Source organism: Segatella asaccharophila (assembly GCF_054687055.1).
This window is the reverse complement of sequence record NZ_BAACAN010000025.1, coordinates 1-41,101: the sequence shown is the minus strand read 5'-3', so window position 1 is coordinate 41,101 and position 41,101 is coordinate 1. Positions and strand designations below refer to the sequence as shown.

The following is a 41,101-nucleotide window of genomic DNA, read 5'->3' as shown; positions in this document are numbered from 1 at the left end:
CACTTGGGGAACTATTCTCCGCAGAAAGGGATGGACTGATGGCGCTGACGCTATGGAAGAGGATACTGGCCTGCCTTGAAAGATTTCTTCAGGCTCTGGCCGATGTCATGGGACTTGATGCCGACAGGCTTATCGAAGGCATGATGGAGGATAAAGAGATGGCACAAGAGTATAAAGTCATGGCGGATGCTATCGAAAAGTACCGAATGCAGAAAGCGGCTTAGGCATTAAATCCTTTTAAGTAAGTGTTTAATGTTCTTATATATAGGAAGTTTCCGGATGAGTCATTCTTGTGATAGTCCCTTAACTGAGGACTTCTATAAAAATGGGAAACTTCAGTTATAACTTTACGGCTGGCTGGCAGCGCCCGTGGAAGCATCGTGATGTCCTTAATGCAACGGAATATGCCGTGATGATGAATGAAGGGCTGGTCAACGCGGGACAGGCTCCCATTTATGCGGATCCTTACTCATACGGTAAGGGAACGGACTGGCAGGATGAGGTGTTTGACAATAATGCACCCGTAGTCAATCATGAAGTGAATGTCAGTGGTGCGTCAGATAAGGTCAATTATTATCTCTCCATGGGCTATTACCATCAGGATGGTATCGTGGGTGGTAATTTTGATCGGAGTAATTATCGCCGGCTTACGCTCCGGAGCAATACCAGGTATAATGTGTTTGATGACGTCAAGGATCGTGACTGGTTGAACAAGTTGGATATTACGGTCAACTTGTCATACGCACGGGTGAACAGTAAGGATATTGATGCGAACTCTCAATATGGGAGTGTTCTGGGGAGTGCCCTTTACCTCTCTCCTCTTCTCACGCCGACAGTCAGTGGCTCAGCAGCTGAAGCCCAACTGGCTCAATATGGGGGACAGGAATATGGCATCTATGACAAACATGGAAATTTATATACGGTGCCGGGTGGATCATACAATGAGATGAACAATCCTCTGGCCATGCTCTCCCTTCCTGGTGATAATAACTGGAGTCATAAATTTGTGACTGATTTCTCTGCTAATCTGAACCTCGGCTATGGATTCTCTTATCGTGTTTCTTATGGCGCAGACCTCTCTTTCTGGGGCGCTGACGGCTATACCCCTAAGTATTATCTTTCCAGTAATAATAAGGAGAGCATCACCGATGCGCATTCATATAGTGACCGTGGTACCGTCTGGCAGATAGAGAATGTCCTGACGTGGAACAAGAAATATGGATTGCACAGCATCAATGCGGTCATCGGCCAGAGTGCTTTCAAGAATAGTGGGTATAACCTTTGGGGATCATTGCAGGACTTGAAGGATCTGAATAAACCTTATATGAATAATACCAGTGCTTTGCGGAGTGAGGGACAGATGGCCGCCAGTGGGGGCCCGGCGTATGAGCATAAATTGTCTTCCTGCTTCTTCCGTGCCAGTTATAACTATGGTGAACGCTATATGGCACAGTTTACTGTTCGCAGGGATGGCAGCTCCAGATTCGGCGCCAATAACCGTTATGCAACTTTCCCCTCTTTCTCACTGGGTTGGAATGTCATCAATGAACCTTATCTGAAGATACCGCAATGGCTGACCAACTTGAAACTGCGTTTTTCCTGGGGGAAGAATGGTAATGATAATATCGGCGATTTTACATACGCTGCCTGGACTTCTGCCGGGTATAATGGTGTCTTCGGCCGTAGTGAGACCGAAACGAACGGGGTACAGGCTGGTTCTCTGCCTAACCCCAATCTGAAATGGGAGGAGAGCAGGCAGACGGATATTGGACTTGATATGGGATTTTTCAGCAATGCGCTGACTTTCACGGTTGACTGGTATGACAAGAAGACCAGTGGTATGATTATCTCTATGCCGATACCTTCTTATATAGGAGCTGATCCTCCGTTGGGGAATGTCGGTGATATGGACAATTCCGGTGTGGAATTTGAAATGGGCTATAAGTTCCGTGCATCTGATTTCAATTTCCGGATGAAAGGGAATGCCAGTTATCTGCATAACAAACTGGTTAATCTTGGTAATTCTGCAGGATTTCTGGAACTTGATGCCATGCAGAATACCGGTACGATTACCCGTGCCCAGAATGGCTTGCCTTTCCCATATTTTTATGGGTACAAGACGGCTGGTATCTTCCAGAACATGGATGAAGTGAGAGATTACAAGAATACGAAGGGTGAAATGATTCAGCCGAATGCCGTTCCTGGTGATGTGCGTTTTGTGGATGTAAGTGGCGATGGCGCTATCACGGCTGCTGACCGCACAAAAATTGGAAAAGGAATGCCGGACTGGACCTATGGAGTCACTTTCAATGCCTCCTGGCATGACTTCGATTTTATGATGATGTGGCAGGGAACGATAGGGAATGATATCTATGACGCGACAAGACGTACGGATATTCGTCCGGCTAACTTGCCCTCCTATATGTTAAAGCGCTGGACAGGTGAAGGGACCAGTAACAAATATCCTCGTTTCATGATTGGGGATGGTACCAACTGGCAGAGCTCGGATCTTTATATCACGGATGGTTCCTATTTGAGACTGAAGAATATCGAACTGGGATATACTCTCCCACGGAGTCTTACGAATAAGTTGATGTGTGACCGTCTGCGCATTTTTGTATCTGCGGAGAATCTGCTGACCTTTACTAAATATGCGGGTTATGACCCTGAAATATCATCAGGGGGTATTTCTCTTGGCGTAGACTATGGCGTCTATCCACAAAGTCGTACATTCTCAATTGGTTTTAATATTGGCTTTTAATCATACATCCTAAATTAGTACTATTATGAAACGAAATAAAATGATGATAATGGGTCTGCTGTCTGTTTCCCTTCTGGGACTGACAGGATGCTCGGATAGTTTTCTGGATGTGACTCCACCGGATAAAGCTACACTTCAGGAATATTATAATACTTATGACCATTTGACGGAAGCTTTGGTCGCTACCTATAATCCTATGCGTGAATACGACTGGAATGGCAAGCAGTATGCGCCACTCAACCTTTGCAGTGACGTGATGGGTGATGATATGTGGGTTGGCGGTGCTGGTATCTCTGATAACCAATATCTCCACAAGATGGCCAATTATGCCTCTACGGCTAATTCCAGTGATGCTCTGACCGGGATATGGGACCAGAGTTATAAGGGGGTTCGTAATGCCAATGACTTGCTGACTTATATCAGTTGGAATCAGTCTGTGTTGTCTGCGGATTCACTGGCTGAATATGCAGCTGAGGCTCGTGTGCTGAGGGCTTTCTACTATTGTCAGTTGTGGAAGTTTTACGGGAATATTCCTTTCTATATGGTTAATCCAGGCACTCCTTACCTGGTAGCCCAGAAGTCTGCTGACGAGGTCTATGATGCAGTCATCAAAGACCTGGAAGATGCTATAGATTCTAAAAAACTCCCTATGAGATGGGATGATGCTGATCTCGGACGGGTCTCTCAGGCAACGGCTTATATGCTTTATGCAGAGATGGTCATGTATCAGAATGACCAGAGCCGTTATACTAAGGCTCTTGGTTATCTACAGGAGATCATCAACAGTGGATTGTATGCCTTGAATCCGAGTTATGCGAATATCTTTGAAGAGAGTGGCGAATGGTCTTCGGAGAGTATCTTTGAGATTAACTATAAAGATGATAAGGCTGTACGGGCCTGGTCTAATGTAGATGCTGCCGGAGGAACCGTCCTTCCGCGTCTGATCAGCCCGTCTGACTGGAAGACGGGATCAGAAGGGGTTGAGAACGGATGGGGATTCGGACCTGTGCGTACGGAGACTTATAATATGTTTGCTACTGGGGATACTCGCCGGGATGTGACTTGCTTTGATGCCCGTCAGGGTTCCTATACCAAGCGTTATCAGGATACGGGATTCTTCCTTGGTAAATATATCGCGAAAACGGCTAATAATGCAAAGCAGATTGCTGACGCAGACTTAAACTTCAACAATAACCTGCGTATCTATCGTTATGCAGAGACCTTGCTTGATGCGGCTGAGCTCCTGCTTCGCACGAATGGCTCTACGGCACAGGCTCAGGAATACTTGAATCTGGTACATCACCGGGCCGGCCTGACCGATAATAAGGCTGCCACGATTGATAATATTATAGAGGAGCGTCACCTTGAGTTTGTTGGTGAAGGTAAACGTTACTGGGACCTGATCCGTACGGGTAAGGCTGCTACAATACTGGTTCCGGATGCATACGGCTATCGTACCAACTCCTGGAGTGAAAGCAAGAAGTATCTGCCTATACCGCAGAGTGAAATTGATGCGGCTCAGAACACGTTAACTCAGAATAAATATTAAAAGATATATTCTTATGAAGAAATTCAGTTTATATATTGTTGGAGCGTTACTGTCTATCATGGCGTTGGTATCCTGTTCGCCGGAATCGTATGAAGGTCTGGATGAAAATGGACTGCCTCTGGCAGAGAATGCTCAGGTTAAGGTCAGTGTGGCAGATTCGACAAACAACGTAACCTTCCAGATGGCCGGGGAGGGTGTTTATCCGATATGGTATATTCCTGTTGATGGTAAGGAGGTCACGAAGAATCCGATTTATTCCACACTTAACCCGTTGAATAAGATATGGTCAAATGCCGGTGACTATGCGGTTTATTACCGGGTAGGGAATCATAATGGCATGTCTCAGGGAATGGGTAAGGCAACGTTTCATATCCAAAATTCCCTGACGAATTATGATAACATTATTGCCATGCTCTCAGCGGGCACCTGGAGAATCGCGTCTACTGAAACAGGGCATCTTGCCTGTGGTCCTTCTGGTACGGATGGTACTTCCTGGTATCAGGCTGCCCCTGGAGAGAAAGCGGATAAAGGGGTGTATGACGACCGTCTTACTTTTTCCAAGGATGGGTCTTATTCTTATGATCCTGGAGTGGGTGGAACGGTATATGTCAATAAGGGATGTTCTCTGTTTCCTGAATACCATCAGGATGAAGATTATATGGTTCCGGTTAAGAACCAAAAGACTACTTATACTCTGAGTACAGAGGGGGATAATGTTTATATGACGATGCCGGCAGGTACACTCTTCCCTTATATCCCCGCAGATGATGCTTATAAGAGTGAACTTAAACTCCGTATCGAGAGTTTGTTGGGAACTTCTATGGTATTGGTATGGGATGATGGGACGATTGCCTGGCATTATATCCTGACTTGTGCGGATGAGGGATTCCAGGGATATAATGCTTCAAGTGACTGTAATCTCTTTAAGAGTTGTAAGTTTACAAATACGTATTATTATGCTCCTGGATGGGCGCAGATTCCGGATCCGGTCATGACCTCCAACGGAAATTCATATACAGTCACACTGCCTGAGGCAACGACAAGCCAATGGCAGGCGCAGGTGTTCTTCCATACGGATATGAACACCAATGCTGCTAACCATTATGACTTTTCTGCAAAATTACTGTCGACGAAAGATCATGATAATGTGACGGTTAAACTCTCTAAGGATGGTGATGATGGAACGTATTACTTCGTAGAAAACATCAAACTCAAGGCCTTTGAACCTTATATCTTCTATAAGAGTGATCTGCCTGGACTGGATATGGATAAAGTCAACCTGGTGCTGGACTTTGGAGGTAACCAGGCAGGTACTCAGGTGACGGTCTCAGATATTGACCTTCAAGAGCATGCCTGCGATGGAATCGAGGCTCCGGGCGGAGATCAGGACAAGACGGTATATATATATGATTCGCCGATGAACCTCTGGAAATCAAACGTAGATGACAAAGGTACTTCCGGATTTACTCCTTTCTTCTATTATGCACCGGGATGGGCTCAGATCGCTAATCCTGACCTCAGCGTGGATAAGGGAACGTATACCATCAGCCTGCCGACGGCTACTACTGATCAGTGGCAGGCTCAGGTACATCTGATCACAACACTTCTAGGGGAGGCTGATACGAAGTATGATTTCTGTTGTAAATTGCTTCCGACAAAAGATATTAAGGGCGTAACCGTAAAATTGACGGATACGGCCAGTGATGACAACTACTATTTCTTGAAGCGGGTAGATCTGGCCGCTGGTCAGGAATACACGCTGAAGGTTCCTGCCGTCGTTCTGCCCAAGGGAGCAGCCAAAGCATTGAAACTGGTACTTGACTTTGGGGGCAACCCGGCTGATGAACAGGTTAAAGTTTACAATATTGTCTTTCAGAAGACTGCACAATGACGGTGCCTTCAATGTGGGGGAAGGGCATTTCTTGGTCTGCCCCCCCCTTGTACATTGAAACATGGTCAGATCAAATCCAATTTTATCGGAAATAATAATGAAAAAGATAATGATTTTAAGTACACTCTTTATCATTGCACTCGGAGTCATGAGTTGTAGTGATAGTAATGAGGACACAAAGTATGCACCTGCTACTGAAACAGTTACGCTGTCGTCATCCTCTTTTGCCGTGGATACGGCTGCTCAGGTCGTCAAAGTGGGGATTCAGACAAACCATGATTTCGTGGCTTACTCTAATGATTCCTGGTTGTCGGTGTCTCCGGCCAATAGTATATCACGGGATACCTTCCTCGCCATCCAGGTGGCAGTCAATAAGACTCCTCTTGAACGTAAAGGCGCAGTGGTTGTCTGGTGTGGAGGTATGCGTGACAGTATCAAGATTACTCAGAAGGCTGCCAGTATGCTGAACATTCAGGCACCTCTTCCGGGATATACTCTTGTTTGGGATGATGAGTTTGAGGGCTCGAAAGTTGGCAGTGACTGGACGTATGAAGTCCAGGGACCTGGCTGGATGAATAATGAACTGCAGAGCTATGTGAAGGATGACCAGGTAGCGCAAGTCTCTGATGGAACGCTGAAAATTAATCTGGTGAATGATAACGGTACGATAAAAAGTGCCCGCCTTTATGCCTGTAAGACTACGGGGTGGCAGTATGGCTATGTTGAGGCTCGGATAAAACTCCCCAAAGGTAAGGGCACATGGCCTGCATTCTGGATGATGCCGGTCAATAATAAGACATGGCCTGATGACGGGGAGATTGATGTGATGGAGGAAGTCGGGTATGATCCGAATGTGGTCGTTTCGACGATCCATTGCAAGAAGTACAACAACGGTGGAACAACTGTTGAGAGCGCCCGACAGACGGTTCCGACGGCACAGAGCGATTTTCATACCTATGGTCTTGAATGGACAGCAGACAAACTGACTTTCTATGTTGATAATAAAGAACTGCTGACTTATAAGAATGATGGGAGCGGAAGGGATGCGTGGCCTTTTGATAATCCTTTTTATGTGATCTTGAATCTTGCTTGGGGTGGCGATTGGGGTGGACAGCAGGGGGTTGACCCGAGTTGTCTGCCTGCTACTATGGAGGTGGATTATGTCCGGGTTTTCCAGAAGAAATAGCGGGCTGTAAAATGCTGGCATAGAATGCTGGTAGAGTCTGTTCTTGAAATTAAGAGGACAAAATTTTCTCAAAGAAGATTTTGTCCTCTTGCGTTTTTGTTGTATTTTTGCAATAAAATAATACCATTGATAAGTGAGTCCGAGTTGGCTTGTTTGATCTCCGGAGTGTAAATGGCTTCAAAACAGACTCAGATATGAAGCGACTTTGTTTTAAAATACTGCTATTTCAGATTCTTTTGTCTTGCCCATTAACGGGACTTGCCGAAAGAAGTGATCTGACTCCTATGTACAAGAGCCTTGATCATGCTATTACTCAGATGGACAGGTATGTTCGTATCAGACAAAATCGTATCCTCAGACTTCAGAACCGGTTGAAGATGCCGATGACTCCATCTGCCCGTTTTTATCTTCATAGTCAGTTGGCTGATGAGTATATTCCCTTTGTTAATGATTCGGCAATCAGCCAACTTAATCAGTGTGTGAGGCTGGCTTTGTGTATGGGACGAAAGGACCTGGCGGGGGAATACCGGTGTCTTATCTCTTTGCAATGTTCGAAAACGGGAATGTACCAGGAAGCGTTTAATGTCCTGGATAGCGTGCGTATGGAAGATTTGACCCGGAAAGGACGCTGTACTTATTATTGGGCATTATATAATGTGTATAATGAACTGAGCTATTATGCACAGTTGGCTGCTTTTCGTAAGTCGTATGCCGGAAAAGCTCAATATTATCAGAACCTGATGTTCCGTAATATTTCACCGGAAGGGGATCCTTATTATCAAATAAGGGAATTGGATTTGATGAATGCCCACCGTTGGCAGCAGTCCATGGCGTTGAATACGGTCTGGCTGAAACGGGTGCGGAGGGGCTCTCATCGCTATGCCCTGGTAGCACTTTACCGCTACCTGGAATACAAGGCTCGGAGGGATACGACGAAGATGATGTACTGGTTGACACAGTCTGCATTGTCGGATGTTCGTAACGGGGTCATGGACCAGGGATCCATGTGGGAGATTGCTAATCAGATGATGGTCCAGGGTGAAGTGGACCGCTCTTACCGGTATATTAGTTTTGCAAGCAGTTGTGCTGCCCGCTTTGGATCCCGCCAGCGTAATTGGCAGATAGCCCCATTACTTTCTTCAGTCGCTAATAACTATAAGATGTTGACGGAACGCAGGACGCAACAGTTGTTCTGGTTACTGGCAATTATCAGTGTACTGGCTTTCCTTTTGTTGTCTTCTCTTCTCTTCGTCAATCGTCAACGTAAAAAACTCGCTGACGCACAAAAGAACTTGCGGGATATTAACGGACAGTTGTCTGGCCTTAATCTGCGATTGACGGAAACAAATTCTCAGTTGTCTTTGCTCAACCAGAAATTGACCGACAGCAGTAAGGTGAAAGAGGAATATATTGGCCGCTTTCAGAGTATGTGCTCTGAATATATCGAAAAGATGGATAAGTTCAGGAAACACGTAAATCGTGGGCTCCGGAACCGTCGGATAGCTGAATTGCTGGAAGAGACTCGTTCTGGTGAATGGAAAGAGGAGGAATTGAAAGAACTGTATGTGAATTTTGATCATTCTTTCCTGCGCCTGTTTCCCAACTTTGTTTCTGAATTTAATGCGCTGCTCCGTCCGGAAAGCCGGATTATTTTAACGGATTCCTCACGCTTGAATACTCCCTTGCGGATTTTCGCCCTTATTCGTCTGGGGATAGAGGACAGCAGTAAGATCGCGGAATTCCTGAATTATTCGGTTAATACTATTTATAATTATCGTGCCCGTGTGAAGAACGGAGCTGCTGATGATCGGGAGGACTTTGAGCGGCATGTCAAGGAAATCGGACTTCAGAAATAGGGCCTGGGACTTCTGTCTTTCTCCGACATTATCTTGCGTTACATTAAGATAACGAATACTGACCTTTTCTCCTATCTTCTATCTTCATAGAGATAAATGAAGAAGTCAGCTTAACTCCATGAAGGCCTTTGGAAGGTATTTGATCAGGTCGCTGGCAATCAGACTCTCCTTTCCTAACTCCTGGGCCGCGAGATCCCCTGCATATCCGTGGAGGTACATTCCTACCCTGCAGGCATCTGCTTGATGATAGCCTCGTGCCAGCAGTCCGGTGATGATTCCGGTGAGCACATCTCCGCTGCCTGCTGTAGCCATGCCGCTATTCCCTGTAGGGTTGAATTCTACATGCCCATTCGGCAGGCAGAGGGCGGAGTAGTGACCTTTCAGGATGATATATGCCTGCAGGACACGGGAGAGTTTGCGGGCCTTTTCCAGACGCTCGTAGCATCCGTTGCTCATGGATCCATATAGCCGGTCAAACTCTCTGGGATGCGGGGTCAGGATAATGTCTGTGGGGAGCTGCTGCAGCCATGCCCTGTGATTGGCCAGGATATTGATGGCATCAGCATCGATGATGACCGGACAGGTAGACCTCCTGATTTGGGCGATGACGGCAATAGCCGTATCTTCTTCTTGCCCTAACCCCGGCCCGATGCCTAAGGCGTCAATATCGTGGGTGTCTACGGCTTCAGAGAAATAGTTCTCTTCACGGTCCATCTGCATGACCGCTTCGGGGACTGAGATCTGCATGATGTTGTAATTGCGCCTTGGGGTATGTATATATACCTTTCCTGCACCTGACCTGAGACAGGCTTTCGCAGACAGGACGGCGGCACCTGCCATCCCGTAACTCCCTGCAACCAGAAGTGCACTTCCCATCGTCCCCTTGTGAGCAAAGTCTCTTCGTGGCAGTATACGGGACTTGACGTCTTCTTCTTCCAGTATTTTATACTCACAATCCTTTTGATGGATATATTCCGGAGAGAGATGGATGTCAAGTACTTTAAGTTTTCCGATATAGACCTGGTTGTCGGCCATCAGCATGGAGAGTTTCTTCTGCTGGAGGGTGAGCGTCAGGTCTGCTTTGATGATATTCTGACGGATATTGTAGGTGTTGTCTTCGCACATCAGGCCGGAGGGAATATCCAGGCTGACAACTCGGGCAGGGGACTGGTTGATGTATTTCACCAGGGTGGAAAAGCCTCCTGACAGGGGCTTGTTGAGGCCACTGCCGAAAAGTCCGTCTACCACGAGGTCTCCTTCGTTCAATTCGGGCGGATCAAAGTTCATGGTGATCTCCGTAAAAGTCTCTGTCTTGTTTTCCTCGATCAGACGTTGCTTGTTGGTGGCACATTCTTCTGAAAGATGATTATGGATGTTAAACAGGTACACGGAAACCCGATACCCGTCGGCGGACAGCATCCTGCTTACCGCAAGAGCGTCACCGCCGTTGTTTCCCGGACCGGCAAAAGCTACTATGGGAGTATCTGCCGGCCATACGGACTCTATTCCTCTGGTTAATGCCTTTGCCGCTCTTTCCATCAGGTCGATGGAACGGATAGGCTCATGGTCTATCGTATATTGGTCCAGCTCGTGAATTTGAGCACTTGTAAAAATCTTCATCTGTTGCAAAAATACGAAATTAATACGTAATGTTTGCCATATTTTTCGTAATTTTGTGCCAAAAATTAGTTTTCGAGTAATGAGTGTAGTAAAAATCAAGGATAAAACCTTTAAGACATCTATTCCAGAAGCTGAAATCCGGAAACGTATACAGGTCGTGGCTGACCGCCTTAATAAGGATATGGCTGACAAAAACCCGATCTTCCTGGCCGTACTCAATGGCTCTTATATCTTTGCGGCTGACCTGACGAGAATGCTGACGATCCCTTTTGAAATTTCCTTCGTAAAACTCTCTTCTTATGAGGGGACCTCGACTACAGGAAAGGTGAAGGAACTGGTGGGTATCAATCAGGATTTAAAGGGACGTACGGTGATTATCCTGGAAGATATTGTGGAGACAGGGCTTACTATGCAGCACATGATTGAAACGCTTCAGGCTCACGGTCCTGAATCTATCCATATTTGTACTTTACTCGTGAAACCCGCCAAACTGACTATTCCTCTGAATATCGAATATCCGGTGATCAAAATCCCGAATGATTTTATATTGGGGTATGGACTTGACTATGACCAGCAGGGACGTGGATTGCGGGACATTTATACCTTGATCCCGGAAAAGGAATAGGTGCTTTTACCTGCTTTCTTGGTTGGACTGCGTGGCCTGTAATGATGAAAGGGTGAGCAGCAGCTGCCGGAAGAGGGGGAATCTCAGAGAATATAAAATTATATCACAAATAAGACAATGAAGAATATTGTTATTTTCGGTGCTCCTGGCGCCGGCAAGGGGACGCAGAGTGAGAAGATGATTGCAAAATATGGCCTGGGCCATATCTCTACAGGGGATGTGTTGAGAAATGAGATCAAGAAAGGCAGTGACCTCGGCAAAACGGCCAAAGGCTATATCGATAAGGGACAGTTGATCCCGGATGAGTTGATGGTCAGCATCCTGGCCAAGGTCTATGACTCTTTTGGAAAAGACCACAAAGGGGTGATCTTTGATGGCTTTCCTCGTACGATCGCTCAGGCTGAGGCTCTGAAGAAGATGCTGGCTGAGAGGGGACATAAACTTGCGGCAATGATCGAACTGGCTGTCCCTGAGGATGAACTGATGAAACGTCTGATTCTCCGTGGAAAGATGTGCGGTCGCTCTGATGATAATGAGGAGACCATCAAAAAACGTCTGACGGTTTATCATAATCAGACTTCTCCGCTGATCGAGTGGTATACAAAGGAGGGTATCCATTATCATGTAGAAGGGCTGGGAACGATAGATGAGATCTTCGCCCGTGTGTGCAAGGTGATGGATGCTCTTAAATAAAATCTGTGCAGGGATGTCCTCAACTGTTCTTTCATGCTGAAGGGCTCTCGTTTCCTCTCGGGTGAAAAGGGCGGACAGACTGTCCTGTTGCGGAAGTGGGGGGATGGATCTGTGCGGTCGTATTCTCTCTGAGAGATCTGATGAATAATTTAAAATAATGGCTGTAGAATCCAATTTCGTTGATTATGTGAAAATCCATTGCCGTTCCGGCAAGGGAGGCAAGGGCTCCATGCACCTCCGTCATGTCAAATACCAGCCTAACGGTGGCCCTGACGGCGGTGACGGGGGACACGGGGGCAGCGTGATCCTCCGGGGTAATCATAATTACTGGACTCTTCTTCATCTGAAATATGAGCGTCATGTCTTTGCTGAGCATGGTGGAAATGGTGCCAGTGACAAATGTCATGGTACGGATGGCGCTGATGCTTACATTGATGTCCCTTGTGGTACGGTCGTCTACAATGCGGTTACCGGAAAATACATCTGTGATGTTACGGAAGACGGTCAGCAGGTGACTTTACTGGAAGGGGGGAGAGGCGGAATGGGAAATTTCCAGTTCCGGACTTCTACAAATCAGGCGCCGCGCTATGCCCAGCCTGGAGAACCGGCACAGGAGGAAACGATCATTCTGGAACTGAAACTCCTGGCTGACGTGGGACTGGTGGGCTTCCCGAATGCGGGTAAATCGACACTGCTTTCTGCTTTGTCCAGCGCAAAGCCGAAGATTGCCAATTATCCTTTTACAACGCTTGAACCATCCTTGGGCATTGTCAAATACCGCGGTAATAAATCGTTTGTCATGGCTGACATCCCGGGAATTATCGAGGGCGCAAGTGAAGGCAAAGGCTTGGGACTGAGATTCCTCCGCCATATCGAGCGTAACTCGCTCCTGCTGTTCATGGTCCCGGGGGATACTGATGATATTAAGCATGATTATGAGGTGTTGCTGAATGAGTTGGAGAAATTCAACCCGGAATTGTTGGAGAAGCACCGTGTGCTGGCAGTGACCAAATCGGATTTGCTGGATGAGGAACTGATACAGATGCTCCGGGATACTTTGCCGACAGATCTTCCTTGTGTGTTCATCTCTTCCATAACTGGGGAGGGACTGGATGAGCTGAAAGATGTGCTCTGGAGAGAACTTAATTCTGAAAGTAACAAACTTGAAGAGATCACTTCGGAGACAACACTGGTTCACCGGGATAAGGATGTCCTGACTTTCCGGGATGAGATGAACGCTGAGGGTGAGGACGAAGAGACGGAAGAAAATACAGCATCTTCAAGGAAAAAGGGAAAAGACGAGGTGGAGGACCTCACGGACTTCGAATATACTGACGATTGATATGACACTGGATTTGAAACCGGAGTTGCATTTTTATCCTTTAGGAGACGGGGTGACTGCTTTCTCTACTACCCGCAAGGGGGGAGTGAGTGAAGGCCCGTACGGTGAGTTGAATGTCAATTCCTTTTGTGGGGATTCGATAGAGCATGTCCTGACAAACAGGCGTGCTCTGTGCCAGACTTTGGGAATAGGGACGGACAGACTGGTGTTACCGCATCAGGTTCATGGCATCGAGAGCCGTGATATTGCGGGGGAGTTCTTCTCTTTGCCTGTTGCTGTCCGGGATCAACTCCTGGAGGGGGTCGATTGTGTGATGACGGATGTCAGGAATGCCTGCATAGGGGTGTCTACGGCAGATTGTATTCCCGTATTACTTTATGATCCTGTACATCATGCATCGGCTGCAGTCCATGCTGGCTGGCGGGGTACACTTGCCCGGATAGTCAGGAAAGCGGTGCGGGATATGCATGTCTGCTACCAGAGTAAACCGACTGACTTACTGGCCGTGATCGGACCGGGCATCTCCCTGGAATCCTTTGAGGTCGGGGAGGAAGTGTATGACCAGTTCGCCAAGTCTGGATTTGATATGAAGGCGATTGCCAGGAGGGATGGGAAATGGCATATTGACTTGCCGCTCTGTAACCGTTTGCAGATGGAAGCGGTGGGAATCCGGCCGGAGCATATCCTGGTCTGTGATATTTGTACTTACCGCCATTCTGACCTGTTCTTCTCTGCCCGTAAACTGGGTGCTGATTCCGGGAGAATCTATACGGGAATCATGATGAAATAGGGACATGCGCAGATCGTGTGCCCTTCCTGAATAAACCGATACCTGAAAATGAATACAGACTGCTTGTGACAAGTGGTCTTTCTGAGTCAACTGATACAATAGCTTTTCTTCAGGCCGTTTTGTCAACCTTTAATGTCCTTAACCTTTTGCGATATGAAAATAAGAATATTCCGATACTTTCTGGCATTGTTCCTCTTTTTGTCCCTGTTCTCGTTTGCTCCTGTCCGGAAAACATTTTCCTTAGTTGAACGGACGCAGGTAAACACGGCTACCCCTCATCTTTTTGCTCATGGAAATTCTTTCAAGATTAATTTCAGCGATTTTCACGTGGGGGATTATTCCTTTCCTCTGCCTGTAGGGAAGGCACGCCTGTCAGGGACCGTCGTGGAAGTCAGCACCCTGAAAGGGGATGCCGTCAAGGCGATGTTTGACGGGACGGTGAGACTTTCCCGGAAAATGCCTGCAGGTGGGAATACCGTGGTTATCCGCCATCCGGACGGACTGGAGACGGTATATGACAATCTGATACAGAATCTGGTGCAGGTCGGCCAGTCCGTCCATGCCGGCCAGACAATTGCTATTGTAGGAGAAAAGGGCGGGAATGGCTATTGCCGTTTCTCGGTGATGGTAAATGGGGCAAGGATCAATCCCGAAACTCTCCTTAGTTTAACCAGTCATCAATTGAGGAACCAGACTCTTCTTTTCCAGAAAAATGGTCCTTATGTTGATGTCTCTGTCATTCCCGCAGGCAATATACCGGTCACATCGGGGCAGTGCCCGACGAGCCTGGATCCGGATGATGCGGTCAGTTATGACAAGAGCCATGACTTCCGGATCGACCTGGGGAAAATAGAAAGTTCTCATTGGGCTTATCCTCTTCCAGGCAGTCATGTGATCAGTCCTTACGGGGGGCACCGCCATCATCCGGGGGTAGATATCAAAACCTGCCCGAATGACCGCATCCTGGCTGCCTTTGACGGGGTCGTAACCCGGTCCTGCCGTTATTTCGGTTATGGGAATTGCATTGTTATCCGTCATGCCTATGGCTTTGAGACTCTTTACAGTCATCAGTCCAAAAACCTGGTACATCTGGGGGATAAGGTGAAAGCCGGGCAGGTTATCGGCCTGACCGGCCGGACAGGACTGGCAACGACGGAACATCTTCATTTTGAGGTGCATTTCAAGGGACATCATATTAATCCTGCCATTCTTTTTGACCATGTTCATAAATGCCTTCAGGCTTCTGTGCTGACGTTGTGCTGTGGCGGAAGGATGAAAGCGGAAAAATACTGATTATGTTGTGGCTTCGGGGACTGCTATGGTTTACTGCTCTTGCCGTTAATATCAGCAGAACTTCTTTGGGGCTGTCATCTTCAGGTCATAGTCAAGTCTTTAGAACACAAGGACCAAAATGGTGCATTTTGACCCCCCAATATGCACCATTTCGATACCCCGAAATGGTGCATAATGGTACCCCAAAATGGTGCATTTTGCTCCTCCACGACTAAGTCAATCTCCTTACTATATATGAATATCCCGGATTATCATCTTGCAATGGTGATCCGGGATTTTCTTTATCGTAAACGGGGACTCCTGCCAAGTGGTCAGAAAATAGCCTTGAGGGAATTGCTTATCTTTCTTTGCGGTTACCCTTATGCTTCCGGTTCGCCCTCTGCAGCCGGTATTTGGCTTTCTGATGGGCAGATCCGCTGCCATGGGTTCCGGTAATATACTTCTTTTTCTTTGCCTTGGTTTTCACTTTCGGTTTGCTGCCCTCAGGATCTTCGCTCGGAGAACCCTTGAAGATGATGCCATGCTCGATGATATCTTCGATGTCGTCGCTCATAGTTGTATCCTTTAATGATGAAACAGGCGGACACCTGTCATGCACATGGCAATGCCATACTTGTCACAGGTCTCGATGACATTATCGTCACGGATGCTGCCTCCTGCCTGAGCGATGTATCTCACGCCACTCTTGTGAGCCCGCTCGATATTGTCTCCGAAGGGGAAGAAGGCATCACTGCCCAATATGACATCAGTGTTCCGGGCCACCCAGGCTTTCTTTTCCTCCATTGTCAGAACCTCTGGCTTCTCTGTGAATACTTTCTGCCAGGCTCCGTCACGAAGGACATCATCATGCTCCTCACTGATGTAGACATCAATAGCATTGTCCCGGTCTGCACGGTGAATACCTTCCTTGAAAGGCAGGGCCATCACTTTGGGATTCTGGCGGAGCCACCAGACATCTGCCTTGTTTCCGGCAAGACGGGTACAGTGGATACGGCTCTGCTGTCCGGCTCCGATGCCGATAGCCTGACCGTCTTTGACGTAGCAGACACTGTTGCTCTGGGTATATTTCAGGGTAATCTGGCTGATGATCAGGTCCCGCAGGGCTTTTTCTGGAATCGTCTTGTTCTGCGTGGGGCGGTTCTCGTAGATATTCGGATCACCGAGTTTAATATCGTTATGTCTTTGCTCGAAAGTAACTCCGAATACCTGTTTCCGCTCAAATTCGGGAGCCTGATAGTCCGGGTTAACCTGAATGATATTATAATTGCCCCTCTTCTTCTGTTTCAGAATAGCCAGTGCATCTGGAGTATATCCCGGTGCGATGACACCGTCACTGACCTCTCGCTTGATGAGATGGGCTGTAGCCTCGTCACAGATGTCACTCAATGCGGCAAAATCACCGTAAGAACTCATCCTGTCTGCTCCGCGGGCACGGACATAGGCGCAGGCCAGTGGAGATAATTCGAAGTTGATGTCATTGACGAAGTAGATGTGCTTGAGGGTATCATTCAGGGGAAGGCCGATAGCGGCTCCTGCCGGTGAGACATGCTTGAAACTGGCGGCTGACGGCATGCCAGTGGCTTCTTTCAATTCCTTTACGAGTTGCCAACTGTTCAAGGCATCGAGAAAATTGATGTAACCGGGACGTCCGTTGAGAACCTGTACCGGGAGTTCTCCGCCGTTGTCCATGAAGATACGGGCAGGTTTCTGATTGGGATTGCATCCGTACTTTAAAGCTAATTCTTTCATTCTATAGGGAATTTAAATTCTTTCTTGCAAAGATAATGGAAATCGGTGGAAAAGCAAAAAGAAATCTTTGTTTTTATCAGTTGTGCAGGCATGGCTGATGGTGGTTTTTAACTGCAGGAGGACAGGAGAAATGACTTCCCGGACTTTGGAGAAAAACAGTGAAATGGCTTTTTTACTTTTTTTAGCTATGAGTGATCGAAAAGTATCTTTTTATGATGATGTTAGTGTAAAAAAAACTATCTTTGCACGTGTTTAGTGTGTTAGAGTTATGAAAAGTTACAGGAAAGTATTAATTAAGGATGTTGAGAGGGAAATCGGAAAGAAAATAGATTTGCATTCGGATGTCAGTAAGTTACTTTCTATAGTCGGAAAGCACCATCTGCATCTGAATTCATTGTCTCCAAAGGCAAAGGACAGACTGGCTCTTTTTGCCGGTTTCCAGAGCTGGAATGATTTCCGTGATGCCTTGCATGGGGATGATGATGGACGGATGAACTATGAAAGTAAGGATGAATGATCTGTCCTTTATCTAATAAAAAAGAGATCCGATAAAATATCGGATCTCTTTTTTATTCGTCTCTTTGAATAAATGGCAGGGTTTATTTGTCGTCTGTAGCCGTTCTCTTCTCTTGAATACGGGCCTTCTTGCCGGTCAGATTACGCAGATAGTAGAGTTTGGCACGACGGACCTTGCCACGCTTGTTTACCTCTATTGATTCGATATGCGGTGATTCAAGTGGGAAGATACGCTCAACACCTACTGTTCCGGACATTTTCCTGACGGTAAAACGCTTCTTGTCTCCAATGCCTGAAATCTTGATAACGACACCACGGTACAACTGCAAACGCTGTTTGTTACCCTCGACAATTTTGTAAGCGACAGTGATTGTGTCTCCTGGATTGAACTCCGGGAATTTCTTGCCGGTTGCAAATGCTTCCTCAGCAACTTTAACTAAATCCATTTCTTTATTATTAAATATTGTTTGTCGTTCAAACGCAACATGGCAAGCAACTCATTCTGAAGCCAGCGGTTACGTCGAAAAGCGTTGCAAAGTTACTACATTTTCCTTGTTTCACCAAATTTCCAACTCTTTTCTTTTTTCTTTCGTCGCTTTTTCCTTAACTTTGCAGCAAATCGAACGAAGATGAAGAATAAATTTTTGATTTCAGGACTTTTTTCTATTGCGCTTCTTGGAGTATCCTGCAGTGGTTCGCACTATGCGCTGAGCGGCATTTCCCGTCAGAGAATCTTGATAGACAGCACATACGATGCTTCACCGGATGCCAGGGCGGCGGCTTTTGTCGCTCCCTATACTTATGTGGTGGACAGTATGATGAACCCTGTCGTGGGATATTCAGCAAAATACATGGCTAAGCGGAGACCGGAAAGCGCGCTCTCTGATCTGTTCTCGGATATTCTCTTATGGGGAGGGGAGTCCTTTAATGAGCATCCGGACTTTGCCGTTTATAACATCGGAGGGATCCGTGCTGCCTTACCCAAGGGCCCGATTACGGTCGGGGCTATTCTGGATGCTGCTCCCTTTGAGAACAAGATCTGTTTCCTTACTCTTAAAGGTTCCGATGTCCTCGACTTGTTCCGGCAGATCGCCATGAGAGGCGGTGAAGGGGTGAGCAGAGGGGTTCGTCTCGCCATTTCCAGGAGTGGTCAGCTCCTGGATGCCCAGGTGCATGGCCGGCCTGTGGATCCGGATGGCTCCTATCGTGTGGCTACACTGGATTACCTCGCTCAGGGCAATGATGATATGGTGGCGTTCCAGAAGGGTACAGATGTGGTTTCTCCTCAGGAGAAGAAGAATGATGTCCGCTTTATCATTGAGGCTTACTTCAAGCAGCAAATGAAGGAGGGCAAGGTCGTCAATCCTCAGGTTGAGGGGCGGATTGTCGTCAAGTAATTTAGAGAACAGGGGCAACAGGACACTTCTTCCTGTTTCTTCGTCCTCTGACAAGTTTTAAATTTGAATGGATTCTTTATTTAATAAAAAATGAAAAAGAGTTTTTATTTTCTTCTTTTTGTGCTTTTGTTGTCTCTTTCTCCACTCTATGCGCACAAGAAAGAACTGATCATCTTGCATACCAATGATGTACATAGTTGTATCATGCCTTTAAGCAAGAATCTTGCAGATACTTTCTGGGCTAACCGCGGCGGCTTTTTCCGTTGTGTCTCCATGGTTAAGCAGCAAAGGACCATACATCCTGATCTGCTGCTGTTTGACAGTGGCGATTTCTCACAAGGATCTCCTTATTATACGTTATTCAAGGGTGATGTGGAAATAGGCTTGATGAATATCATGCACTATGATGCAGCGGTTATCGGAAATCATGAGTTTGATTTTGGCTTGGACAATATGGCCCGGATATTTAAGGAAGCCCATTTCCCGATTTTGTGTGCTAATTATGATTTTACGGGTACACCTGTCCAGGGACTGGTGAAACCATGGATCATCCTTCATCGCAAGGGTCTTAAAATTGGAGTCTTTGGCGTGAGCCCTCATCTGAAAGGTCTCGTGGATGACCGGAAATGTGTGGGTGTGAAGTTTTTGGATCCGGTTAAAACAGCTTTGCGCGTGGCTACCTACTTGAAGAAGAAAAAGAAATGTGATCTGGTCATCTGTCTTTCTCATCTGGGGTGGGATATTCATGATGCCCAGGACGATGAAGACCTTATACAGGGTACACGTTATATTGATCTGGTCCTGGGCGGGCATTCTCATTCCTTCTTTAAAACCCTGGAGCATGCAACCAACCTTGACGGGGTTTCCGTTCCCGATGACCAGAATGGTAAGAGTGCGATTTATGTAGGTGATCTTACCCTTGACTTTGTGAAGAAATAAGAGACTGTCATTCGGCCCTATCCCTCCTTTTATCTTTTTGGGATTGTCAATAGCTCTTAAGTGAACCTTGTGATAAAGAATGCTAAAAAGGATACCTATTATTAGGTATTTCGGAAATTATTCTTAACTTTGCAATGCTTGAGCACTCTTTGGCTCGATTGCATAATTTACAATAATATTAATCATAACAAATAAAATTAAAGACTATGGCTTACGTTATTGGTGACAATTGTATGGCTTGCGGAACCTGCATCGATGAATGTCCTTCAGGTGCTATCTCTGCAGGTGATGAGAAGTATTCTATTGATCCGGATCTCTGCACTGAGTGTGGTACTTGTGCAAGTGTTTGTCCGAACGATGCAATTAGTCTCCCATAAAAGGAAAAAATCCTTGTTTTAAATAACAAGTAAGGGGCGGTCTGAGCGGACCGCCCTTTTTAGTTGTGTATTGTTGGCAGCGATTATGAAACCCTTCTCCGTGACTTTTCCAGATAGTAAAACGGGAAGGAAGCAACCGCTTCCTTCCCGTTTTACTGATGGATTATATTTGAGTTTTTAATCCATATTCTTCCTTTGCTTTATTTGATACCCAAAGCTTCTTTAGCTGTGGTGTTTTCAGGATCTATATCTAAAAGTTTTTTCCAGTAGATGTTCCCATCAGCCTTGTTGCCTTTAGTATAATAGTATGCGCCCAGATAGTAGTAGGCCGCCTTTAAATAAGCATCATCATTAGAGCCTTTAGTAGTATGGCTTTCGACGATACTGATCAGTTGCTCATAGAACGGTTTAGCCTGTCCTTTTTTGAAGTCAGGATCCATGTTACTGTTGATGGTAGCACGCATATACGTGGCATAAGCATCATATTCGGGGAATTTTGAGGCGATGTCAATATATACTGAGTCAGCCTTTTCCAGATACTTTGTCTTGTCCGCTGCATTTGTGGCTTTATTGGCAGCACCGGAGTAGAATTTCTGCTAATGACATATAGTCGTTGGCTGTACTGTTCTCTTTTCCTTTGATGTAGGTGTTGTATTCCGTCAAGGCATCTTCAGTGTCATTTTCACTGCTGTAGGCATCAGATAAGAATTTATGTATATCATTGTCTTGCGGGTTCATCTGGAAAGCTTGTTTGTACATTTCTATAGCCTTCTCATAGTTTTTGGCGCCTAAGTAAGCATGACCCGCATTGAGGTAATCCCTTTCTATGAATTTGGCACTGTCTGAAGCGGTAAACAGTTTTTCCGCATAGTCTGTTGCAGTAGTGTAATCTTTTGCTGCCAGTGCATTATAGAAGGTCAGTCGGTTAAATACCGGATCTCTGGGGAAACGGTCGTTGCCATATTTTGAGATGGACAGACTCTTTGCCGTATTTCCGGTGAAATAACTTGCCAGGGCATACTCTTTCAGCCTGTCCTCGTTCAGTTGTGATGAGTCTGCCTTGCTGTAGTATAAGACCGCCTTATCGAATTTCCGGGCGGTATACATAAAGTGTGCGGCCTCAGATTCAACCGGATAATTAGGCAAGATTGTTTTCAACTCTTCCAGAGACTGGACAGCTTCCTCCGGGCTTCTGCCACGGTACACGCTGGCGTATCTGATGTAACCTTTCGGGTTCTTCGGATCCATTGTCTTAGCATTCTGATACCACATGGCTGCAGCACCTCCATCGTCTTTCAGCACGGCGATGTCACCTAACAGACAGTAAGCATTCCCGCAATGTTTATCCTTTGAGATGGCCATTTGGGCATATTTCGCCGCGCTGGCTGTATCCTGGACATTCAGATAGGCTTCTCCAAGTCCTACTAAGGCATCTGGATTTTTCTTGTTGTTTTTTACGAATTCTTTCACCTGGTCTTTAATTGCCTCCAGATTGTTCTTGTTGGCGGTGATTGCCTTGGCAATGTTCTCGACTTCAGAATTAGTTTGTTGGTTTTCCTGTGCTGTTGCACTTGAGCCTGCACCTATTAAGAGAAGTGCGGCCATGACTAAATATTTGATTGTTTTCATAATCGTACCTTTTGTTTGCTAAACTTTTTACCTTTACCTATTATCTTTCCTGTTTTTTTATCTTGTTATTTTCAATTACTGCTGACATTTACATCTCTGACGGTGATATCTCCATTGAAAGGAAGTAAGCCGGTCTTGTAGATGATCATCTGCCCTTTAGGTGATTCGATGAAATGTGCAAATCCCCATGGCAACGCATTGATGGGATCGTTTAGAAGAGCATAAATCGTTCTGATAAGAGGGTAGTTCCCGTTATACAAGTAATATTGATAAGGTTTCCAACTGTTATAAGGCGTGGCCTTTGCCATCCTGCTTACGGAGACTACGGTTATATTCTTTTTGAAGGTTGTGTTGGTCGTATCACCTTCATCATTCAGCCAGTTGGAACCAATGATGCCTATTGCACCGGGTGTCTTCTGGACATAATCGACAACTTGTCTACTGCTCTTTGCGGCCATAATATCCTTACTCTTAAACGGTTTCCCTTTCAGGAGTGAGTCAACGCACCAGTTGACAGCGCTTGAACCGTTTCTGTCAAACACGACCTGGATAATACCCTTCCTGGAATTCGGGTTGATTTGTTTCCATGAGTTGATCTTTCCCGTCAGGATAGACTTAACCTGGTTTACGGTCAGACAGGTATCTGTATTTTCGCGATTCACGATGAGTGCCAATCCATCGTATGCCAACTTGATAGCCTGTGGCATAAACTTTCTGGATCTCAGATTGGCATATTCTTTCTTTGAGAAATCCCGTGAGGTGATCACCAGGTAGATTTTGCCTTTCATCAATTCATTCACTGCATCCGTTTCATCCGTATAGATCGGTTTGATCTTCGCTTTGGGATAGATGCTCTCGAATACTTCTCTCTCTTCTTCTACTATGGGGCTAAAACTCTCGTCAGAAGCAATGCTGATCACTCCTGAGGAATAGGTATCTGTTCTACCGTCTTTACGCTTATGTGGTCCGCATGAGGCAATTACCATTAATAAGCCGAGCAGTAATAGTACATTTGCAAATCTTTTGTATAAATTCTTTTTCATTTGCTTCCTTAAACTGTTTTTTACTGTTTTATATTTACTTTTAAATGGTGATCCTTCTTCATACCTATCTGCGCCATTATCTGGATTAGACATACCTTAAGGTTCCCGTCTTATCAGTCTGCTGCCAGGCTGTTGGATGCTTATCAGAATGTTTGGGATAATGATTTGATGACTGTCTGGGTGTAACTGATGTTCTGATGACCAGTAAAAGGGTCTTCCTTTTGGCTCAAAGAGTTAAAAAAAACTACGTTTGTGTATGATTGTTAAACGGTACCCTTAAAACTATTTGTCGTCCTTGCGCCCTGAAGTCCCCTATTGGGGCACAAAGCACAAGGACGACTCTTCGTTATCCTGCCGACAGGGCAGGATGAGTAGTTCTCATTTGCTTATTGCAGTCTGAACGATACAGGTACGTCGTATTTCACACGAACAGCCTGACCGTTCTGCTTTCCTGGATTCCACCGTGGCATGCTGCGTACAACTCTTGCTGCCTCACGATCAAGTGAAGGGTCAACAGATTTGACAACCTGCACATCCGTGATGGATCCATCTCTTTCTACAACGAACGAGATAACGACACGTCCTTGAACACCATTCTCCTGAGCTACAACCGGGTATTTCACATTGCTGTTCAGATAAGCCATCAAAGCTGAGTTACCACCAGGGAATGATGGCATTTGCTCTACAACATCGAATACCTTGTTTTCAACTTCAGCACTGGCCGTCTTGGTAGGAGCAGGTGCTGCCGGCTGGGCAATTTCCTGTTCAGCCTTCAAAACCGTTCCCTGGTCACTGTTTCCTTTAACATCGAATGCGCCAATGGCAGTTTTCGTGTTGTTCAAGTCTTCCTGAGAGACGATTTCCTTCTTTACTTCATTATCCTTCTTGATCACAGGAGCTGTGAACTTGATGGAGCTCTTAACCTGCTTGACAACCTCTTTCTTCTCTTGCTTGATTACGGTTCTCTTTTCAACGACAGCCTTTTTCTTTTGCTTGGCAAGTTCCGAAAGTTCAACGCTTGTAGTGACTGCCACCTTTTGCTGGTTAGCTTTCACTATAGCTTGAATTCCAAGAATAGATGCAATGATGGCAGCAGCAATGAGCATGATAATGATGGACATGGTATTTCTCTTGGAAATAGAGGTACGGAGTTTGTAAGCTCCGTAGGCTTTATTTCTACCTTCGAAAATCATGTTAACCCATTTTGGGTCGTATAGATCAATTTTTGACATTGTTCTTTACTTTTAATAATTATTCATTGATTGACCTTACTTGATTCCCTTCAGCTTGACTAAGCTTTTGTCATCAGGACTGATTTTATCAATGACATATTTGCCAATACTGCATATCTGCATCTCATCGAGTACGTCAACCAAATTCTTATAAGAACAAGTTATCAATGGTTTGATAACGACTGTCAGGGTAGGGATTGGAGCATTGTTATTGCCATTCACGAAACCATCCTTCAGTTTGTTCAATTGTTTTTGGTAAACGCTGTCCGGCCAGGCCGTAGGATTCTTCAGTTTCTCAGCGTCCAGTTTTTGCTTAGCCAGCATAATCTGGGCAACAGGGTCTGTTCCATCTTCAGTGCGGTGATTGATCAGCACTTTGCGGATTCCATTCTTGCCATAGGTCGTTTGTTTCAGCCAGCCAGGGTTAGTATACTGAGGCAGCCCCTCGCCATAATAGATTTTATTGTTAGCACCAATAAAAATCGTGATGGTCTGAGAAGCCTTTGTCTCTGACTGGTCATTCTTATTTACATTCTTGTCATTACTAGGCATCGTCAATTGCATCGTCTGAGGCTTGCTCAGTGTGGTGCACAGCATGAAGAATGTGATCAGAAGCATCATCATATCCACCATAGGCGTGAAGTCCACGCGGGTAGACATTTTCTTTTGTTTACTTAGAATCTTCTTTGGCATTCTTTAGTCCTCCAACTTCTTATACGATGTAATCAAATAATAGCGGTTTTCATTCATGTCCCGAAGTTCATCCATGATCTTTTTGATGATGACATAAGGAGTATTCTGGTCTGCCTTGATCGCCAATTTAAGGTCCGGGTTGACATTCTTTGCTTCGGTAATCCATTGCTGGAATTCACTTGGACCGCCTTTGATACTATCTGTCGGAATACCTAATTTTCCGATTTCCTGACTCATTCCTGATGGTGTAAGATTCAGATAATCACTTAATTTGTCCAGTGGAGCACCGAACATAGCGTCATTATCGAACTTCTTGACCTGTTGCTTTGTAAGAGAGATACCGTTATTGGCGGTCACTGCACTCAGCGTGCCCTCCAAGTCGGTGGTCTTGTCCATACTCATGAATATCTTGCCGTTTTTGCCGACAAGAATATTCAGGACATCCTTCTGTGGCACCTTTATCTCTGACACGGATCCTGGCGTGTTTACCTTCACTGGCTCATTCTTAACGAATGTAGAAGTCATCATGAAGAAGGTAAGCAGAAGGACCATCACATCAGACATAGGAGTCATATCGATCCAGACATCCGACTTCTTAATTTTTACTTTACCCATAGTTACTGAATATTAAAGGGTTAGCAAAAATTAAGCCTCTTCTGTGTGGTTAGCTTCGTATGTCTGAGCAATTGTATAACCTACTTCGTCAAGTGCAAATGTTAATTTATCAATTTTGTTGGTATAGTAGTTGTAAGAAACCACAGCACACCAAGAAGTAGCAATACCGGAAGCGGTATTTACCAAAGCCTCTGAAATAGAAGTTGAAAGTTGCAGTGAGTCACCACCACCACCTGTTGCCAAAGCGGCGAATGCTCGAATCATACCGGTTACGGTTCCCAGCAGTCCGGTCAACGTACCCAGTGTTACAATAGTTGCGATGATAGGAAGGTTCTGTGTCAGGGTAGGCATCTCAAGTTGAGTAGCTTCCTCATGAGCCTGTTGGATTCTGGCTACTTTCTGCTCTTTTTTCAGAGATTTGTTAGCACCGTTGTCCATATCCTGATAAGCTACCAGGGAAGCGGATACAACATTTGCTACTGAACCCTTTTGCTTGTCGCAGAGTTGCTGAGCTTTTGTAAAGTCGTTGGCCTTTATAGCATTTTCAATGCTCGTAACGAATTTTGGCAGTGATCCCTTGCCGAAAGCGGTACGGAGTGCCAACCAGCGCTCAATGGAAAGAGCGATGACAGTCAGCAGCAAAGTGAAGATGACAGGAACAAGAACACCACCCTTGTGGATCGTTCCCCAGATGTTACCATTCAGAACTGCTCCGTCAGGATCGCCATTGACAAAGTGTGAAGGTGAACCCAGGAAGAAATGATAGAAACAGCAAGCAATAATGAAGCATACAACGATGACCCAAAATGCTGCACGGATACCTGTGAAGCCCTCTGATTTTTTCTTAGGGCTGGCTGTTTGTTTTGTAGTTGCCATAATTTTGAATTTTAATTTTTTAGTTATTAATAATTTTAATTGTTTAAATAGCGATTTAACGTTAAGCTTGTTTTGTTCAAAGTTTACTTTTATAGACTTTGAATTCCACTCGTTTCGTGCTCGCAAAGATACGAATTAATACACGATTACGATGCGAATTAAGAAGTTTTAACGGGCTAATGGCTAAAATATTCTTTTTTCGTTCAAGCTGTTGAATTCTCTGACTCGTTTTATTTTAGTTTAGCCAAAGCCTCCCGGATTCTTTTCATTGCTTCTTTGATGTTATCGTCACTTGTGGCATAGCTGATACGGAAACCGTCAGGATCTCCGAAAGCGTCTCCGCCGACTGTTGCGACGTGAGCAATTTCCAAGAGGTATAATGAGAAATCTGTAGAATTCTTGATGATCCGGTTACCGTCACTCTTTCCGAAGTAACTGCTGCATTTCGGGAATACGTAGAAGGCACCCTCCGGGAGGTTTACTTCCAGTCCGGGAATACCTTTAAGCAACTGGAGAATGAGATCGCGTCTGCGTTCAAAAGCCTTTCGGTAGTCTTCGACGTTCTGCTGGTCCCCCTTATAAGCTTCGATGGCAGCCTGCTGGCTGATCGAATTGGCTCCACTGGTATATTGCCCCTGGAGTTTGTTGCATCCTTTGACGATCCATTCCGGTGCTGCCATCCATCCCAGGCGCCAGCCTGTCATGGCGTAGGCTTTTGAGATGCCGTTACAGATGATGGTGCGTTCTTTCATTCCCGGGAACTGGGCGATGCTGTTATTTTGTCCGGTATAGTTGATATGTTCGTAGATTTCGTCTGAAAGGACGAACAGATCAGCATGCTTCCTGACGACATCCGCAAGGGCTTCCAGTTCTTTTTTTGAATAGACACTGCCAGACGGATTGCTTGGAGAACAGAGGATCAGCATCCTGGTCTTCGGAGAGATGGCTGCTTCCAGTTGCTCCGGATGTATTTTGAAATCTTGTTCGAAACTGCCTTTGAGAATAACCGGAACACCTCCGGCAAGTTTTACCATTTGGGGATAGCTTACCCAGTAAGGAGCAGGTATAATAACTTCGTCACCTGCATTGATCAAAGCCAGGATCGTGTTACAGACAGCCTGTTTTCCTCCTGTAGAAACCATTACCTCGTTTTCCGTGTAATCGAGGTGGTTCTCCTTCTTCAGTTTGTTGACAATAGCTTTTCTCAGTTCCAGATAGCCCGGGACAGGAGAATACTTGGAATAGTTTTCATCAATAGCTTTTTTACCAGCTTCCTTGATATGCTCCGGCGTGTTGAAATCCGGTTCACCAACGCTCATATTGATGACGTCAATACCTTGAGCTTTCATTTCCCTGCTTTTTTGCGACATAGCCAAAGTGGCTGATGGAGCAAGCCTGTTAAGACGATTAGATAATTGTACCATAATGATGCTGAATCCTATTGATTAAACTTTCTTACAAAAGTAAGCATTTTATTCATTATAACGAAAAAAACATTGCATTATTTCATCATAATTTGTAATTTTATTAAAATCGTAACATATAAACATGTCATAGAGCAGGTTTTGCAAATGATCCGTAGGCAAGTCCGCATGGCTGAATGGACTGTATATAACTGAAAACAGCCGGTATCTGCAATCGGTGAGGGCAGGTACAGGCTGTTTTATTATACGACAATTTCAAGTGTCGTAGTGAGGGTGAGACTGGTCAGAAATGGAGCGTATGGCCCATTCGGTCACGTTTAGTCTTCAGGTATTTCTCGTCATATTGATTAGGAGTAACCTCAATCGGCACGTTTTCAACAATTTCGAGTCCGTATGCTTCCAGTCCCACTCGTTTCGTGGGGTTATTGGTCAGCAGCCGCATCTTATGTACGCCCAGGTATCTGAGCATCTGGGCACCACAGCCATAATCCCGGACGTCAGGTTTGAAGCCCAGGTGAATATTGGCATCTACGGTATCCAGTCCTTTTTCCTGGAGTTTGTAAGCAGCAATCTTGTTCATCAGTCCTATGCCACGGCCTTCCTGTTGCATATAGATGATGACGCCTTTGCCCTCTTTGTCGATCATCTGCATGGATTTATGGAGCTGTTCGCCACAGTCACAGCGCAGGCTTCCCAGGATGTCCCCTGTGGCGCACGAAGAATGGACACGGACCAGTATCGGTTCGTCTTCTGTCCAGGACCCTTTGATCAGGGCCATGTGTTCCAGGCCATTGCTGGTCTGCCGGAAAGGAATCAGATGGAAATGTCCGTATTTGGTAGGCAAGTCTACTTCTTCACCGACCTCGATGCTTGATTCCCGTTTCAGACGGTAGGCGATTAAATCCGCTATTGAAATGATTTTCAATCCCCATGCTTTTGCCTTTTCCTCCAGTTGGGGCAGACGGGCCATGGTGCCATCATCGTTCATGATTTCCATCAAGGCAGCTGCAGGGAAGAGACCGGAGAGTTTGCACAGGTCTATGGCCGCTTCAGTATGTCCGCTGCGGCGGAGGACACCGTTGTCCTGGGCGTAGAGCGGGTTGATATGTCCGGGCCGGCCGAAGGTCTCCGGCGTACTGCCCGGATCTGCCAGGGCTTTGATGGTGGCCGCTCTGTCATGGGCAGATACTCCCGTTGTACAACCTTTGAGTTTATCTACGGTAATCGTAAAAGGAGTGCCCAGGGCGGACGTGTTTTCCTCGACCTGATGGGGGAGGTCCAACTCGTCAGCGCGGGATATTGTGATCGGGGCACAGAGGACACCTCTGGCATTCTGCAGCATGAAGTTCACCTTTTCCGGTGTAATGGCCTCACCAGCAATAATCATATCTCCTTCATTTTCCCGGTCTTTATCGTCAACAACAATAACAAACTTGCCTTCTTTGAAATCCTCAATGGCTTCCGGTATACTACTTAGTTTGAATTCTTCCATATTGAAAAGTTGTGATAGAGGTGGGGGAAGCCCCCATCCCATGATTATACAATTGAATGGCTTCGTCTATCTATAAAGCAGAGGCTTTTTTATTCGTCCGTTCCTGAGACTTGCCGCCATTCCATGAAGGGGTTGGGATTTTAGACGGATTCTTGCTCCTTCCTGTAAGCTTTCAGGTCAGCAATAGAGATGATTTTCATTTTCCAGTCTTTTGCTTTCTGGTCAAGTTGCGGCAACCGGGCCATGGTGCCATCCGTATTCATGATCTCCATCAATGCGGCTGCCGGATAGAGACCAGCAAGTCGGCAGAGGTCTATGGCTGCCTCCGTATGTCCATTTCGGTCAAGTACTCCATTGTTCTGTGCGTAGAGCGGGTTGATATGTCCAGGCCGGCCGAAGGTCTGTGGAGTGGATGCCGGATCGGCTAAAGCTTTTATGGTTGCTGCCCGGTCATGTGCCGATACCCCGGTAGTGCATCCTTTGAGTTTGTCTACGGTGATTGTAAAAGGAGTGCCCAGTGCCGAAGTGTTGTTTTCTACCTGGTGTGGCAGTTTTAATTCTTCAGCACGTTGGAGTGTAACGGGTGCACAGAGGACGCCTCGGGCGTTCTTCAGCATAAAATTGACTTTTTCCGGTGTGATTGTCTGCGCCGGTGTGATCAGGTCGCCCTCGTTTTCCCGATTGGCATCATCTACGACGATGACGAATTTACCCTCTTTGAAATCGTTTACTGCATCCTTGATGCTATTCAGTTTAAAATGATCCATATCTAAAAAATATCTAGAAAGAGCCTACCCCTTATCATCCGGGGTAAAGCCTTTATTTAAATTTGAGACTTGTCATGCTTTATACTTCGCCCTCAGGATCTGGGGCAGTCTCTTTGGCAGTCTCTATTGTGATGATCTCCTTCTCTATGTTCCTGTTTATTGACTGGATGGTTTTCAAATCATTCATGAGCCGCAGGCGGAATCTCCACATGCGGAAATACAGGAAAAGTCCCGCAGGGAGGAAAATCCCCGCCAGAACATTCATCCATAAATGCTCGAACGGCCGGGTATGTGCCTTTACAGACAGCACCGGATAATGGTTCAACTCTGTCAGTATGACATTATCTCTTGTGTTGGACAAGTCTTCAATCGTCTGTTCAAGTTGTTCGTTGACTTTCTCTATAGTATGATCCGTATGGTATTTGAAAAATACTTTGATCGGATTCGGCGCACGCCGCAGATGCTGCCTTTTATCATATACGGAAATGATCTGGCTGATCTGATTTAACACCTTGGAATCCTGGCGGTAGTCAGGATCCTGAATGATTACTTCCTTGCCGGAGACCTCGCGTTTGACGCGGAGGCCCAGGATCTTTCTGAACAGATCCCTGTACAAGTCTAAGTTGAAGACTACTGAGTCATTGTTAGCCTTGTAGGTGACAAATATGGCAATTGGTATCAGGACAGCCGGAGCGAGGGCCTTGCCGAACCACACCGACCAGATTCCCTGCCGGGCCATCCGATAGCCGGTATTATCCAGGATGTAATAGAAGATGAAAACGAAGACGGAGACGATTACAGGTACTCCGAGTCCGCCTTTGCGGATGATCGCTCCCAAAGGTGCTCCGATAAAGAAGAAGATGAGGCAGGTCAGTGCCAGCGTAAACTTATTGATGGATTCTATCTCATGCAGGCGGATGATCTTGTCTCCGTCCGATGTGATCATACTCTTGAATTCCAGATCATTCATGTCGTTCTGGACTTTGCCCATGGCGTTATTGATGACGGACTGTTTCTGGGGAGGGGTCAACTTGTTATACAGGCTGTCTATGTTGACCGTCTTGGATAAGGCTTCCCGGGTGGCCTGTGTTGAATCCCGCCTGTCAAGGTGCGGAATACTGTAGTACATCATCCGGGCGTCCCGGTAATAAGAAGTTCCGACACTATCGTAGACGTGGTTCAGGGAGTCGATGTCATTATGGATCTGTGACAAACTCTTTCCCTGTGCATTGTTAGACAGGGAGGAGGCGTCAGTCATGTTGAAGTTGCCATTAAAGTCGATGATGATTTTCTTGGCAATAAAACTCTCGCGGCGATAAGGGACGGCTGCACTGTTCTGTAGTTCTGATTCTTGCATGTTCTCAAACCATTCCCCGCTCCACAGACTTAAGACCAGATGTTTCTTCTCCGCCGTTGATTGGATCATGCCGGAATCGGCCAGGATGATGGCGGCATCTTCGTAGCTGTCTGTCATCCGGTAGATCATCACACCGTAGAGTTTACCCGTCTTTACATTCTTTTTCTGTACGTAGATATTGCATTGAGGGATACCATCGTAGAATACTCCTTCAGGAATCTCCAGTTCCGGACTCTTCTGTTTCATGGAAATCAGCAGTTGCATGATCTTCATGTTGGCATGCGGACCGATATAGTTCTGAAAATAGAAAGAACCACACATAATGATGGAAGTAACAACGATGAGGCCCTTGAAAGCCTGGAGCAAGGAGATGCCTGAAGCCTTGATAGCTGTAAGCTCTGAGGACTCACCTAAGTTCCCAAAGGTAATCAGTGAAGATAGAAGTATTGCTAATGGTAAGGCCTGAGGAACAAGCATCATCCCCATATACCAGAAAAACTGCGCCATGATATCTAGCGTCAGACCCTTCCCGATGAGATCGTCAATGTATCTCCACAGGAACTGCATCATCAGTACAAACTGACAGATGAAGAATGTCCCTAAGAAAAGGAGTCCGAACTGGCGGATAATGAATATATCAAGTTTCTTGATTCGAGGCATAATTGAGTTTCGTAGAATCATCTGTTTCGTCCTCAAATTTAAACCAGTTGGCTTATTCTAATCTTTAAATGATTTGTGCCTTTTATCGAGGACGGAGGATAATATCAGTTTGCAAAAGTAATACAAAATTATCAGAAACTTGTTCTTTTGCTATTTTTTTTTTTTAGAAAACTTCTTAATAGTTACAGGTGTCAAAGGTTTTTATTTCATCGGTTTTTTCGATCAACTTATCCTGATAATTTCTTAATTTCTGAAATTACTTTTGATATGTTTAAACTTTTCAATCCTTTGGGGATCAACTTTTGATCTTGTTTTTTTCTTGCTGAGGAACTAAAAAGTTGATGATTCTTTTGTGAATTTGAAAAAATGTGTTATCTTTGCACCCGCAAAAGCTATAAGTCAGTTGTGAAATCAATAGATTTTGCATATACTTGTAGTTGATGGCGGGATAGCTCAGCTGGTTAGAGCGTCGGATTCATAATCCGGAGGTCGTGGGATCGTGGCCCACCCCCGCTACAAATAACAGCCCGTAACTACTTGATTTATACGTGATTACATTTTGTCAAGTTGTAGAAAAGTTGTAGGTTTCAACAGGAAGTTACTTTTTTCTCTCTTTTGGAGGTAATTGCCTACAGGGTTGAGGCCTATCTAAAAGTAGGAAACTTTAGTAATTTTATTGTCGTTGATTCCACTCACTAATGAAATACTTTCTTGCAAGGATCTTGGCCAAACTCCTTTTTTTATCTTCGTTATTCAGATTGAGATAGCGTTGCTGGTCAGTTGGTGAAAGTTCTTTATAGGAATATGTGTTGTTATTAATGATAGCTTTGATTCCCCAGTGGTTATCGACTTGCTCCACAATAGTTGCCTGATTAACAATCATATTACTGTCTGGATATTTTTGTATGGAAGGAAATTCGGCAAAAAACCTTAGTAAAGAGACCGTTTCATCCTTCAACTTAGTCTTGGCAAATATTTTTTCCTTTCCATCAACTAGTTCACCGATATTACTCATTATTTCCTTGCTAGAGAAATTTTGAATAGTATAATAGGAATATAAATTAAAAGAAATTAAAGAAAAACGGAAAGATAAAATTTAACAAAGATAAATTTTGGGTATTGATTCCGTGATTTTCAACATCCTCACGATAGATGACAATGAGGTTTGAAGACAGGATTCTTTGCCTGATGAGGCTGAAATCTGATAGTGCGGTTAAATAGGGTTCGCTGAATTATCGCTATCAAATAGCAGCGAGAACGGGAGTTTTCTCAGCCACCAGGCTTTGATTTCTAAAGATCCCGGTATTTTCCGGGATTATTTTGATGATTTCCATCATTTCAATAAGGGCATAAAGAAGTTCCCTGACACACCTCAAATGACGTTCCAAGTTCAGTTGCCACACAGTCCTTTATTTTTTGATCGAGTTCTTCTATCGCTTCATCAGACTTGATAAAATCGTTTTTGATATTATATGCACTGATAATCTTTTGTCTGAAATTATAAGCTTTATGGTTGTCTATCGTTTTGCTTTTCCGGGCCTTTTCTATTTGGTCTAAGGCTTCTAATTCTCCACCTAGTTCCTGAGATAGAATGAGGATGTATGCCCGGCGAAAATCATTAATGGTTCTTATACTATTCAAGTCTAGACATATATCATTAATTTTGTGAATCTTATTGTAGTGATCAGCCCATAATTTCACGAGAGAGCTATAAAATTCTTTATCATACAAAAGACCGGCCGTAACTTTCTTTTTAAATATGTGACTTAGATTAGGTTTGATTCTTAGTTCAATTCTTAACAGGTTCTTTCCTGTATATTTTTCCGGTATTCTGTTATTTTCATTTTTGTATTCTTCTAACTTGTCGTAAAGAACAAAATCCACATCAGTTTGATGATAATAAAGGCCGTGAGATTGACTTAGTCGTTTTGTCCGGCTTGATGTTCCTAGATGTGATAAATAGAATTCGACAGGGTGTCGGACAATAATGTTCAGTCCTATATCTATACGTGAAACTATTGCTTTATCCATAGGAAGATTCAAAATTTTAGATAATTTTTCTATCCCTTCTTTTATATCTTTCAATGTCGTTTTCTGGAGATTATCACCCTTCAGCCATTTACAAAAGCTTCTGCTATTAATATACATCCTGTTTGGACTGAGAGTTACATTCAAGTATCCTATATGACCATGATAAATAGTCCGTACACCGTAATCCTCATGACAAAATTCTTTTCTACTTGGATTTATGATTGGGATTAACCGTTTGAATTCATCTTCCTGCTTTAAATCATAGTATAAATTGATTGTATCATACATAATGTAAAATATTTTGATTTTTTTTAAAATTGCCCTGATCCATTCTGAATCAGACTTTGATTTGAGAATGTGATCTCTAGGTTATTCTGAATGACCTCAAGCTGTCCGGCGTGTAGCGCTTTCCGGGTTCTGGCATTCCTACCTGTTACAATCGTATTGTTTCTTGTTTTCCTTTTTCCTTTCATTTATATTTTTTATTTATCCTCCTATTCTTTTTTTACTTCTTTCTTTCTTTCTTTCTAAAATTATACTCTCTAAAAACTTTTTTACTTCAAAAAACAAGAAAAAAATTTCATGGAATTATACAAAGGCGGTTCATTTAAATCTATCAATTCGAGGAAATTCTGTCACTCAATAAAATATTCATTTGAAAATTAGGAGCCCTACTCTAATATTAAGATATAAGTTATTCCTTAATTTGTAATATTTTACAGTATAAGCTGTTCCTTAATTATAAATATGAACATGGAACTATAGATATTGCAGTATAGGTTCTTCCTTAATTATGAATATAGAACTATAGATATGAAACCCATTTCTAATCTGGTAATTTGTTCTCTGATTATTAGTTATTTCTATCAGGTTACCTGTCCAGAATTTGCACTACATTAAATCAGAATACAAATACTAAACCGGTTTCATAACGGAACCATAATTTCTAATGGAGTAATCTATGGAAATCTACATTCTTGTTTCATATAACATCTGGTCAAAGCCGATTACCTATGCTGATTAATCAATCAATGTTTCTGGAAGCTATACTCCGGGATTTAAACAATTCATTTCCGAATCACGTAAATAAGGTTCATGAAAACTGAACTACCGGATAGAAAACTATTTATGACCCGGAAATTCATTTCATACGGTATTCCAATATCAAATTCTTTCACATGGTATGTGAATGTGCAGTTGATATCTGTATCTTCTGCCGGACATTTCTGATAATATTGGATGCAGACTTCAATCCGGTATGGAATGACTATGAGTTAGAATCATTGTACCTGTCCGACCGCTGTAGAGTATGGGAAACCTATACAAACATAATGGTCCGGACAGGTATAATTAGGTCTCCATGTTATGCGTGGACTACTATTGCTGTATCTTTCATATCTGGTTTTTCATGGACTTCGACTGAATATATGGTGTCAGGCCTACGCTTTAGGTTCCTTCATGCTAATGTCATTACTTCAAAGTTCGTGTATATAAAAGAGGTGTGATACCGTGTTGACTCACAAATATTTCTTCCAAAGTGTCTCGTCTCGGTTGTTGCAGAACTACGATAGCCATTTCGATAGCGGATTATCTCGTAACAATCAATACTTCTTTTGCAAGGCTTTATGCAAAAGAAGATCGGAGTAACCAAGTACGAATTCACCCACGAAATCAAAAATGGAGCTGCCTTGAGGTATACCAATGTTGCGTCCCTGTTGAAATGCCCTGAGATACTTTATGATGTTCCCTGCCATTTCATTATTGTCATTGGCAGCAAATTGCGTTCCCTTGCGTGATAATGGCCAATCAATACTTTGTGGATTGATGCTTTCGTAACACTTAGTGATGTCTGCAACGAACATGTATCTATATTCCAAAGATAATTCAGGAGAGCGTTGTTTCATGGCATTTCACCAATTCAAGATGGTTGTAGAATGGTTCTATCTACAACCTCGATTCATTGAAGTTTGTCTATCAACTGTTCTTTGACAAGCTTATAAGCCTCGTTCGGGTCGTAGATGAGTTCCGGACGGAGGAGATTCACCGTATCTCCAAGGAACTCAACATCCTGCATCTTCAACTCCATATTATTGATAAACTGTTTACGTGTAGGAGGTTTCTCTACAACGAATGCCATATACTTCTTGTAGCACTGCACAATCTCGCCTGCATTGCATTCTCCATGGGCGAGTGCGATATAGAGGTCGAAGAGGTCACGTCCTTTCTTGCGCTGGTAGAGTGCACGGAGTTTTGTTCCCAACAGTTCATTATACTGATAGGTAGCGAGATCAGCTTTTCCGCTAAACCAGCTATTCTTCACCTCGAAAGGGTGTTTCACCAGTCCAAGCACGTTGAAATGCTCAAAACAGTTAATTTCTACTTTCAGGCGGATCTGCACCGTAGGTGGAATTTCCGACTTCATGCGAAACAGCATCGTATTGTTATATCGCTTTTGCTTGGTGACACGGTCTGGAAGAAAATCCAACACTTTTCCCAGTCTGAACATGATGTCCTTGATGGGGCCGGGATTTATCTGTACCATGTCTATATCCTCGGAGTAACGAGGTTGTGGTGACAGATATAGCTTATGTAAGGCCGTGCCACCACGAAACGCCAATTGCGACGCAAGGAACTCGTTACTGAATATAGCAATCAAGGCCCGGCAGATAATCAAGTCCTGTTCTACTTGTGCATTATCTGTCCATGGAACGAATTCGCTCCACTGGGTTAAAGCTTGCTCGGTTTATCATATATCGTCTGTTTCTATTTCACAGTTTATTTTTATTTTCCACTTTTGGTCACGTTCAACATTAGCTATATCACTTTCTTTATTGAGATCAGTATATAGCATTTTTCTACCGGAAGCCTTGATGCGTTCATAGATTACATCTGCTTTCTCCTGCTCAAAAAGCACGTGCTCTAAGATATATCCCAATCTCTGTAAAGTGGCTAAGGTGGTATATTTACATAGTTTGTCGGTGAATTTATTCATATCCATCACTTCACACAACTCTTCAAGAATGGTCGCAGCTCGTGATAAGCCGCCAATGTTTTGGGAATACTGTACAAGGTCTAGCGCAGTAAGCTCCGCCGAAGAATATTTCACTATGCCAGTCTCTGTGTTCCTGGTCAGCAAAAAATCCTCTTCTATCTCACGACGATATGTCCAAGATAATAAGGGATTCTTTTTAGCAGAAATCCTTGGTTGTGGCAGCAATGTCGTTATAGAGAATGTTTGTGGCCGTTGATGTGCCGCTCCTAAAAGCTCGGCCGCATTTAACAGGCTTACATAATACGGTTTGCCCAAATAGTTCATCAACTGGTCGACATAATAGAGAGGTGGAACAGCACCTCGCAGCACATAGTGCGCCGGGATAATGACATAAAATCCCCGGTATACAGCCGCAATCCTAGTCTTCTTTACAAGATTGTTCAACTCCGTTTGAATGTATTGGGAGGGCATAGACACAAAACTCCTCTTCACATCCTCAACGGAGAATGTGGAGAATCCATGAATTGTTTTGTCATATACCCAACTGCTGATAGTCATCAGGAATACTTTTTCTGCAAAGGTATGGTGTTTTTTATTATTTATGCAATAAAACCATCCTTTTTGTTCAGCATCCTACAATATTTAACACAAATATGCTTGTTAGGACGTGTTTTTCCAATTATGTGTGGCATAATAATGTGATATAGTGTTATAGAAAGCATTTGCCGTATTGTATAATTGTCTTCAATTTCTGTTTGAGGTATTGAAGTGCATTTTCAAGGACTCAGGACTGCCGGATAATCTATGACTTTTTCTGTCTGGAAGTTTTGTCCGATCATGATCCTTATATCCTTCAGTTTCCTGATCCCTTCCGGATTTTTTCGGCAATTTTCGCTGAAAAAAAGATCATTATCAATTTTTATTGAAATTTTCCCCTGTTTTTTGCAGTAAAAAAACTTTTAGAGAGTATAATTTTAGAAAGAGAGAGAAAAAAGAAGAATTGGAGGATAAATAAGAAAATATAAATGAAAGGAAAAAGGAAAATAAGGAACAATGTGATTGTAACAGGCGGAGATGCCGGAATCCGGAAAGTCCTGTCTGCTGGATGTTTGGATCAATTCGGGATGAGGAGATTCAATTCTCAAACCACGGTCTGGTTCAGAGTGAATCAGAACTATGGAAAATCAAAATATATCTTTTTATATTAATATGTTGAAAATCAATTTATTCTTGCCTCAGACACTTTGTGAGGATAAGCACCTATGCGGGAAAGAACTTTATAAGGAAGTTATAAAAATGGAAGCTGGCATTGTTCCGAAAGAAGTCAGGTACAGTCATTTTCGTGACAAGGAAATGGTGGAAGGGGACGCCGGCATAACGATTCCAAATTTGGATTTTTCTGAATGTCAGCGTGGCAACAGTCTGCCGGGCTTGTTGAACTTAAAAAAGAATATTAAAGAGTCTGTAAGTACATTATCAGCAGAGCTGGGCCTTCCCATTTCTCGGGCAAGCATTACAGGCATTAATTTCGGATATGATTTTATAATGCAAAATCCGGTGCAAAACTATTTCAGCTTCCTGGAATCCCTCGATAATGCAAACAGAATTATTTCGCCGGATAAACTTCAGTATGAAATCGGCAAGGTCAAGGAGCTGTTTTTTTATGAACCTCCAAAATCAGAGAAACAAAAGGAAAGACCTGAAATCAGTCGGAAAACGCCGGTGTTAAGGTATGAAATACAATATAAAAGAGGTTTTTCCTATTCAAAGCAACCCATGAATATTTTAGTTGAAGACTTGTATAATGGTTCAGTGCTGGATTCTTTATTATGCGAGTGGTATTCCTACTATTGTAGGATTAAGAAAAATGATCATAAAGTTCTAAATTTTAAAAAGGTAAAGACCACACGGGATCTTTATCAGGCAGGGAAGTCCTGTTTCCTGTTTGCCAATGGCGGGACTGATAAAACAATGGAACTGTTCGATAAGTGTTTCAGGAATGGCAGTCGGACACCTAAGCAAAGATTCGACTTAAAGAAGGAAATTAATAAAGCCTGCAGCGGCCCGGAAAATTATTTGATTGATAATGAATTAGTCAGAGAACTTGACGGTCTGGTAAAAGCTGTATATGAGAAAGAAAAACAGGTAAGTGCCGGTTCCTTTCCTGATAGTTTATCGGCATGATTATCCCAGAGTGGAAATATTTGTTCTTTATGGTCGTTTAATCTTTGATATACTGCTTTGTTTCCTGAAAATCCGCAAACAGGACAAACCTGTTTTAGAAAAGCGCCTGATTCTTACTATTATGGATGAGCGTATGGATCCCGTTGGAAATTCAGATCTTATACCGGATATTTGTGGAATCGCTGGATTCCCTCTCGGGGGACTTTATGCTTTGTGACGGAGGAGGGGCTGTGAAAAAAGCAGGATAAATATCAGTGGTTTATATAGGTGGCGTGACCGGAGATGATCGTGATCGGGTATAACTCTTTCCAGCAGGTCCGTCTTAATAAAACCGTATCTTATGTAAATATAACTTTGAACAAAAAATCGAATAATAAATAAAGAAGAACAATTAAGAGCATGACGACATTAAGAGTAAAATTCAGGCTTTCAACAATTCCAGACAAGGAAGGAACACTTTATTATCAGGTAATTCATCACAGAGCCGTACGGTGGATAAGTTCCGGTTATCATCTCTTCCGCCAGGAGTGGAATGAGAAAGAAGGGTCGGTTATCCTTCCCAAAGACCAGGCACACGAGGACAGAAAGATCCGCCTGCAACTTATTCAGTCTAAACTCAATGGGGAAATCAGACAGATGAAGACCATCGTCCAGCAAAAAGACAAATCAAATACCTCATATACCATCGATGACTTAATAGAAACCTTTAAACAATTACCACCTTGCCAAAGCGTCTTTAGTTTTATTCAAACTCAGATCGTAAAGAAGTCACAAATGAAGCGCATCGGCACCACCAAGACTTACACGGATGCCCTGCGACGTTTCAGGGAGTTCCGTGAGGGAGAGGACCTGGACTTCGAGTCTATGACGACCGACTTGATGGAGCGCTATGAAGCCTGGCTGATTGACCGGGGACTGAAACGGAACTCCATCGCCTACTACCTGCGGACGCTCCGTACGTTCTACAATAGAGCCGTGGAGGCCGGGCTCACGGATGACCGGGATATTTTCCGGCATGTGCATACTTCATACGGCAAGACCACCAAACGGGCCATTTCCGTCAGTGATATCCGTGCCATCGAGCGTATTGATCTGCGGGAGGACTCACCGCTGGTCTTTGCCCGTGACCTGTTCATGTTCAGTTTCTATATGCGTGGTATGCCGTTTGTGGACATGGCCTTCCTCAGGAAGAGTGATCTCAAACGTGGTATGGTCACTTACTGCCGCAAGAAAACCAACCAGTCCCTGACCATTGCCTGGGAGAAGCCCATGCAGGACATCGTCGACCGCTATGCCGGTCAGACACGGAATACACCGTTTATGCTTCCCATCCTGAAGCAGGACAATGATACAGCTTACAGGAGGTACCGGCAGGTGGAGCAGACAGTCAACCGTAACCTGAAGAAAATAGGGGACCGGATCGGACTGAGGATCCCGCTTACTACTTACGTGGCCCGTCATTCCTGGGCCAGCATCGCTCGCAACATGGACGTTTCCATTGCCGTGATCAGCGAGGGCATGG

The 41,101-nt window shown here is 44.4% G+C and carries 34 protein-coding genes, 1 tRNA gene and 3 pseudogenes; 18 read left to right on the top strand and 20 right to left on the bottom strand.

Annotation, left to right across the window (positions count from 1 at the left end; all coding sequences use genetic code 11):
* The 6 genes and pseudogenes from ACYRYG_RS11530 to ACYRYG_RS11505 form a co-directional block, all read left to right on the top strand.
* Positions 1-224, top strand: a pseudogene (locus tag ACYRYG_RS11530) (IS4 family transposase); the annotation flags it as partial.
* Positions 225-325: 101 nt separating this feature from the next.
* On the top strand, positions 326-2,761 hold the full coding sequence (locus ACYRYG_RS11525; protein ID WP_460198219.1) for a SusC/RagA family TonB-linked outer membrane protein: 2,436 nt from the start codon (positions 326-328) through the stop codon (positions 2,759-2,761).
* Between the two features lie 25 nt (positions 2,762-2,786).
* Positions 2,787-4,310: a RagB/SusD family nutrient uptake outer membrane protein gene (locus tag ACYRYG_RS11520; RefSeq protein WP_293424178.1), complete on the top strand. Its 1,524-nt coding sequence runs from the start codon at positions 2,787-2,789 to the stop codon at positions 4,308-4,310.
* Positions 4,311-4,323: 13 nt separating this feature from the next.
* Positions 4,324-6,201: a hypothetical protein gene (locus ACYRYG_RS11515; RefSeq protein ID WP_460198218.1), complete on the top strand. Its 1,878-nt coding sequence runs from the start codon at positions 4,324-4,326 to the stop codon at positions 6,199-6,201.
* Positions 6,202-6,298: 97 nt separating this feature from the next.
* Complete coding sequence (locus tag ACYRYG_RS11510; protein WP_460198217.1) at positions 6,299-7,387, top strand: family 16 glycosylhydrolase; 1,089 nt, start codon at positions 6,299-6,301, stop codon at positions 7,385-7,387.
* A gap of 194 nt (positions 7,388-7,581) precedes the next feature.
* Positions 7,582-9,243: a DUF6377 domain-containing protein gene (locus ACYRYG_RS11505; protein ID WP_293424172.1), complete on the top strand. Its 1,662-nt coding sequence runs from the start codon at positions 7,582-7,584 to the stop codon at positions 9,241-9,243.
* Positions 9,244-9,348: 105 nt separating this feature from the next.
* On the opposite strand, the gene ACYRYG_RS11500 is transcribed toward ACYRYG_RS11505, so the two are convergent.
* Complete coding sequence (locus ACYRYG_RS11500) at positions 9,349-10,863, bottom strand: NAD(P)H-hydrate dehydratase (protein ID WP_293419955.1); 1,515 nt, start codon at positions 10,861-10,863, stop codon at positions 9,349-9,351.
* Positions 10,864-10,942: 79 nt separating this feature from the next.
* On the opposite strand from ACYRYG_RS11500, the gene hpt reads away from it, so the two are divergent.
* The 5 genes from hpt to ACYRYG_RS11475 all read left to right on the top strand — a co-directional run bounded on the left by hpt (position 10,943) and on the right by ACYRYG_RS11475 (position 15,606).
* Complete coding sequence (hpt, locus tag ACYRYG_RS11495; protein WP_293419952.1) at positions 10,943-11,488, top strand: hypoxanthine phosphoribosyltransferase; 546 nt, start codon at positions 10,943-10,945, stop codon at positions 11,486-11,488.
* Between the two features lie 117 nt (positions 11,489-11,605).
* A complete protein-coding gene (locus tag ACYRYG_RS11490; protein ID WP_293419949.1) occupies positions 11,606-12,181 on the top strand; it encodes an adenylate kinase in 576 nt (191 codons plus the stop codon).
* A gap of 157 nt (positions 12,182-12,338) precedes the next feature.
* Positions 12,339-13,523: a GTPase ObgE gene (obgE, locus tag ACYRYG_RS11485; protein ID WP_293419946.1), complete on the top strand. Its 1,185-nt coding sequence runs from the start codon at positions 12,339-12,341 to the stop codon at positions 13,521-13,523.
* 1 nt (position 13,524) lies between these two features.
* Positions 13,525-14,313 carry a peptidoglycan editing factor PgeF gene (pgeF, locus tag ACYRYG_RS11480; RefSeq protein ID WP_293419943.1) on the top strand — a complete coding sequence of 263 codons (789 nt, stop codon included), beginning with the start codon at positions 13,525-13,527 and terminating at the stop codon, positions 14,311-14,313.
* Positions 14,314-14,466: 153 nt separating this feature from the next.
* Complete coding sequence (locus tag ACYRYG_RS11475) at positions 14,467-15,606, top strand: peptidoglycan DD-metalloendopeptidase family protein (protein WP_460198215.1); 1,140 nt, start codon at positions 14,467-14,469, stop codon at positions 15,604-15,606.
* A 337-nt stretch (positions 15,607-15,943) separates the two neighbouring features.
* Here the strand turns inward: ACYRYG_RS11475 and ACYRYG_RS11470 are convergent, their stop codons facing one another.
* Positions 15,944-16,159, bottom strand: coding sequence for a hypothetical protein (locus ACYRYG_RS11470; RefSeq protein ID WP_293424168.1), 216 nt, complete (start codon positions 16,157-16,159; stop codon positions 15,944-15,946).
* Between the two features lie 11 nt (positions 16,160-16,170).
* Complete coding sequence (locus tag ACYRYG_RS11465) at positions 16,171-17,355, bottom strand: phosphoribosylaminoimidazolecarboxamide formyltransferase (RefSeq protein WP_293428022.1); 1,185 nt, start codon at positions 17,353-17,355, stop codon at positions 16,171-16,173.
* 268 nt (positions 17,356-17,623) lie between these two features.
* On the opposite strand from ACYRYG_RS11465, the gene ACYRYG_RS11460 reads away from it, so the two are divergent.
* Entirely contained in the window at positions 17,624-17,872 is a 249-nt protein-coding gene (locus tag ACYRYG_RS11460; protein WP_293424164.1) for a hypothetical protein, read from the top strand.
* An 82-nt stretch (positions 17,873-17,954) separates the two neighbouring features.
* Here the strand turns inward: ACYRYG_RS11460 and rplS are convergent, their stop codons facing one another.
* The gene (gene rplS / locus ACYRYG_RS11455) at positions 17,955-18,317 is read right to left on the bottom strand and encodes a 50S ribosomal protein L19 (RefSeq protein ID WP_293424162.1); all 363 of its coding nucleotides are present in this window, start codon (positions 18,315-18,317) and stop codon (positions 17,955-17,957) included.
* A 183-nt stretch (positions 18,318-18,500) separates the two neighbouring features.
* Here rplS and ACYRYG_RS11450 point away from each other — a divergent pair, with 183 nt between their 5' ends.
* The 3 genes from ACYRYG_RS11450 to ACYRYG_RS11440 all read left to right on the top strand — a co-directional run bounded on the left by ACYRYG_RS11450 (position 18,501) and on the right by ACYRYG_RS11440 (position 20,584).
* Entirely contained in the window at positions 18,501-19,268 is a 768-nt protein-coding gene (locus tag ACYRYG_RS11450) for a 5'-nucleotidase C-terminal domain-containing protein (protein ID WP_293424160.1), read from the top strand.
* Between the two features lie 90 nt (positions 19,269-19,358).
* On the top strand, positions 19,359-20,207 hold the full coding sequence (locus ACYRYG_RS11445; RefSeq protein ID WP_293428024.1) for a bifunctional metallophosphatase/5'-nucleotidase: 849 nt from the start codon (positions 19,359-19,361) through the stop codon (positions 20,205-20,207).
* 206 nt (positions 20,208-20,413) lie between these two features.
* Positions 20,414-20,584, top strand: coding sequence for a DUF362 domain-containing protein (locus ACYRYG_RS11440; RefSeq protein ID WP_293424156.1), 171 nt, complete (start codon positions 20,414-20,416; stop codon positions 20,582-20,584).
* 200 nt (positions 20,585-20,784) lie between these two features.
* Here the strand turns inward: ACYRYG_RS11440 and ACYRYG_RS11435 are convergent, their stop codons facing one another.
* The 11 genes and pseudogenes from ACYRYG_RS11435 to ACYRYG_RS11385 all read right to left on the bottom strand — a co-directional run bounded on the left by ACYRYG_RS11435 (position 20,785) and on the right by ACYRYG_RS11385 (position 32,372).
* Positions 20,785-21,048 carry a hypothetical protein gene (locus tag ACYRYG_RS11435; RefSeq protein WP_460198214.1) on the bottom strand — a complete coding sequence of 88 codons (264 nt, stop codon included), beginning with the start codon at positions 21,046-21,048 and terminating at the stop codon, positions 20,785-20,787.
* Positions 21,049-21,151: 103 nt separating this feature from the next.
* Positions 21,152-22,213, bottom strand: a complete 1,062-nt coding sequence (locus tag ACYRYG_RS11430; protein WP_460198212.1) for a tetratricopeptide repeat protein — start codon at positions 22,211-22,213, stop codon at positions 21,152-21,154.
* Positions 22,214-22,284: 71 nt separating this feature from the next.
* Positions 22,285-23,256: a PstS family phosphate ABC transporter substrate-binding protein gene (locus ACYRYG_RS11425; RefSeq protein ID WP_293419654.1), complete on the bottom strand. Its 972-nt coding sequence runs from the start codon at positions 23,254-23,256 to the stop codon at positions 22,285-22,287.
* A gap of 386 nt (positions 23,257-23,642) precedes the next feature.
* Positions 23,643-24,488, bottom strand: a complete 846-nt coding sequence (locus ACYRYG_RS11420; protein ID WP_293419651.1) for an energy transducer TonB — start codon at positions 24,486-24,488, stop codon at positions 23,643-23,645.
* Positions 24,489-24,524: 36 nt separating this feature from the next.
* Positions 24,525-25,181, bottom strand: a complete 657-nt coding sequence (locus ACYRYG_RS11415; RefSeq protein ID WP_293419648.1) for an ExbD/TolR family protein — start codon at positions 25,179-25,181, stop codon at positions 24,525-24,527.
* A gap of 3 nt (positions 25,182-25,184) precedes the next feature.
* Positions 25,185-25,796 carry an ExbD/TolR family protein gene (locus ACYRYG_RS11410; RefSeq protein WP_293419644.1) on the bottom strand — a complete coding sequence of 204 codons (612 nt, stop codon included), beginning with the start codon at positions 25,794-25,796 and terminating at the stop codon, positions 25,185-25,187.
* A 30-nt stretch (positions 25,797-25,826) separates the two neighbouring features.
* Positions 25,827-26,672, bottom strand: a complete 846-nt coding sequence (locus tag ACYRYG_RS11405; RefSeq protein WP_293419641.1) for a MotA/TolQ/ExbB proton channel family protein — start codon at positions 26,670-26,672, stop codon at positions 25,827-25,829.
* Between the two features lie 230 nt (positions 26,673-26,902).
* Positions 26,903-28,096 (bottom strand): pyridoxal phosphate-dependent aminotransferase, encoded by a 1,194-nt coding sequence (locus tag ACYRYG_RS11400; protein WP_293419638.1) that lies wholly within the window; start codon positions 28,094-28,096, stop codon positions 26,903-26,905.
* A gap of 283 nt (positions 28,097-28,379) precedes the next feature.
* Positions 28,380-29,588: a bifunctional 3,4-dihydroxy-2-butanone-4-phosphate synthase/GTP cyclohydrolase II gene (locus ACYRYG_RS11395; protein WP_293419635.1), complete on the bottom strand. Its 1,209-nt coding sequence runs from the start codon at positions 29,586-29,588 to the stop codon at positions 28,380-28,382.
* A 146-nt stretch (positions 29,589-29,734) separates the two neighbouring features.
* Positions 29,735-30,355 (bottom strand): annotated as a pseudogene (ribB, locus tag ACYRYG_RS11390) (3,4-dihydroxy-2-butanone-4-phosphate synthase); the annotation flags it as partial.
* 79 nt (positions 30,356-30,434) lie between these two features.
* A complete protein-coding gene (locus ACYRYG_RS11385; RefSeq protein ID WP_293432128.1) occupies positions 30,435-32,372 on the bottom strand; it encodes an LptF/LptG family permease in 1,938 nt (645 codons plus the stop codon).
* A gap of 442 nt (positions 32,373-32,814) precedes the next feature.
* On the opposite strand from ACYRYG_RS11385, the gene ACYRYG_RS11380 reads away from it, so the two are divergent.
* A tRNA-Met gene (locus ACYRYG_RS11380) sits at positions 32,815-32,888 on the top strand.
* Between the two features lie 157 nt (positions 32,889-33,045).
* Here the strand turns inward: ACYRYG_RS11380 and ACYRYG_RS11375 are convergent.
* The 5 genes and pseudogenes from ACYRYG_RS11375 to ACYRYG_RS11355 all read right to left on the bottom strand — a co-directional run bounded on the left by ACYRYG_RS11375 (position 33,046) and on the right by ACYRYG_RS11355 (position 37,953).
* The gene (locus tag ACYRYG_RS11375) at positions 33,046-33,387 is read right to left on the bottom strand and encodes a hypothetical protein (RefSeq protein WP_293432131.1); all 342 of its coding nucleotides are present in this window, start codon (positions 33,385-33,387) and stop codon (positions 33,046-33,048) included.
* 323 nt (positions 33,388-33,710) lie between these two features.
* Positions 33,711-34,691 (bottom strand): phage/plasmid replication domain-containing protein, encoded by a 981-nt coding sequence (locus tag ACYRYG_RS11370; RefSeq protein ID WP_460198211.1) that lies wholly within the window; start codon positions 34,689-34,691, stop codon positions 33,711-33,713.
* A gap of 1,313 nt (positions 34,692-36,004) precedes the next feature.
* Positions 36,005-36,307 carry an RNA-dependent RNA polymerase family protein gene (locus tag ACYRYG_RS11365; protein WP_460198210.1) on the bottom strand — a complete coding sequence of 101 codons (303 nt, stop codon included), beginning with the start codon at positions 36,305-36,307 and terminating at the stop codon, positions 36,005-36,007.
* Positions 36,308-36,360: 53 nt separating this feature from the next.
* Positions 36,361-37,153: pseudogene (locus tag ACYRYG_RS11360) on the bottom strand (nucleotidyl transferase AbiEii/AbiGii toxin family protein).
* Positions 37,150-37,953: a type IV toxin-antitoxin system AbiEi family antitoxin domain-containing protein gene (locus tag ACYRYG_RS11355; RefSeq protein ID WP_460198209.1), complete on the bottom strand. Its 804-nt coding sequence runs from the start codon at positions 37,951-37,953 to the stop codon at positions 37,150-37,152. Before ACYRYG_RS11355 ends, ACYRYG_RS11360 begins: the two are co-directional and overlap by 4 nt.
* Positions 37,954-38,604: 651 nt before the next feature.
* On the opposite strand from ACYRYG_RS11355, the gene ACYRYG_RS11350 reads away from it, so the two are divergent.
* Positions 38,605-39,579, top strand: coding sequence for a hypothetical protein (locus ACYRYG_RS11350; protein WP_460198208.1), 975 nt, complete (start codon positions 38,605-38,607; stop codon positions 39,577-39,579).
* A 399-nt stretch (positions 39,580-39,978) separates the two neighbouring features.
* The coding region (locus ACYRYG_RS11345; protein WP_460198207.1) for a tyrosine-type recombinase/integrase at positions 39,979-41,101 on the top strand (1,123 nt) is incomplete at its 3' end.

What these genes read in the sequence shown, in the direction of transcription:
- ACYRYG_RS11525 (WP_460198219.1), top strand. Translation starts at nt 326, where the DNA reads ATGGGAAACTTCAGTTATAACTTTACGGCTGGCTGGCAGCGCCCGTGG.
- ACYRYG_RS11520 (WP_293424178.1), top strand. Translation starts at nt 2,787, where the DNA reads ATGAAACGAAATAAAATGATGATAATGGGTCTGCTGTCTGTTTCCCTT.
- ACYRYG_RS11515 (WP_460198218.1), top strand. Translation starts at nt 4,324, where the DNA reads ATGAAGAAATTCAGTTTATATATTGTTGGAGCGTTACTGTCTATCATG.
- ACYRYG_RS11510 (WP_460198217.1), top strand. Translation starts at nt 6,299, where the DNA reads ATGAAAAAGATAATGATTTTAAGTACACTCTTTATCATTGCACTCGGA.
- ACYRYG_RS11505 (WP_293424172.1), top strand. Translation starts at nt 7,582, where the DNA reads ATGAAGCGACTTTGTTTTAAAATACTGCTATTTCAGATTCTTTTGTCT.
- ACYRYG_RS11500 (WP_293419955.1), bottom strand. Translation starts at nt 10,863, where the DNA reads ATGAAGATTTTTACAAGTGCTCAAATTCACGAGCTGGACCAATATACG.
- hpt (WP_293419952.1), top strand. Translation starts at nt 10,943, where the DNA reads ATGAGTGTAGTAAAAATCAAGGATAAAACCTTTAAGACATCTATTCCA.
- ACYRYG_RS11490 (WP_293419949.1), top strand. Translation starts at nt 11,606, where the DNA reads ATGAAGAATATTGTTATTTTCGGTGCTCCTGGCGCCGGCAAGGGGACG.
- obgE (WP_293419946.1), top strand. Translation starts at nt 12,339, where the DNA reads ATGGCTGTAGAATCCAATTTCGTTGATTATGTGAAAATCCATTGCCGT.
- pgeF (WP_293419943.1), top strand. Translation starts at nt 13,525, where the DNA reads ATGACACTGGATTTGAAACCGGAGTTGCATTTTTATCCTTTAGGAGAC.
- ACYRYG_RS11475 (WP_460198215.1), top strand. Translation starts at nt 14,467, where the DNA reads ATGAAAATAAGAATATTCCGATACTTTCTGGCATTGTTCCTCTTTTTG.
- ACYRYG_RS11470 (WP_293424168.1), bottom strand. Translation starts at nt 16,159, where the DNA reads ATGAGCGACGACATCGAAGATATCATCGAGCATGGCATCATCTTCAAG.
- ACYRYG_RS11465 (WP_293428022.1), bottom strand. Translation starts at nt 17,355, where the DNA reads ATGAAAGAATTAGCTTTAAAGTACGGATGCAATCCCAATCAGAAACCT.
- ACYRYG_RS11460 (WP_293424164.1), top strand. Translation starts at nt 17,624, where the DNA reads ATGAAAAGTTACAGGAAAGTATTAATTAAGGATGTTGAGAGGGAAATC.
- rplS (WP_293424162.1), bottom strand. Translation starts at nt 18,317, where the DNA reads ATGGATTTAGTTAAAGTTGCTGAGGAAGCATTTGCAACCGGCAAGAAA.
- ACYRYG_RS11450 (WP_293424160.1), top strand. Translation starts at nt 18,501, where the DNA reads ATGAAGAATAAATTTTTGATTTCAGGACTTTTTTCTATTGCGCTTCTT.
- ACYRYG_RS11445 (WP_293428024.1), top strand. Translation starts at nt 19,359, where the DNA reads ATGAAAAAGAGTTTTTATTTTCTTCTTTTTGTGCTTTTGTTGTCTCTT.
- ACYRYG_RS11440 (WP_293424156.1), top strand. Translation starts at nt 20,414, where the DNA reads ATGGCTTACGTTATTGGTGACAATTGTATGGCTTGCGGAACCTGCATC.
- ACYRYG_RS11435 (WP_460198214.1), bottom strand. Translation starts at nt 21,048, where the DNA reads ATGCGTGCTACCATCAACAGTAACATGGATCCTGACTTCAAAAAAGGA.
- ACYRYG_RS11430 (WP_460198212.1), bottom strand. Translation starts at nt 22,213, where the DNA reads ATGAAAACAATCAAATATTTAGTCATGGCCGCACTTCTCTTAATAGGT.
- ACYRYG_RS11425 (WP_293419654.1), bottom strand. Translation starts at nt 23,256, where the DNA reads ATGAAAAAGAATTTATACAAAAGATTTGCAAATGTACTATTACTGCTC.
- ACYRYG_RS11420 (WP_293419651.1), bottom strand. Translation starts at nt 24,488, where the DNA reads ATGTCAAAAATTGATCTATACGACCCAAAATGGGTTAACATGATTTTC.
- ACYRYG_RS11415 (WP_293419648.1), bottom strand. Translation starts at nt 25,181, where the DNA reads ATGCCAAAGAAGATTCTAAGTAAACAAAAGAAAATGTCTACCCGCGTG.
- ACYRYG_RS11410 (WP_293419644.1), bottom strand. Translation starts at nt 25,796, where the DNA reads ATGGGTAAAGTAAAAATTAAGAAGTCGGATGTCTGGATCGATATGACT.
- ACYRYG_RS11405 (WP_293419641.1), bottom strand. Translation starts at nt 26,672, where the DNA reads ATGGCAACTACAAAACAAACAGCCAGCCCTAAGAAAAAATCAGAGGGC.
- ACYRYG_RS11400 (WP_293419638.1), bottom strand. Translation starts at nt 28,096, where the DNA reads ATGGTACAATTATCTAATCGTCTTAACAGGCTTGCTCCATCAGCCACT.
- ACYRYG_RS11395 (WP_293419635.1), bottom strand. Translation starts at nt 29,588, where the DNA reads ATGGAAGAATTCAAACTAAGTAGTATACCGGAAGCCATTGAGGATTTC.
- ACYRYG_RS11385 (WP_293432128.1), bottom strand. Translation starts at nt 32,372, where the DNA reads ATGCCTCGAATCAAGAAACTTGATATATTCATTATCCGCCAGTTCGGA.
- ACYRYG_RS11375 (WP_293432131.1), bottom strand. Translation starts at nt 33,387, where the DNA reads ATGAGTAATATCGGTGAACTAGTTGATGGAAAGGAAAAAATATTTGCC.
- ACYRYG_RS11370 (WP_460198211.1), bottom strand. Translation starts at nt 34,691, where the DNA reads ATGTATGATACAATCAATTTATACTATGATTTAAAGCAGGAAGATGAA.
- ACYRYG_RS11365 (WP_460198210.1), bottom strand. Translation starts at nt 36,307, where the DNA reads ATGAAACAACGCTCTCCTGAATTATCTTTGGAATATAGATACATGTTC.
- ACYRYG_RS11355 (WP_460198209.1), bottom strand. Translation starts at nt 37,953, where the DNA reads ATGACTATCAGCAGTTGGGTATATGACAAAACAATTCATGGATTCTCC.
- ACYRYG_RS11350 (WP_460198208.1), top strand. Translation starts at nt 38,605, where the DNA reads ATGTTGAAAATCAATTTATTCTTGCCTCAGACACTTTGTGAGGATAAG.